The following is a 57,067-nucleotide window of genomic DNA, read 5'->3' on the forward strand; positions in this document are numbered from 1 at the left end:
ACGTGGTCGCGTGGGGCCGCGCACTCAGGCAGGATCCACGCTTCGGCCCGCTGATCCTGGTCGGCCACAGTGAAGGCGCACTGATCGCCAGCCTCGCCGCGGAACAGGCCGGCGCCAGCGCGGTGATCACCCTGGCCGGCAGCGGTCGGCCGGTGGCAGACGTGCTGCGCGAGCAGCTGGCCCAGCGCCTGCCGCCAGCGCAATTGCCCGCTGGCGTGGCGCTGATCGACCGCTTGCAGGCCGGGCAGACCAGCCTCGACGTGCCCGCGCCGCTGCGCCAGGTGTTCCGCCCCAGCGTGCAGCCGTACTTGATCACCTTGCTGCATCAGGACCCGGCGGCGGCCTTCGCCCGCCTCAAGGTGCCCGCGCTGATCGTCCAGGGGCGTAACGACATCCAGGTAGAGGTAGCCGATGCCGAGCGCCTCAAGGCAGCCAAACCCGACGCGCAACTGGCGCTGATCGACGGCATGAACCATGTGCTGCGCATCAGCCCCCGGGGCATGACCCAGCAGCGTGACAGCTACCGCAACCCCGAGCTGCCGCTGGCGCGTGAGCTGGGGGAGCGCATCGTTCTGTTCATCCGTGGGTTGCCACAGGCCTGATACCTGTCCTCAGGTATTGACCAGGCCTGCCGATAACGCGGCTGAGAAGGCAGTGATTCGGGGCCCACGCGCCCTGATCGCGGGCAAGCCCATACCTACAAGGGCCTTGTAGGTACCGGCACCCGGCCGCCGTGCACCTGAGGATTCCCTGATGACCGATGCCCCCGCCGCCGAGGCGACCGAAGAACAAGCGCCGGAAAGCGCCCCGCTGCCCTGGGCGGACCTTGCTGCCGAGCACTTCCAACTGCTACGCCTGGCCCCGCTGCCGACTGACCGCAACATCGGCGCGCGTCCGCTGCGCTTCGTCCAGTTCGGCTACGCCGAGCGCCACGACAAGGCCCATAGCCTGTTGCGCATGGAAATCCGCCTGCCTGGGCAGAAGGTGCGCAAGGAACAGAACCATCTGGACATCCGCGTCGACCACGAAACGCGCACGGTGCGCATCGGCGACCCGGCCGGCCTGCAGCTCGAACCGCTCAACCGCGGCCTGGGCCGCTACTTGCTGGCGCAGGCGGTGCAATGGCTGCAGCAGCGCTGCTCGCACTATCGGGTCGAGGGCATGAGCTTGCCAAACAAGGACGCGCTGAACGAAGACACTCGCCTGCGCCGCGACCACGTGCTGCGCGGCGTCGGCCTGGAGGTGGAATACACCGACGGACAACTGCTCAAGGGGCGCCTGGTGGAAACGCCGGTGGGCCAGCTCAAGGGTGGCTGGAACACCGAGAAGGTGCAGCGCGTGGACAACCTCGAGGCCGCCGGGATGTTGCAGCAGGCCGAGCAGAACCTGATGGAGAAGGAAGCGCAGCTGCGCGAGCGTGACGAACGGGTGGCCAAGTACCGCCGCGAAGACAGCGGCCTGCGCTTTACCATCACCTGCCTGGTGGCCTTCGCGGTGTTCCAGGCCGGGTTGCTGATCTGGATCGCCACCCGCTGATATCGCCATCGCGGGGCAAGCCCGCTCCCACGGAGATTGCATTCATCCTGTGGGAACGGGCGCGCAGTCAGACCCGCGCCTTGAACAACTCCTGATGCTGCCGGCACTGTTCGGCCGTCAGCATGAACACGCCGTGCCCACCGCGCTCGAACTCCAGCCAGACGAAGTCCACCTCGGGGTAGAGCGACTCGACGTGCACCTGGCTGTTGCCCACTTCCACGATCATCAGGCCTTTGTCGGTCAGATGGTCGGCCGCCTCGGCCAGCATGCGCCGCACCAGGTCCAGGCCATCGTTGCCACAGGCCAGGCCCAATTCGGGCTCATGGTGGTATTCGGCCGGCATGTCGCCGAAGTCTTCGGCATCAACGTACGGTGGGTTGGACAGGATCAGGTCGAAGCGCTGCCCCGGCAGCCCGGCGAAGCCATCGCCCTGCACGGTGTACACACGCTCCTCAAGGCCATGGCGCTCAATGTTCTGGTTAGCCACCGCCAATGCGTCGAAGGACAGGTCGGCCAGCACCACTTCGGCGTCCTGGAACACATCGGCGGCAACGATGCCGATGCAGCCGGAACCGGTGCACAGGTCGAGAATGCGCGCAGGCTCGGCGGCCAGCCAGGGCTCGAAGCGCTTTTCGATCAACTCGCCGATGGGCGAGCGCGGCACCAGCACGCGCTCGTCGACAATGAACGACATGCCGCAGAACCAGGCCTCGCCCAGCAGGTAGGCGGTCGGTACCCGCTCGTCGATACGGCGTTTGAGCAAGTGCTGTAGACGTACCCGCTCGTCATCCTCGAGTGCGCAGTCCAGATAGCTGTCGGCCACCTCCCAGGGCAGGTGCACCGCACCGAGCACCAGCAGGCGGGCTTCGTCCCAGGCATTGTCGGCGCCATGGCCGAAGAACAGGTCATGCTCATGGAAGCGGCTGACCGCCCAGCGGATGTGGTCGCGCAGGGTGCGCAGGCGGGATGTGATCACGGGGTACTCCTTTTCTGACAGGACGAAAGTCTAACAGCCCACACCACACAAATGTTCGCTCCTATGGCCGAATGGATAGCCACAAGCCAGTAACCACGCCGCCTGCGCTGTCAACCATTCACATTGGCGCCAAGGCAAGGGAGAATAGGTACACAAAAGCCCTACCCAAGGAGCCCTTGATGTCCGTTCCAACCACGATGTTCCGCCTCACTGGCCGCGACTACCCGCCGGCCAAGCTGAGCCAAGCCAGCCTGATCGTCATCGATGCGCAGAAGGAGTACCTGAGCGGTCCGCTGGCGCTGTCGGGCATGGACGAGGCCGTGGCGAACATTGCCAGGTTGCTCGACGCCGCCCGCAAGGCCGGTCGCCCGATCATCCATGTCCGCCACCTCGGTACCGTTGGCGGCCGTTTCGATCCGCAGGGCCCGGCGGGCGAGTTCATTCCCGGGCTGGAGCCGCGCGAAGGTGAGGTGGTGATCGAGAAACGCATGCCCAACGCCTTCAAGAACACCAAGCTGCACGAGACCCTGCAGGCCTTCGGCCCGCTGGACCTGATCGTCTGCGGTTTCATGAGCCACTCCAGCGTCAGCACCACGGTGCGTCGCGCCAAGGACTATGGTTATCGCTGCACCCTGGTCGAAGATGCCTCTGCGACCCGTGACCTGGCCCTGAAGGACACCGTGATCCCCGCCGCGCAGATCCACCAGTGCGAGATGGCCGTGATGGCCGACAATTTCGCCTGCGTCGCGCCCACTGCCAGCCTGGTCTGAACCACGACCGCCCGGCGGACGGGCGGAACCTCAAGATGACCCGCAGGTCGAAATCCGGATCAGCACCACCCGATCCTGAGGAATTCGAATGAAGCTCAAAGGCAGTTTCGATGCCAAGCGCCTGCGCCAGCGTGAGCCGAGCAACTGGGGCGCGCGCATCGCCGCAGCACTCTCGGTACTGCTGGCCACCTTGGGCATCCTGCTGGCCATGGCCGGCTTCGCCGGTTTGCTGGGCAACTACGCCGCCCTGGCCGAACTCAATGCCAACCGTCCATTGTCGGCAACACTGACCGTCGTCGGGCTGGCGCTGCTGTACTTCGGCGTGCGCCTGTGGCGGCGCAGCCGTATCCGCCTGCGCCGCGGGCGCGAGCTGAACCTGTCGCCGCACCTGATGAAGAAACACGACTGATGCGCCGAGAGCGGGGCCAGGCTTGCCCCGCGATGACAGTCGCGTAAACTACGCCGCCCACGTGGAGGCACCATGCAAGACGACGACTTTTCCCTCTTCCGCAGCCAAGTGCAGGGCGTCAAGCCGATCAAGCACGATCGCGCCGAAGTCGGCAAACCCAAGGCCGACCGCAAGCAACTGGCAGGCCTGCGCCAGGCGGCGACCATCCGCAGCGACCAGACGCTGGTGATCGACGGCCTCTCCGACCAGTTCGTCATCGACGTCGGCGCCGAGGATGAGCTGATGTGGCGGCGTGACGGCGTGCAGGAAAGCCAGCTACGCAAGCTCAAGCTCGGCCAGATCGCCTTCGAGGGCAGCCTCGACCTGCACGGCATGAGCGTCGAGAAGGCCCGCGAGACGCTGTGGGCCTTCATCGCCGAAGCGACCAAGCTGGAAGTGCGCTGCGTGCGGGTCACCCACGGCAAGGCCGCGCGCCTGGACGGCAAGCGTCCGATGATCAAGAGCCACGTCAACACCTGGCTGCGCCAGCACCCGCAGGTGCTCGGTTTCACCTCTTGTCAGGCTCGCCACGGCGGCACCGGCGCGGTCTACGTGATGCTCAAGCGAACCATGCTCGAAGGGCGCGACGAGTGACATCGCGCTTGCAGCGCCGCCGTCGCCGCCGTACCCTTCGCCTTTGCGAAATTTTCCACAGGTAGATCCATGTCCCTGGAACAGAACTACACCGCGATCCTCAGCCAGATCGGCGAGGATGTCTCCCGCGAAGGCCTGCTCGACACGCCCAAGCGGGCTGCGAAGGCCATGAAATACCTTTGCCGCGGTTATGAGCAAACCCTGGAAGAAGTGACCAACGGCGCGTTGTTCACCTCCGACAACAGCGAAATGGTGCTGGTCCGGGATATCGAGCTGTATTCGATGTGCGAACACCACATGCTGCCGTTCATCGGCAAGGCCCATGTGGCCTACCTGCCCAAGGGCAAGGTGCTGGGCCTTTCGAAGGTGGCGCGGATCGTCGACATGTACGCCCGCCGCCTGCAGATCCAGGAAAACCTTAGCCGCCAGATCGCCGAGGCCGTGCAGCAGGTGACCGGCGCCGCAGGTGTGGCGGTGGTGATCGAGGCCAAGCACATGTGCATGATGATGCGCGGTGTCGAAAAGCAGAACTCGACCATGCTCACCTCGGTGATGCTCGGCGAGTTCCGCGAGAACGCCGCCACCCGCAGCGAGTTCCTCAGCCTGATCAAGTGATCGGCCTGTGTTCCGAGCCGACCCCCTGGGGTCGGCTTTTTCATTTCAGGAGTTGCCCATGATCGTCAAAGCCCTGCGGGTCGGCCTCGGCCAGCTTATCGTGTTCGGCGACTGGATCAGCCGCCCGGCAAAAAAGAAGCGCGATGCCGCGGCCCAGGCCCAGGTCGAACAGCAGGCCAAGGGCCTGGTGCTGTACCAGTTCCACGCCTGCCCCTTCTGCGTGAAGACTCGTCGCACCCTGCACCGCCTCAATGTCCCGGTGGCACTGCGCGATGCGAAGAACGACGCGCAGCATCGTCAGGCGCTGCTGGAAGGCGGTGGCCGGGTGAAAGTGCCGTGCCTGCGGATCGAGGAACAAGGCGAGGTGACCTGGATGTACGAGTCCAAGGACATCATTGCTTACCTGGACAAGCGTTTCGCCGCGGTCTGACAAATCACCATCGCGGGGCCAGCCTGCTCCCAGGGGTGCTGGCTGGCGTGGGAGCGGGCTTGCCCCGCGATGACGCCGGTCAATCCACCATCGGCACATGCCGAGGATGACTGGCCACCCGCGCCAACCAGGCCTGCACCGCCGGGTAAGGCGCCAGGTCGAAACCGCCCTGATGCGCCACATGGGTATAGGCGTACAACGCCACGTCGGCGATCGAGTACTGCTCGCCGACAAGGTAAGGCGTCATTTCCAGCTGCCTGTTCATTACCTTGAGCGCCTTGTAGCCGCCCTTGTGCAGCCCCCTGTACTCCTCCAGTCGCTCTTGCGGCAGCCCCAGGTAGAACTGGATGAACCGCGCCACGGCGATGTAGGGCTCATGGCTGTACTGTTCGAAGAACTGCCATTGCAGCACCTGGGTGCGCAGCCGCGGCGCGCTGGGCAGGAACTCGCTGCCATCGGCCAGGTAGTTGAGAATCGCGTTGGACTCCCACAGGCAGGTGCCGTCCTCGAGCTTGAGCACCGGCACCTTGCCGTTGGGGTTCATGGCCAGGAACTCGGGCGTTTCCGTCTCACCCTTGAGAATATCCACCGGGTGCCACTCATACGGGCGGTCGAGCAGGCTGAGCATCAGCTTGACCTTGTAGCAGTTGCCCGACTGGTAATCCCCATACACCTTGTACATCGCCCCTCCCCTCTCACGCAGTTGCGTAGTAATGGCCCATAGTTGGCGACTGTACGGCTAAATGCAATGCCTGCTGTATGGCAAGGATCACGCCATGGCACGGTAGCCTGAAAAAACTGCTTACACCTGCACAAGGAATGCCCTATGACCGATGCCACCTCAGCGCGCCTGCGGCCGCTGGCGGACAGCTCGCCGTCGGCGATCGTCGCCGGCTTCATCGCCATGCTCACCGGCTACACCAGTTCGCTGGTGCTGATGTTCCAGGCTGGCCAGGCGGCCGGTCTTACCAGCGCGCAGATTTCCTCATGGATCTGGGCCCTGTCGATCGGCATGGCAGTGTGCAGCATCGGCCTGTCGCTGCGCTACCGCACGCCGATCACCGTGGCCTGGTCGACACCCGGCGCGGCACTACTGATCACCAGCCTTGGCGGGGTGAGCTACGGCGAAGCGATCGGCGCCTACATCACCTGCGCCGTGCTGGTATTGATCTGCGGCCTGACCGGCAGTTTCGAGCGCCTGGTGCGGCGCATTCCCGCCTCCCTGGCCTCGGCCCTGCTGGCCGGCATCCTGTTCAAGATCGGCAGCGAGATCTTCGTTGCCGCTCAACATCGCACGCTGCTGGTGCTGGGCATGTTCTTCAGCTACCTGCTGGTCAAGCGCCTGTCGCCGCGTTACTGCGTGCTGGCCGCGCTGCTGGTTGGCACCGCGCTGTCCGGCGCCCTGGGTCTGCTGGACTTCAGCGGCTTCCAGCTGGAAGTCGCAACCCCGGTGTGGACCACGCCGAGCTTCTCGCTGGCGGCGACCATCAGCATCGGCATCCCGCTGTTCGTGGTGGCCATGACCTCGCAGAACATGCCCGGCGTCGCCGTGCTACGCGCTGACGGCTACCAGGTGCCGGCTTCGCCGCTGATCTCGGCCACCGGCTTCGCCTCGCTGCTGCTGGCGCCGTTTGGCTCCCACGGGGTCAACCTGGCGGCGATCAGCGCGGCGATCTGCACTGGGCCGCATGCCCATGAAGACCCGGCCAAGCGCTACACGGCGGCGGTCTGGTGCGGGATTTTCTACGGCATCGCCGGCATCTTTGGCGCCACCCTGGCGGCGCTGTTCGGTGCCCTGCCCAAGGAGCTGGTGCTGTCGATCGCGGCGCTGGCGCTGTTCGGTTCGATCATGAACGGCTTGAGCGTGGCCATGGGCGAGGTGCGCGAGCGCGAGGCGGCCCTGATCACCTTCATGGTCACAGCGTCGGGCTTCACCCTGTTCTCGATCGGCTCGGCGTTCTGGGGGATCGTGGCGGGGGTGCTGACCTTGCTCATACTCAGCCCGCGCAAGAGCTGAGACAGGCACAGGCAATCACAAGCGGAAATGCCCCACCATCCCCTTCAAGTCATTGCCCAACTGCGCCAGCTCGACGCTTGAACGGGCATTGTCCTCCATCGCCAGTGCCGCTTGGTCGGCACTACCGCGAATCTGCGTAACGCTGCGGCTGATCTCCTCGGCCACCGAGCTCTGCTGCTCGGCCGCCGCGGCGATCTGCTGGTTCATCTGCTGGATCAACGACACCGCCGCCGCAATGCTGCCCAGGGCGCTCTCGGTCTGCAGCGTGTCGGCCACCGCCAGGCGCACCAGTTCGGTACTGCCGCGGATCTGCATCACCGACTGCTGGGCATTGCCGCGCAGGCTGGCGACCAGGCGCTCGATCTCCTCGGTGGACTGCCGGGTGCGCCGCGCCAAGGCGCGCACTTCGTCGGCCACCACCGCGAATCCGCGCCCCTGCTCCCCGGCCCGCGCCGCCTCGATCGCGGCATTGAGCGCCAGCAGGTTGGTCTGCTCGGCCACGCTCTTGATCACCTCGAGCACGTCACCGATCGTATGGATCTCGGCACTGAGGCTGTCGATGCCGCTGCTGGCGGTTTCGGCGGCCTGCGCCAGTTGCTCGATGCGCTGCATGCTCTGACGCACCACCTGTTGCCCCGAGCCGACCTTGTCGTCGGCTGCCTGGGCCGCCTGGGCGGCCTGCTCGGCGTTGCGCGCCACATCGTGCACGGTCGCAGTCATCTGCTGCATGGCAGTGGCCACCTGCTCGGTCTCGTCCTTCTGGCTGCCCACTTCGCGGTTGGTCTGCTCGGTCACCGCCGACAAGGCCTGGGCGCTGCCGGCCAGCTGATCGATACCCTGCTGCAGGCCACTGACGATGCCCGACAGCCCCTCGGCCATCTGCTGCATGGCCTGCAGCAGTTGACCGACCTCGTCGGCACGCGGCGGCTCGGCCTCGATACCCAACTCGCCTGCGGCAATGCGCCGGGCACGGCTGATCACCCGCTTGAGCGGCGCGACCACGGCACGGGTGATCAACCAGGCCGCCAGCACGCCTACCAGCAGAGCCAGGGCCGTGGCCGCGGCGATGGCCACGGTGTTGCGCGCAAGCTCCGCCTGCATGGCCTGCTCCTGGGCGACGTAGGCCTGGTCGACCCGCGTGGTGACCTGCTCGGCCCGGGCCTGCAACTGATCCTTGATCCCCCGCTCCTTGCCCAGCAGGTCGGTGTACTCGTTGAGTTTTTCGGAAAAACTCGCGATATGCCCAGCCACTTCGCCCAGCACGCTCTGGTAGCCGGCGTCGGTGACGGAAGCCTTGAGCTGGTCCACCAGGGTCGCAGCTTCCACAGTCTGAGCGATGCGGCCTTCGGCGCTGGCCTCTCCGCCCTTGCGGCTCTGGTCCAGGCGCACCCGGGCCTCGTCCATGGCCTGCAGCATCAGGCGCGACACCTGGGCCACCTGCCCGGCCTGTTCCAGGAACTCACCACCCTGCTGCCCCTGGGACTGCTTGAGGGTATAGGTGCCATCGTCGGCCAGGCCCGCCTGCAGCACATCGAGATTGTTGGCCACGCTCGATACCGACCAGCTGGCCATGTCCAGCGCCAGCTCCTTGGCCTGCACCGCCTGGACGAATTGGTCGAAAGCTTGCCCATAGGCATTGAGATCGGCCTCGGTCGAGGCCAGTGCTGGCACGGCCCGGGCCCGCTCCACAAGCCCCAGCAGCCCCGTGCGCAGGGCCTCGGCCTCCTTGATGTCCGAGCGCAGGGCGAAGGCCTGTTCGTGCTGGCGCAGCTTCAACAGGTCGGTATTGAACTGAGCCATCTGCCGCAGCCCATCGAAGCGCTGGCCGACATTGGCCAGGGCGTACACGCCGATGGCGGCCACCACCAGGGTGAGCAGCAACACCAGGGCGAAGCCCAGGCCGAGCTTGCGCGCCATGCCCAGGTTGGCCAGTACACCGTGCTTGGTCGCCGCCATCATCATTCCCCTCGCCTTGTCGGACTTTACCGACAGCAAGAGTGACAATGGCGCCGACCCCGTCACAAGAGCCAGACGCACCAATGGTGTCATTTAGCTATGAGCGTGTCGCTTTCAGACTGCCAGAGGTCGCCCCGCATGCCGGAAGAACGCCTCGGCCCGCGAATCCTGCCCATAGGCGACATTGATGCGCAGCCATTCACTGGCCCGCCCCTGCGGATCGAAGGCACTGCCCGGGGTAAGCAGCACCGCGTGCTCCAGCGCCAGCCGCTCCAGTTCGGCGAAGTCGCGCCCCGGCACCCGGCCCCAGACGAACATGCCGCCGACGGGTTCGCAAAATACCTCCCAGCCGCAGGCCTCCAGTAGCCCCAGCGTCCTCGCCCGGTGCTGGCCCAGGCGCAGCCGCAGGCGCTGCACGCTCTTGCGGTAACTACCGTTGGCGAGCATCTGCCCGACTACCTGCTCGGCAAAGCGCGAGGTGCCAATGCCCGCGACCATCTTCAATTCGGCCAGACGCGCCACCAGGGGCGGATCGGCCACCACATAGCCGACCCGCAGCGAACTGCTGAGGGTCTTCGAGAAGCTGCCCAGGTAGATCACCCGTTGCTCGCTGTCGAGGGTAGCCAGCCGTGCCGCCGGCCCGTCCTGGAAGTCGGCATAGAGGTCATCCTCGACAATCCGCAGGTCATGCCCGCGGGCCAGCTCCAGCAGGCGATAGGCGACCTTGGGCGTCAGGCTGGTGCCGGTCGGGTTCTGGTACAGGCTGTTGATGAACAGGCAGCGCGGCCGGTGTTCGGCGAGCAACTGCTCGAGTACTTCCAAATCTGGGCCACTGGCAGTGCGCGGTACCTCGAGCATGCGCACGCCGTGCAGGCGCAGCAGGTTGTAAAGGTTGTAGTAACCGGGCCGTTCCACCAACACCGTGTCGCCCGGCGCCAGCAAGGTCCGCACCAGCAGGTCGAGGGCATGACTGGCCCCCTGGGTGGTGACGATACGCTCAGGTTCCGCGACGATATCCAGCCGCGCCAGCCCTTTGTGCAGTTGCAGGCGCAGGCTCGCCAGGCCTTGGGGCGGGCAGTAGTCGAACAGTGCTTCGGGCGCGCCACGGCTGACCTGGCGGATGGCCTGGGCCAGTTCAGCCTCGGCTCGCCAGGCCACGGGCAGCCAGCCGCAGCCGAGCTTGAGCAGTTGCTCGTGCCCTTCGCGAAACTGCCGCCAGCTGCCGTCGATCGCCTCGCCCCACGGCTCGCCGGGATCGGGTCGCAGGCCCGGCTTGCGCTCGGCGACGAAGAACCCGGCACCGTGCCGTGCCTCCAGCCAGCCGCTGGCCACCAGCCGGTCGTAGGCTTCGATCACGCACGAAGCACTGACCGCCTGGGCCTTGGCCAATGTGCGGATCGATGGCAGGCGTGCACCCGGGCGCAAGCGCTGCCGAGTGATCCAGGCCTGCAACTGCTCGGTCAGTTGCTGGACCAAGGGCGTGGGGAGAGCGCGATCAAGATTGAAGTGCATGGCAAGTGTTCGCTTATTTCAGGCAAACAGTTAAACACAAATCCGTCCTGGGTGTACCTTGGCGAACAGCCACCCAGGGCCGATGCTGACGCAATCGATCCTGCGGAAACCATCCATGCCCACTCGCCACGCCCCGGCCCTGCTGGCCTTCGCCCTGTGCCTGATCACCCTCGCCGTCAATCTCCAGGCCCCGCTGTACATCACCTACGCCGACCTCTCCGGGCAAGGCGCCGCGGCGACCGCCGTGGCTTTCTCCGGCTACGTGCTCGGTGTATTGCCAGTGCTGCTGGCCCTCGGCGCCCTGGCCGACCGGGTCGGGCGACGCCCGTTGATCCTGGTCGCACTCGCCCTGTCGATGATCGCCACCTTGATCATGCTGCTGTCCCCCAGCCTGGCCTCCCTGGGCGTGGCGCGCTTGTTCCTGGGCCTGGGCACCGGCCTGGCCTCGGCCACGGCCACCGCCTACATGAGCGAGCTGATGGCACCCGGTGAAAGTGACCGCGCCGCGACCTGGGTCACCGCCAGCACCTCCCTGGGTTTTGGCCTGGGCGCGGCGCTGACCAGCCTGTGCCTGCTGCGCGGGCCGACACTCACTCCGGGCAGTTTCCATTTGCAGCTGATACTGGCCGCCGCGGCCCTGGTGCTGGTCTGGCGCTTGCCAGACCCACACCCGACGCAAAGCAGCGCCATGCTGCGCCTGCCCTACTATCCCAGCGGCAGCCTGGCCTATGGCCTGGCGATCCTGCTGGCCTGGGCCTGTGTCGGGCTGGTCATCGCCTTGCTGCCGGGAATCCTGCGCCAGCACGGTCTGAGCGCCTGGTCGGGGTTCTCGATCTTCTGCGTGATCAGCTGCGGCTTGCTGTTCCAGCCGCTGGCCCGGCGCATGGCCAGTGCCCGGGCGACCTTGCTCGGGCTGCTGATCCTGCCGTGCAGCTACGCGCTGCTGGCCTGGGGCGCCGACAGCGGCAACCTGGCGGGCGTTTTGCTGGGCGCCGTGGCCGCCAGCAGCGCCTGTTATGGCTTTATCTACCTGGGCGGGCTGGCGGCGGTGAACAAGTTGGCCGGCCAAGAAAAAACCCGGGCCAGTGCCGGGTTCTTTCTGCTGGCCTACCTGGGGTTCAGCCTGCCGGTGATCTTTACCGGGCTGCTCAGTGATCGGCTGGGGCCGCGGCTGGCCTTGATCGTATTTGGTGGTGTGTTGCTGCTGGGCTGCGCGGCGGTGGCGCTGGCCCTGTGGCTGGCCTCGGTCAGATCGCCAGCGCGCCCCCGTCGACCGTCAGGCTGTGCCCCGTCGTGAAGGCCGCGCCATCGCTGCACAGGTACAGCACCGCGCTGGCGATCTCCTCGACCTTGCCGATGCGCCCGACCGGGTGCATCGCCGCAGCGAACTCGGCCTTGCGCGGGTCGGCCTCGTAGGCGCGGCGAAACATGTCGGTATCGATCACCGCCGGGCACACCGCGTTAACCCGGACGCCCTTCTTCGCGTACTCGATGGCCGCCGACTTGGTCAGGCCAATCACCGCATGCTTGGACGCCGCATAGATGCTCATCTTTGGCGCCGCCGACAGGCCGGCCACCGAGGCCGTGTTGACGATAGCGCCACCGCCTTGGGCCAGCAGCAGGGGCAGTTGATACTTCATGCACAGCCAGACGCCCTTGACGTTGACGCCCATGATCGCGTCGAACTCCGCCTCGCTGCCCTCCGCCAACCGCCCCTTCTCGATTTCGATGCCGGCATTGTTGAAGGCGTAGTCGAGCCGGCCATAGGCCTTGATGACCTGCTCGTGCAATTGCCGCACATCTTTATCACGGGTAACGTCGCAGGCGATGAACAACGCTTCACCACCACTCTGGCGGATCAGCGCAACGGTGGCTTCGCCACCATTCGCATCAAGGTCGGCCACCACCACCTTGAGCCCCTCGGCGGCAAACGCCTGGGCCGTCGCCCGGCCGATACCCGCTGCGCCACCGGTGACCAGGGCAACCTGGCCGGAGAAAGTCATGCTCATCACTGGCTCCTGCAAAAGGATGGGAAGTCGTGGCCGAGTCTAGTCACGGCAATGCAGGGCTGGGCAGCATCATCAAGGGCACGGTTGGACTACTATCGTTCGCGGTGATCTTGCGTGACGCGGCCCATTCAACCCGCCGATCATCCCCCCTCACACTCGTTCAGGAGAACTCGCCATGCCCCACACCAACCGCCGTTTCCTGCTGACCAAGCGCCCGGTCGGCGCCGTGCGCCGTGACGACTTCACCTATGAGCAGGCCCCTGCCGACGAGCCAGGCGAAGGCCAGGTGCTGGTGAAAAACCTCTACCTGTCCCTGGACCCCGCCATGCGCGGCTGGATGAACGAAGGCAAGTCGTATATCCCCCCGGTGGGCCTGGGCCAGGTGATGCGCGCACTCGGCGTGGGCGAAGTGGTCAGCTCCAAGCACCCGGACTACAAGCCCGGCGACCATGTCAGCGGCGCCCTCGGCGTGCAGGACTACTTCACCGGAGAACCCCAGGGCCTGCACAAGATCGACCCGCGCCTGGCCCCCTTGCCGCGCTACCTGTCGGCACTGGGCATGACCGGCATGACCGCCTACTTCGCCCTGCTCGATGTCGGCCAGCCCAAAGCCGGCGAAACCGTGGTGATCTCCGGCGCCGCCGGCGCGGTCGGCAGCATTGCCGGGCAGATCGCCAAGCTCAAGGGTTGCCGCGTGGTCGGCATTGCCGGTGGCGCGCAGAAGTGTCAGTACCTGCTGGATGAACTGGGCTTCGACGGGGTCATCGACTACAAGGCCGAAGACGTGCTCGCCGGGCTCAAGCGCGAATGTCCCAAGGGCGTGGATGTGTACTTCGACAACGTCGGCGGCGACATCCTCGACGCGGTGCTGTCGCGCCTGAACTTCAAGGCCCGGGTGGTGATCTGCGGCGCCATCAGCCAATACAACAACAAGGAAGCGGTCAAGGGCCCGGCCAACTACCTGGCGCTGCTGGTCAACCGCGCGCGCATGGAAGGCTTCGTGGTGATGGACTACGTCAAGGAGTACGGCAAGGCCGCGCAGGAAATGGCCGGCTGGTTGGCCAGTGGCAAGGTGAAGAGCAAGGAAGATGTGGTGGAAGGGCTGGAAACCTTCCCCGAGACGCTGCTCAAGCTGTTCAGCGGGGAGAACTTCGGCAAGCTGGTGCTGAAAGTCTGATCATTGCGGGCTGCGCTCACGCGCAGCCCACACTCGCGGCCTCTCGAATCAACCGCGAATCTCAGCCACCACAGCAGCCAACGCCTGGGCTGGGTCCGCCGCCTGGCTGATCGGACGCCCGATCACCAGGTAGTCGGAACCGGCGTCCAGTGCCTGGCGGGGGGTCAGGATCCGGCGCTGGTCGTCCTGGGCACTGCCTGCCGGGCGGATACCCGGGGTCACCAGTTGCAGCGACGGATGCGCCGCCTTCAGTGCCGGAGCCTCCAGCGCCGAGCACACCAGGCCGTCCATGCCGGCCTTCTGCGCCAGCGCCGCCAGGCGCAGCACCTGCTCCTGCGGGTCGACATCCAGGCCGATACCGGCCAGATCCTCACGCTCCATGCTGGTCAGCACGGTCACGCCGATCAGCAGCGGCTGTGGACCGCTGCGCTTGGCTAGCTCTTCGCGGCAGGCCGACATCATGCGCAGGCCACCGGAGCAGTGCACATTGACCATCCACACGCCCATCTCGGCCGCGGCCTTGACCGCCATGGCGGTGGTGTTGGGGATATCGTGGAACTTGAGGTCGAGGAACACTTCGAAGCCCTTGCTGCACAGGGTTTCGACGATGCCCGCGGCGCTGCTGGTGAACAGTTCCTTGCCCACCTTGACCCGGCACAGGGCGGGGTCGAGCTGGTCGGCCAGCTTCAGGGCGGCGTCACGGGTGGGGAAATCCAGGGCGACGATCAGGGGCGTCTGGCAGGCGGACATGGGCAGGGTCTCTTGGCAAGTCGTAAACGGCGCGCATTGTAAACGATGCGGGAGCGCAGCGGGGGAAGGTGTGATCGCGAATTAACCGGCGATCATTACAGCCCTATAATTGAACCAAAGTCGCCAAGTTTTACTCGATAATACAGGTACGGCCTACACGCCGTATGAAGGAGAGCGCCATGCCCTGGTATGCCTGGTTGATTCTGTTGGTAGCGATTGGCTCCATCGTTGGAGGACTGATGCTGCTGCGGGATACCGCGAAGAAATTGCCACTGACGGAAGAACAGTTGAGAAGGGTTCACGAACGCAATGCAGAGATGGATGCCAAGGAAGCGCAAGACCGCTGAAGATGGACAGAAAAAGGCCGGTCACTGGAACCGGCCTTGTACTTGTGCTGTCAGTTCACTGTCAGCTTGTCGCGATTGCGCTCCAGAAGGAGAGAGCCGATACCCTTCACTTCCAGCAGTTCGTCAACGGATGCGAAGTTACCATGCTCTTCCCGGTAGGCCACGATAGCTTCGGCCTTGGTCTTGCCGATGCCCTGCAAGGCTTGATGCAACAGGCTCGCACTGGCCGTGTTGATGTCCACCTTGGCGGAATCGCCAGTAACCTGATTCGCGACGACCAGTGGCGTCGGGGTGCTGGCTGCAGACGGCGTGGCCGGTGCGGCGTGGAGAGACAGGGACAGCGAGGCGAAAATCGGCAGCAGCAGACAGGACAGCAGTTTTTTTCTCATCAGGGACACTCCTTTAGTTTCAGACTCGGCAAGCAACGTTTCCCTCGTTGCGGGAATAAAGCTAGCCAATTGCCGAGCCTGGCGAAAGTGCAGGCGTGCCCTTCAAGCATTTCCAGATTTGACCGGATCCATGCAAGGCCAAGGATCCGGGGAGAACACCAACAAAAAACCCGACTTTCGCCGGGCTTCATGATGTTACAGCAAGTGTGGAATCAGGCGCTAGATCGCGAATTCCTGCATCGAACTGGCTACCGCACTGATGATATGCAGCAGTGCGTAGAGGCCGAACAACGCCGCGACAGCCATGGGCCATTCCATGCCGAGGCCGAAATAGGCGCCAGCAACGGCGACGAAGCAGTTGAAAATGTGCTTGCGCACGATGAAGAAATACAGGGCTCCCACCGGAACCGCCAACAACCAGGAAACGTCCCAGTAACTGGCAGCACCACCAACGATGCAGAAGAATTGGGTCAGCACCAATGTAGCGAGCACAGGGAGACGAGCGAATCTCACCTTGCTCATGAATTCGAAACCGTTCAAAACAACTGCCCCCATCCCCAGATGCACAAAATGTGCGCATGAAGTTACCCGACCGAGTGGCCGACCCCGGCAGGCAAGTACTTGAAGCACAGCATGATGGCACGGAGACTAGCAGATAGCCATAACAGTGGCATGAAAAAGCTTACAAATAGCCATCACGCTACACAAGACGTGTCTACCATCATGTGGCAGGTGCGATGTACCCATGATTTGTGTTAAAAGCTAAATCTTTATCCCTCTGACGCTCCCTGCGCCGCATCCATGTCCAATACCCCTTCCACGGCCTTCACGCCCGCCCCTGAACAGCCCGTTCCCGCTCCAACAGTGCTGCGCCTGCCTGCCAACCTGAACGGCAGGGACTTTGTCGTGGGCGACGTGCACGGGCATTTCGAGATACTTGGGGCCTTGCTTGAAAAGGTCGGATTCAATCCGGAAGTGGACCGAGTGCTGTGTACCGGCGACTTGGTGGATCGCGGTCCCTACTCCGATGCCGTGATCGATTGGCTGGCACAGAGCTGGTTATTTTCAGTGCGCGGTAACCATGAGCAGATGGTGCTGGATCACTTTGCCGGCACCGGGGATGCGCCACGTCATAGCCGCAACGGTGGCGACTGGTTCTATCGGCTGCCGGACGCTCGACAACGCCTGATTCATCAAGCCATCCAGCGCATGCCGGTTGCCCTGGAAATCGCCCTGCCGGGCGGGCAGCGTATCGGCGTGATCCACGCCGAATCACCGTACTGGGAAGAGAACATGAGCTGGGACGACGCCATGGCGCTATTGGAAACCCCCCAGCAACAAGGCCATGACCATGCGCTTAAACAGGCCGTCTACGCCAGGGGTCGCATAAATGGCATGCAGGATAAGCCCGTTGCTGGTGTTAAAACGCTGTACGTTGGCCACTCTACCGTAGCCGCGGTGTCTCGTCTGGGGAATGTCGTCTATGTCGATACGGGCTGCTCGTTCGCAGACGGGCACCTCACTGCAGTGGAACTGCCAGGTCAGACCATCCACGATACCCGGTCATGAGCTGGCGACGCGCTGTCACGACTCGGAATGATGATGTAGATAGATCCAGTCGACGATTCCGCCTTCCGGCATGTACCCGCTGACAGAACCTCGCAGCATGTCCCGTACCTGATCGTAATCATCTTCACCCAGGGCTCGCAGCAAGCTCGCCAGGAAAGTCTTGAGCGAGTCCCAGGCCAAGTGGTCCTCATTGGCCGCCAGGATCATCGGATGCAGGGTGTCTGCCACGTTGTCGCCGATCAGCAGTTCTTCGTACAATTTCTCGCCGTGGCGCAATCCGGTGAATTCAATGGCGATGTCACCGCCGGGATTATCGGCCGAGCGCACGCTTAGCCCGGACAGGTGGATCATCTTTTCCGCCAGTTCGGCAATCTTGACCGGCTCCCCCATATCCAGCACGAATACATCGCCGCCCTGCCCCATCGATCCCGCCTGAATCACCAACTGGGCAGCCTCGGGGATAGTCATGAAGTAGCGGGTGATATTGGGGTGGGTAACGGTGAGCGGCCCGCCAGCCTTGATCTGCTTGTGGAACAAGGGGATCACCGAGCCCGAGGACCCCAGCACGTTACCGAAGCGCACCATCGTGAAACGGGTCTTGTTGACCCTCGCGACGTTGTCCGGATCGTCGAAGAGGACCGGAGCAATCTCCTTGCTCAAGGCTTGCAGGATCATTTCCGCCAGGCGCTTGCTGCTACCCATGACATTGGTCGGTCGGACCGCCTTGTCCGTCGATACCAGCACGAAATTCGCAACCTGTGCGCTCAACGCCGCCTGGGCGGTGGCCAGCGTACCGATCACGTTGTTGTAGAGACCTTCGGCAATGTTGTGCTCGACCATGGGTACGTGCTTGTACGCGGCGGCATGGTAGACGGTGTCGATCTTCCAGCGGCTCATCAGGTGATGCATCTGTGCCTGGTTGCGTACCGAGCCGAGAACAGGCAGAAGCTGCGTACGCGGGGAGCTCAATGGCAGTTGCCGCTCCAGCTCCGACAGGATGCTGTAGAGATTGAACTCGCTGTGTTCGAACAGCAGCAGCAGCTCCGGCTTGAGCGCGAGAATCTGGCGGGACAGTTCCGATCCGATGGAGCCACCCGCACCGGTGATCATGACCCGCTGCCCGGTCACGCAGCGCTCGAGCAGCTCACTCTGGGCCGGTACCGAGTCACGTCCGAGCAGGTCGGCGATATCCACTTCCTGCAGGTCGTCCACTTTGACCCGACCACTGGCCAAGTCCATGAACCCCGGAATACTGCGCACATGCACCGCCAGGCTCTCGAGGTAGCCGAGGATTTCCCGGCGCCTTGAGCGGCTGGCGGAAGGAATGGCCAAGAGTACTTCCTCAGCACCCGTGAGGCCGATCATCCGGCGAATATGGCTTGGCTTGTACACTGGCAGGCCAGAGATCACCCGATTGGCGATACCCGGGTCATCGTCGATGAACGCCACGGGTACCATCACCCGACTCATTCGCAAGGCGGCGACCAGCTGGTTGCCCGCTGCGCCAGCGCCGTAGATGGCAACCTTGGGCAGGTCACTGGTGCGGGTCACGAATGGCATGGACAAACCCGCACCCGCCCAGTCGCCGAGGAAGTACTGGCGCACCGCGAGCCGCAACCCACCAACCATGACCAGCATCAACCACCAGTAATTGAAGATAATGGAACGGGGCACCAGTGTTTGATGATTGCTATACCAGTAGATCACGACGCCAAGCATCAAGGATGCCAGGCTGACCGCCTTGAAGATCGAAACCAGCGCATCGTTTCCGAGGAAACGCGTCACGGCGCGGTACATGCCGAACCAGGCAAAGATCGGCAGTGCCAGCGCGGGAGCGCAGACGAAAAGCCAGGCGTGATCGAATACCGGGCTCACGCCCACTTCGATTCCCAAGCGGACCACGAACGCCATCAATAGCGCGAACCAGACCAGGATCAAATCGGCGAAGACCTGCAAACCGCGCTTCTGCCTATGGGACAGGCTCAACAGCCATGACCTGAAGTTATCCATGATTTTCCTATACAGCAGATAGTTACCTGACAGAGGCATTGCCTCGATCACCGGCTATGCTCCGTTGCGCTCCAAGGCTCCTGCGCGGTAACGCACCGCCAGCACCAGCAGGGGCGCATACCCTATCAACAAGCCGACAACGCCATCCACGAGCCCGGCCACCACGCTCAAGGCCACGGGCAGCAGCCAGAACACGTTCAACGCCGCCACCGCCAGGGTCACGGGCAGATGCCGGCCATTCCGTCGCGAAGCGAACTGATAGGCATGACTGCGATGAGCCTCGTAGACCTTGTCCCCCCGCGCCAGCCGACGCAGGAGAGTGAAGGTGGCGTCGACGATGAATGTCCCCAGCAGGATCAGCCAGCCCCAGAACAGTACGGGCGACGCCCAGGCCGCCTGGATCGAGAAGATACCGAGGATGATGCCAAGGAAGCCACTCCCGGCATCTCCCATGAAGATCCGTGCCGGCGGGAAATTCCACACAAGGAACCCGGCGGTGGCTGCAGCCAGCATCAACGGCAGCACCATCAGCCCGGCGTGGCCCGCCACCGCATATAGCAGGCTGGCACCAAGGCAGGCCGTGATCGCCTCGACGCTGGCGATGCCGTCGATGCCATCCATGAAGTTGTACAGATTGAGAAGCCATACCAGATAGACTGCGGCCAGTAGCGCTCCCAACCAGCCAAGATCGACCTGCATGCCCCAGAACTGCAGCGGTGCCATGCCCCCCAGGCAGATCAGGGACCATGCGGCGGCGGCAAAATGGGACAGCAGGCGCCAGCGGGCAGCGATGTGCCCATGATCGTCCATGAAGCCGACGATGGCGATCAGCCCGCCTGCCCCCGCACAGGCAAGCAGGGTCGCGGTATCGGCGAAACCAGCGATCGCCAGCGAGAGCAAGGACACCAGGAAGGCCAGCACGATGGCTACGCCACCGCCTCTAGGCGTGGGGACCGAATGCGAACTTCGCGCATTGGGAATATCCATGATGCTCTTTTCCAGGGCATAGCGACGCAATACGCCGGTCATGCCAAAGGAGAGAATCAATACAATAGGACCAAACCAGAAAACGCTCATCAACGAGAACCATCCTGAAGCTGTCGCGCGGTGACCTTTAATGCGTCATCGACCGCAAGAGGGGGCGTCCAGTCGAGCAGATCGAGGGTCTTGTCGATATCGACCTGCAACGAACCACACAGGCGCTCGGCCACGCCGCGCTTACCCAGCAGTGAAGCACCCAGGCGCAGGCACGCGACGGGGACCGGCAATAACCGCGAGGGCTTGCCCAAGGCAGCAGCCATGCGCCGCAACAGCGCAGAAGTGGAAAGATCCTCTCCATCGCTCACCAGGAATACCTCGCCAGCAGCAGCAGGGTGCAACCGGCAGGTGGCGATGAGATCGACCAAGTTGTCCAGCGCCACCAGACTGCGACGGTTGTCGATCAGGCCCAGGGGCAGGGGCAGCCCTCTATTCACCCAGCGCATCATGGCACGGAAGTTGGCCTTGACCCCCGGGCCATAGACCAGCACCGGCCGGATGATCACGATCTCTAGACCACTCTCGCGCCCCAATGCAAGCAGGGCCTGCTCTGCCTCCAGCTTGGAGATGCCATAGGGATCCCGGGGGGCCGGCACATCATCCGCACAATAGGGCCCGCGGTTGCTGGTACTTTCGCCATTGACCTTGATCGAACTGATGAAAATGAAGCGCTTGACCCCCGCCGCGACGGCTGCATGCGCCAGCGCCAGCGTGCCGTCGACGTTGACACGGCGGAACGCGGCCAGCGGATCCGCCTCGCGATCATTCATCACGTGCACCCGGGCCGCGGCATGTATAAGCACCTCACGCCCGGCGAGCCCGGCCTGCCAGTCACTGTCGTCCGTCAGGCTGGCGAAGACGAAGCGGTCAGCCCGCGGGTCCGTTACGGTGCCCCCGTCGCGCACGGCAGCCGTCACCGCAACGCCATCATCAAGCAGGCGGCGCAGCAATGCCTGGCCGACGAAGCCGCTGGCTCCGGTCAAAAAAACCGTTCCGGCCGTCATTGCGTGCGCCTGCGCAGCGTGGCAACCCGGAACAACTCCTCCAGACGGGAAAGCAGCGCCGGCTTGGAGTAATTGGCCTGGTAGTAGTCCTTACCTGCCATGCCCATCGCTTGCCGTTGCTCAGTCGAGCTTTGCGCCAGGGTCCGGGTGATCTCGGCCAGTCCCCGCCAGTCGCCGGACGCACAGGCCAGGCCCGCGCCGGACTCGTTGATCACTCGAGCCGCTTCGCCATTGATCATTGCCAGCACCGGTCGCCCGGATGCGAGATAGGCCTGGACCTTGCCTGGAATGGTCTTTTCGAAAACGCTGTTAGTCTTCAGCGAAACCAGTAGTGCATCAGCACGCGCGAACAGCCCGGGCATGGCTTCCAGCGGGTGACGGCCAAGCAGATGGACGTTATTCAACGAACGCAGTTTCACCTGTTCGGCGAGCCAGCCACTGACCCTACCGTCACCCACGATCACCCAGCGCACGGAAACCTGTCCACGGAGCATCTCCACGGCATCGAGGATCGCCGGAAAATCTTGCGCTTCGCCCAGATTGCCGGCGAACACCACGGTGAAGGTGGAAGGATCGCTGTCGATCAGTGCCTTGGTGTCAGGCAGCGCGTTGGAAAACTCGTCTTCCGCCCAACTGGGGAAATACACCAGGCGCTCGCTGGCGATGCTGCGGGTGCAATTCTCCCTGACACTTTCGAAAAAGCCGTGGGACTGCAGCAGCAGGTAGTCGGCTCGGTTGTAGATCCAGGACACCAACTTGCCCACGACACCCAGCACCTTCGGGTTGCGCACCACATTCACGGCACGCAGGGTTTCCGGCCACAGGTCCAGGATCCAGATGAACACCGGCGTCTTCTTCAAGCGGCCGATGACGATGGCCGGTATCGCGGCCATGATCGGGGAAACCGCGAAGACGAAGATCGCATCGAACTCACGCCCGCGCACCTTCCAGGAACCGATGACGGAGGCGCTGGTAAAGAACGACAGGTAATTCAGGAATAGGCGGAAACCCCGCTTGCCACGGGAAATCATTGGCACGCGAATGATTTTCGCGCCGGCATAGCGCCGGAATTTTTCTGGCTCCCGGGCGTAAGCTCCGAAGACCTTACCTTCCGGGTAGTTCGGCAGGCCGGTGAGAACGGTGACGTCGTGCCCCTTCGCGGAAAAATCGCTGACCAGATCATTGATCCGCATGTTTTCGGGCCAGAAGTACTGGGTTACCACCAGAATACGCAACTTGTTGTCATCCATGGCGCGACTCAATACCGCTTCCATACGACCCGGTTCACATAGTCGGTATAGCTATGTAGGATCCGGACTACTTTTTCGGAAACATTCGGCATGCTGTAATCCGCGACCAGACGTAGGTCACGTTGCTCGCCGCGGGCCTGGCCAGCTAGGATCTCCAGCCCCTGGAGCACCCGCTCCAGCTCGACGCCCACCATCATGACCACCGCTTCCTCCATGCCCTCCGGACGCTCGTGCGCCTCGCGAAGGTTCAGTGCGGGGAAGTTCAGGATGGAGGCTTCCTCGCTGATGGTGCCACTGTCGGACAAAACCGCGTAAGCCTCGAGTTGCAGCTTGTTGTAGTCCTTGAAGCCCAGCGGCTTGAGCAGCCTCACATTGGGATGGAACTCGACCGCCAGGGCATCGATGCGTTTCTGTGTGCGCGGGTGAGTGGACACCACGATCGGCATGTCATAGCGCTCGGCGACGCCATTGAGCATGGCGACCAGCTTGAGGAAGTTCTGCTCGGAGTCGATGTTCTCTTCGCGATGGACGCTGACCACCATGAAACCGCCAGCGCTCAAGCCCAGGCGCTCGAGAACGTCCGAGGCGGCGATGCCTTCGCGATAGTGCCCGAGCACCTCGAACATCGGACTGCCGGTCTTGATTATACGGTCCGCAGGCAGCCCCTCGGCCAGCAGGTAATCCCTGGCGATGGCGCTGTAAGTGAGGTTGATGTCTGCGGTGTGGTCGACAATGCGCCGGTTGATTTCCTCGGGAACACGCATGTCGAAGCAACGATTCCCCGCCTCCATGTGGAAACTCGGGATCTTGCGGCGCTTGGCCGGGATGACGGCCATGCAACTGTTGGTGTCACCGAGGATCAGCAAGGCTTCCGGACGCACGACCTCGAGGACCTTGTCCACGGCGATGATCACGTTGCCGATGGTTTCGACGCCATTGTTGCCGGCTGCATTCAGGAAGTGGTCCGGCTTGCGGATGCCCAGGTCCTGAAAGAAGATTTCATTCAGCTCGTAATCGTAGTTCTGCCCAGTATGCACCAGGACATGGTCGCAGTGACGGTCCAGGGCGTGGATGACGCGCGACAGGCGGATGATCTCCGGGCGAGTGCCGACGACCGTAACCACTTTCAACTTTTTCATGACTATCTCTTAGCCCCTCTCATTCGCCGGAGGAGCGTACGGGCATGGCGTAGGTATCGGGATTCTGGCGGTCGAACACTTCGTTGGCCCACAGCATCACGATCAATTCGTCGTCACCGATGTTGGTCACATCATGGGTCCAGCCGGGAACCGTCTCGACGATCACGGGCTTTTCCCCATCGGTATGTAATTCATAGGTTTCGCCACTCTGTATGTGGCGGAAGCCGAAGCGGGCGCTGCCGCGGATCACCAGGAACTTTTCGGTCTTGGTGTGATGGTAGTGCCCGCCCCGGGTGACCCCGGGCTTCGCGGTGAAATAGGCGAACTGGCCTGAGTCCCGGGTTTTGAGCATCTCCACGAAGGTTCCACGCGGGTCGGAATAACCTGGCAGCTCGTAGCTGAAGGCTTGCGCGGGCAAGTAGCTGAGATAAGTGGAGTGAAGCGCGCGCGCCAGGCCCGTGCCCACCGCCTCCGTGGTCAGGGTCGAGCGGCTGTCGCGGAAGGCCTCCAGCAGTTCCGCCACCTGACCTACGGTGGTGGAGTACACAGGCTTGACCTCATCTGCCAGGTCGTCAGGCAACACGCCATCCATCAGGCCGATGAAGTGCCTGACCACATCGTCGATGTAGACCAGGTTCACCACGGCGTTCACATCATGGATCTGAATGGGCAGGCCATTGGCAATGTTGTGGCAAAAAGTGGCGACCATCGAGTTGTAGTTCGGGCGCGCCCACTTGCCGAAGACGTTGGGCAGACGGAATACATGTACTGCCCCGCCCTGACGGGCTGCCAGGTCGGCGAGGGCCTGCTCGGCCGAACGCTTGCTGCGGCCATAGGGATTGTCGGCAAGCGCCTGGATCGACGAGCTGTAGACAACCGGAATACGCCTGCCCGAGGCCAGGATCGCGTCACACAGTCGCGAGGTGAAGTCGGCATTGCCCGTGGCGAACTCGGCGGTGTCGTCCGGCCGGTTGACGCCGGCCAGATGGAAAATGAAGTCAGCCGCTGCAACCTGGGCCAACAACGCCTGCGGCACGCACCGGTCGTGACAGATCATATGGACGTCGTTGCGTGCGTGCAGGTGGCTTTGTAGGTTGCGGCCGATGAACCCATTGCCGCCGGTGATCAACACGTTCAAGCGATCACTCCTCGGGCGAAGCGTGTTCACCACGCTGGATCGCACGAATGAACTCCAGTTTCATCAACAGCGCCTCCATGCCGGCGACGTCGAGGCGCTGGGTATTGTGTGAGTTGTAATCTTCCGCCTGGCTGATACGCTCCTCGCCATGTTCGACGAACTTGCTGTAGTTCAGGTCGCGCAGGTCCGGAGGAATACGGTAATAACCGCCACGGTCCTCGGCACACGCCATCTCCTCGCGACTGAGCAATGCCTCGAACAGCTTCTCGCCGTGGCGGGTACCGATGACATTGATCGGGTGGTCGGGTTTGCCGAGTAGTCCGGTCAGGGCCTTGGCCAGGGTATGGACCGTCGCCGCAGGCGCCTTCTGCACGAACAGGTCGCCATTGCTGCCGTGCTCGAACGCATAGAGCACCAGGTCGACGGCGTCGGACAAGGTCATCATGAAACGGGTCATGCCCGGATCGGTAATGGAAAGCGGCAGGCCCTGGCGAAGTTGTTCGACGAACAATGGGATGACCGAGCCACGGGACGCCATGACGTTGCCATAGCGGGTTCCGCAAATGACCGTGCCCGCTTCTTCGAGGCCACGGGACTTGGCAACCATGACCTTTTCCATCATGGCCTTGGAGATACCCATGGCATTGATCGGATAGACCGCCTTGTCGGTACTCAGGCAGACCACGCGACGAACACCGTTCTGGATCGCGGCCTCGAGCACGTTCTCGGTACCGATAATGTTGGTCTTGACCGCCTCCATGGGATGGAACTCGCAGGAGGGGACCTGTTTCAACGCCGCCGCGTGAAAGATGTAGTCAACTCCACGGGTCGCGCCAAGAACACTCTGGTAGTCGCGAACATCACCGATATAAAACTTTAACTTGCTGCTGGAATAACGCTTGCGCAAATCATCCTGTTTTTTTTCATCACGGCTGAAAATACGGATTTCCGCAATATCGGTATGCAAGAAACGCTTGAGAACGGCATTGCCAAACGAGCCGGTTCCTCCCGTAATCAGAAGTTTCTTCGACTTAAACACCTTGAGTCTTCCTCACCAACATCGCTGAATGCAGGGTTTGCCCAGCTTGGTCAAAACGCCATTTTATGTGCCGAGCAGGGTTGCCAGCAACAACGGAAAAATTTTCTACATCACGAGTGACCACCGATCCGGCCGCAACGATCGCGCCATCGCCGATCGTCACACCATTGAGAATGATCGCCCCATGCCCGATCCACACGTCGCGCCCGATCACCGTTTGCTTCCAGGCTTCGCGACCGCCATCACGCATTGTCACGCCGGGGGTGGCGTAGGCGTGGTCGCCACCGACGATGGCGACATTATTGGCCAGCATGGTGAAACTGCCGATCACGATATCGCCATCGAGATAACTGCGGGCGCCGATATAACACCAGTCGCCAATACTCACCCGCCGAGGGAGGACAAAAAGTCCCCGCCCCAGGCGTACATGCTTGCCCACACGTCTGAATCGATAAAACAGCGCTAACTGGAAGCAGGTCAGCAGGCGCACCAGAAGTCGTCTCATGACTGCGACACCCCTCTTCGCTCATGGCATTTGGCGGCGTCATACCACCTGGCAGGGTCGAACAAGGGCTGGACTCGGGATTCGAGGTCTTCGAGCCTGAAACGCTCCAGATCACTACCAAAGTAGATTTCCGGGAAGAAAGACCGCTCATCGCAGACCAGTACCGGGCCGTAGCCCTGGACGTCATACCAGGCCGTCGAATTGACCGTGACGAAAATCGGCCGATATCCCGCGAGCATCTCCCAGGTCCTGGCCAGTGTCGCCCGCCCCGGACGCTCGACCTGCTCGTCCTTGCTGTTGGGGTGCACCTTGACGAACAACGGCACCGCACAATCCACGCTCAGTCGTTCCAGGCTTTCGCGGATGCTGTTCAGCGCCTGCGCTTCGGCCAGGCAATGAAAATCGGCGAAGTTCTGGTCGATCAGGACGATGGAGGGGGGAAGCTCACGCACTTCATCAACAGTTCCCAGGCCCAGCCGTGTGTTCTTGCCCGCACGGACCTGAGGATGCAGCGAGGGGTAGCGCAGGCGATAGAAGTCCGCCTGGGCAAAGTTCACACCGCGAAACTCGCTGTAGGCAACATAAGGAGCATACAACCCGACGCCATGGGCAGTATTGACCACGCTCACGCCTTGGGCGAGCAGTGTCTCGTACAGCGCCACAGCGGCGATCTCGAACTCGTCGCTGGTATATACCCGTTCGACGCCCTGGGCCAGCAACTCGTTGGCATATCGCTGGTAGGCTTGAACCTCGGCGGCGACCACCAGGCGCGCCGAGGGCTGCCGCGAAAGCAGCATGCGCAGAACCTTCGGCGCGCCATAGGGCAACCCGGACAAGGTTACATCCAGCCCCCGTCGCCGACAGTCGCGCAAGAAACGCCACTGACGCAGGACGCCATAAGGGAACGGGTAGAGTCGCACCCGGGAGTCGGTCATCTCCTGCCCGTACATCGACGCGGTAACGTCGACCCAGCCGCGAACCATCGACGCCGAGACGCCGGAAGCCCTGTCGAAGAGCCGGAACAGTCTGTGCAGGACAGCCTTGAACACGATGAACAGCACAGTTGCACGAGTGATGTAGCTCGCTCGCCAAGGCCCCTGGGACACACGCTCTTGAGACTGCTGGGGAACGAAAGCCTGCAATACTTCGATGCCATCCTCATGGACGGCAACACGCTTGCAAGTGTCCGCTTCCGTCTGCAGGAAGTACGCGAGCGCCGCGAGGTTCCTGACGCGCGAGGACTTCAATGCGTAAAGGTTGACCAGCGCCTTGTGCTCGATCGGCGACAGCGCTTCGCGCGCCGCCATGAATTCGCAAACGGCGTAGAAATGCTCGACCTGGAAGATACTCAGCGAATAACGTGAGCGCAGCTCATCAAGCGAAAAGCGCCGGCCGTCCTTTAGGAGGACGTACTCCATGCTCATGGTTTTACCTCTCGACTGCCCTACGCTGCTGCCCGGGCTCATGGCAGGTGGCAATCCCGGGAATGAATGGAAGCGCCCCTTGTCAGACTCGTGTCCTTGCCATTTCGGTCAGGAGCGTCAATCCGAACAACAGGCCAAAGGACAGGGAAACGATCCAGGCCGAAGCGATCGCACCATGGACCGGAAGCAGCGTGACGTTCAGGAGCACGCTGGTAACCGCCACTCCCAGCGTAATCAGCGCCAGTCGACCGGTGCTGCCATGGAACAACGTGAAACAACTCACGATGCGATACATGCCATTGAAAAACATGGCCAGGAACAGCCAGGGCGCATACAGGATGGCCTGCTGGTATGAATGACGGGCGATGATATCGGCAAAGACCCTGAATGACAAATAACCCACCCCGCAAAGCACTGCCAATCCCATGGCGTAGAGCGCCACCAACCGGCCGATCTGCGGCCTTAGCCGGTCATCTTGACGCCCCAGCGCGGCATACAGCCAAGGCGTGAAGGCCTGGACGAAACCACTGGATGCAATGTTGATCACCTGGGCCACCTGGAATGCCAGGGCGTAGTAGCCTGCGACGGCAACGCCACTGAACGCGGTGATAAGGAACCGATCCAGCATTGCCATGCCCCAGCCGGCCAACTGGTACGGGACCAACGGCAAGCCGTAGGCAAGCGAACGACGCAGATAATCCTTGTCGATGCGGCAGGTCAGGTACCCCTTGCGACGCAGAATCAACAACGACAGCAAGCCGCTGCCGCAGAACACCAGCGCCTGGCCGGTCACGGCGCTCTGCCAGCCCATGTCAACCCAATGGATCAGACCGATCGGTACCCCTAGTTGCGCCACGCAGAACACTAGGAAGAACCTGGCATAGTCGAGCGCGGCATCCTCCGACTGCCAGGTGATCAGGAGAAACTGCTGCAGTGCCTGGCCGAGCGCCCCCAGCAAAGCAACCACCAGCAACCCGGGTGACTCCAGCCAGGCGTAAAGCGCCAGCCCCGCACCGGCGGCCAACAGAATCAGCGCACAACCGACGAGCACCACCACCCAGACGATCGTCGACAGGAATACGGGACGCAAATGCGACGGTGCGGTGAAGAAGTCTCGCTGGAAAGATGCAGTGAGCCCAAGCCCGAGCACCTGAGTGGCGAGGGCGACCATCGCGATGAAGAGCGTCAGAACACCAAGTGACTCACCGGCGAGGATGTAGGCGCAATACAACACCAGAAGCAACTGCGCTCCCGAGCCCACGCCATTGGCCGCCGCATAGATGATCGCCTTGCCCCCTACCCCTCTCAAACTCATATATCGTGCTCACCTGGCATATCGCCCAACTGCTGGATGTAGGCATGCCCCGTCACTCCTGAGCGCCTTTTTTCCGCATAAAAATGCCAGCGGCCACCTCTCACAACGCTAGAGGCAGCCCACTGGCTTGCTGTCATCGCAAATCAGATCACTCAGTCAATTTCACCGCCTTCAGGTAGGGACCGCCGCTCCAGCGCATTGAGCGCCATGTCCCAGTCGTCGGGCGTATCGATATCCAGGGATTCGAACGCATCCGTGATCACCATTGGCACGACTCCGGGCATCACGAAACGCCTGGTCTCACGCAGTAGCGCCGGCGAGATCAGGTAGATCGAACCATCCAGCGTGTAGGCCGGCGGCAGATCCTGCGAACGCCGAGTGAGGAAATCCCAACCTAGGAACGGCTCCAGCGAGTCGCCGCTCAGGCGGAAACACCATGCAGGATGGGCGGCGGCGGCGCATACACTGACCACCGGCCGCGAGGGCTGGGCCTGGAACAGTTCCAGCGCCTTGCGGATCGACTGTCGTGTGCGAAACGGCGATGTTGGCTGTAACAGCATCACACCATCCACTTCACCATGCACCGTCTCGTAGCTGTCCAAGGCATGCAATACCACGTCCACACTGCTGGCCGTGTCGGTGGCCAGTTGCTCGGGGCGCAAGCCCGGAACGCTGGCACCATGGATGCGAGCGACCTCGGCGATCGCCTCATCGTCGGTCGAGACCACGATATCCAGCAAGACATCGCTGGCACGCGCCTCCTCGATCGTCCAGGCAATCAGCGGCCTGCCGCCCAGCACCTTGATGTTCTTGCCCGGCAGGCGCTTGGATCCCCCCCTGGCCGGAACCACAGCAAGAATCTTCATCACAATGCAACGAACCTACGCAGGATCGACAGGCCGGCCTCGCCACTTTTCTCTGGGTGGAATTGCGCCCCCCAGATATTGTCCCGCTGGATGACGGCGGAAATGGCGATATCGCCGTAGCGGCAATCGGCAACACGGTGCTGGGCCGCGTCCGGCACCACCATGTAAGAGTGCACGAAGTACATGGCACTGCGTCCGGGCACGAGGCCTTCGAGCAAGCTACCGGCCCACGACTCGCGCTCGGCGCCAAGGCACAGTTCAGACCAACCGATGTGCGGCACCTTGAGGCTTGCACCCGTGCCATCCTGATTTGGAATGGCCTGCACCCGCCCCGGAATCAACCCAAGCCCCTTGCTTTGGCCAAACTCGTCGCTGCTGTCAAGCAGCAACTGCATGCCCAGACAGATGCCGAACAGCGGCTTGCCACTGGCGGCGTAGTCCCTGATCGCACAATCCATGCCCCGCGCGGCCAGCGCCTGCATGGCGTCACGGAAGGCACCAACGCCCGGAAGCAGTAACTTGTCGACGCCGCTCAGTTCTTCAGGGTCCGAGACCAGCCTGACTTCTGCGCCACAGTGCTCCAGCGCGCGCTGCACGCTGAACAGATTACCCCTGCCGTAATCAACTACCGTTACCACTTCACTCATAGACTCGCACCCGAATTCCCGCCGCCGAAACGTCCTCGCGCACCTGCGCGATGCTAGACCGTTTGTAGTGCAGCAAGTCAGCCATGGCGATGGCATCCGCGCCGCTGTGAATCGCATCGACCGCGTGCTGGGAACTGCCCATGCCACCGCTAGCGATGACCGGGATACCGACCGACGCGCTCACCGCCTTTACCAGGTCGAGGTCATAGCCCTTGCGGGTGCCTTCCTGGTCGACCGAGGTCAGCAGAATCTCGCCAGCCCCCAACGAAGCGGCTTCCTGAGCCCATTCGATCACATCGCGCCCGGTGAACTCCCGGCCGTTATCGGTGAAGACTTCCCATCCGCCAGGCTTGCGCTTGGCTTCGATGGAAAGAACCATGCACTGGCTGCCAAAGGCGTTGGCGATTTCACTGATCAGTTCCGGACGGCGCGCGGCAGCGGTATTGACCGCCACCTTGTCGGCGCCACGGCGCAGCAGTTCGCGCACGTCATCCACGGAACGCACGCCACCCCCGACTGTCATCGGCACAAAGACGTTGCGGGCGGTCTGCTCGACTAAGTCGCCCAGGCTGTTGCGACCATACAGGCTCGCAACACAATCCATGTAGATCAGCTCGTCGATACCCTGCTCGTAGTAACGCTGGGCGTGCTCGCCAGGAGAGCCGATGATACGCAGGCCCTCCAGGTGAATGCCCTTGATCAGGTTTTTGCCCTTGACATCCAGGCGGGCAATGAGTCGAACGTTGCTCATCAACGGGTTCCCTGTGGGTTCCAAGGGGTGTAGCGCAGCTTCCACTCACCATCGACGACGTGCCACAGGTGCGGCGAACGGAAGCGGTCGCAGGTTTCCAGGAACTCTTCGCGAGTCATGCTGATGTAGTCCAGGAACTCTTTCTCATAACGCGACGGATACTCGCCCTCGTAACGCTGCATCAGCGCGACGGCTTCTTCCTTGTCGATATGGTGGTTACGGATTTCCTGAGCCGAATCCATCATTGTGCGGCCGACGCCGAACTTGATCCAGCGAGTGAAGTAGAAGAACCCGTCGACCTTGTCATCAAGGCTGTTGTATTTGGAATAGGTACCTTCGGTACGTACCGGGTTGGCCTCGAAACCGGTGTTTTCCACCGCGTAGTAGTAAGCCTCCTGCGGAACCCACTTCTTGTAGTAACCGAGGTACTTGAAGTCGATGCCCTTGCGCTCGAGAACATCAGGCGGCATCGGAAGGTAGCCAGCCAGGTCGACCAGCGGCACGCCTTCATCCATGTAAGCGCCGATTTCCTTGCCCCCCAGCAGCACGTCGCGAACGTCGCGACCGCCCAGGTAGTCGAGGGTGAAACCTTCGCTCTCGGCAGCCTGACTGGCAGATGCATAGCTGGAAGTCTTGTGGGAGATCTTCTCGCCATACTCGCCCGGCATTTCCCCGTAGAAGATCAGCGGGATGTTGAATTGCGCGGCCATCTTCGCGACGAAGGTTTTCTGACCAAGGATGAACGGCTGGAATGGGTGGAGCAGGTTGATCGTCGCGTTGCGGGTGAGCAGGCGGTGGATCTTGCCGTTCGGGGTATACAGGAAGTTGTCGAAACCACCGACGTGCAACCAATTCTGGAAGTTCTTCCAGCCGATGTCGGTATACAGGTGCGGCGACCAGGTTACGGTCAGCGGGTTCATGCCGTACTTGTACTTGAGCAAGTGTGACTGCATGGCGCTGTCCTTGCCACCACTGCCACCGACGATGCAGTCATAGGTGCCATCGTTCTTGCGATAACGGTTGCACAGCTCGACCAGTTCGCGCTCCCGCTCGTCCCAGTCGATCTCGGCTTCGTTGCGCTTGAGTTCGTTAAAATTACATGCGTGACAAACACCATGCTCGTCGAAGCTCATCGTGGTCTTCTTCGAATCCTTGCCATGCGCATACTCGTTGCTCGACATGGGCTGCTGATTCGACATGTTGCACTTGACGCAGAATTTTACGTCACGTGGCAGGCCGTAGAAGACTTCCAGTTCTTCTGTGGGCTTGGCGAATCTCGACAGATCTACCGATGCGCTAGGGGTAATTTTCAAAACAAGTCTCCATCCAGAGTTCGAAGTCAAACAAGATACTTACTACGGGCCAGGTGCAGGTCGTCGGGGCGACCGACATCCAGCCAGGGCTCATGCATAGGAAAAGCGATTGTGCTTTCACCCCTTTGTTGCAAACGCTCGAACAGTGTCGGCATGTCGCACTGCCCCCCCACCTCGAACACATCCAGCGATCGAGGATCGAGTACATAGATGCCGGCGTTTACGTGGGTCTTGTGAACGGGCTTCTCTTCGAAGCCCACGATATTGATGCCATCCGTACGAATGACGCCAAACGGATTCTGCCACTCGTACAGGCGCACAGCCATAGTCGCCATGGCCTCATGTCGCAAGTGGAAATCAAGCAATTCGCCATATCGGATGTCGCTGAGCACATCGCCATTGGTGACGACGAAGGGAACATCCGGCCGAGGATCGATCAGGCTGATGGCACCTGCGGTGCCAAGCGGGGAGTCCTCGCGCAGGTAGGTGATATTGACGCCCAGCTTGCTGCCATCACCGAAATACTCTTCGATCATGTGACCGAGGTAGTGGATTGACAAGATGAATTTGGAAAAGCCATCCAGCTTCGCCCGCTCGATGATCAACTCCAGGATGGGTTTGCCCCCTACCGGCAACAGCGGCTTGGGACACTCCTCGGTGTAGGGACGCAAGCGCTTGCCCAGGCCCCCGGCCATGACCACCATGGCATTGGGGCGTTCGCTGGGCGCCAGGATTTCGTCCCATAGGTGCAGGCCGATCACCTTGCGCTCGGTATCCACGACCGGTAACTGGTGAATCTTGTTGGCCCGCATCAAATGGAGCACCACCTCACGGGACATTTCCGGTGGCACGACCAACGGATTCAGGGACATCACCTGCTCCACCGGACTGTTCATGTCGAGCCCGCGCAACAAGCCTCGACGAACGTCGCCATCAGTGACACTACCCTGCAACGAACCATCCGGCCCAACTACCATGACGATCTGCAAACCCAGTGCATCCAGGTTTCCAATGACTTGCTGGAGGGTTGCACCCAGCGGGAGCAGTGCCTTGCGCCAAACTTTCTGATCCAGTGGTTTCATAGTTCGCTCGTCCATCAAAGGAATCGGGATGGCTGAATTCGTGCTGGCGAGCCGATGATCAGATGCCCGCCAGGCAAGTCCCTGACGACGGTCGCACCCGCTCCGACCACCGCCTTTTCACCAAGCATCAGGCCCTGCACAACCGTTGCACCGGCACCGACGAATGCGCCGGAAGCCACGTTGACCCCCCCACATAGCACGGCCCCCGGAGCCACATGTACACACATGCCGATAATGCAGTCATGATCGACACTGGCTCGGCTGTTGATCACCGAATTGGCACCAATCTCGACACCAGGCTGCACAACCGCACCGGCCATTATCTGGACACCTTCATCCAGTTTCACGTCGGGCGCCACCCATGCAGACGGATGGACAAGCGCGGGAAAACGAAAACCTCGCGCCCTCAACGCATGGAAGATATCGGCACGACGCGACGAACCTACCACCTGGCCCACGCCATTGACCAGACCGACCGTCGCGGGATCCAGGTGATCGAGCGCTTCGTCTCCACCCAATACCGGGATGCCCTGCCAGTCCGCGACCTTGCCCGCCAACTGCGGGTCGGACACGCCGAGGACCTCGAGACCCAGCGAGCGAAGTAGCGCCAGCAGCACCTTGCCATGACCGCCCGCGCCCAGGAGGACAATAGGCAGCGGCTGGCTCACTGACGTCATTGGCTGGTCACTCATTCCAGGACTTCACCTGCCTGATAGGCACGGTTCGCACAGGTGCCGACCCGCTCCCAGAGCGTTGTCGCAGCCAGGCCACGACCGGTCCGGGCGGTCCCGAGGTCCTGCCTTTCGAGGCGTTCGCCAGCGGCGACATCACGCAGCACGATGACTTGCTGGCGTGCCGCGGTACGGGTATCCCACTCACTGAGCTGCGGCGCCTTGGCAGCCAGCCCGAGCGCCTGTTGCAGGGCACGGATCTGCTCGACCATCTGGCGCAATTCGTCCGGCTCCAGCGAAGCCTTGTGGTCCGGCCCCGGCATATTACGGTCCAGGGTGAAGTGCTTCTCGATGACCCGGGCCCCGCGAGCCACTGCTGCCAGCGGAATCAGCAGGCCTTCGGTATGGTCCGAATAACCCACCTCGAGACCAAAGGCATTGCGCAGGGTATCCATTGCCCGAAGGTTGACCTCCTCCATGGGCGTCGGATATTGCGAGGTGCAATGCAGCAGGGTGACATGCCCCTGCAACCGCGCCCTTGCAGCAGCATCGCCCCAGCAACGCCAGACCTCGGCCATGCTGGCCGGCTCCTGCACGTCGGCGAGCGCATGCGCGACGATCGCCAGGCCCTGCTCAACTTCGCTGAGCGTTGCCATGCCAGTCGACAGCACCAGTGGCTTGCCGGTCCTGGCGAAACGCCAGAGCAGCGGGCCATTGGTCAACTCACCTGACGGCACCTTGAAAAAGGGCATGCCAAGGTCGCAAAGGAAATCGAGGCTATCGACATCGAACGCGGTGCTGATGAACTGGATGCCGCGCGCCTTGGCGTGGTCCTGCAAGTCCTTGTGCCAGGCACGTGGAAGCTCGAGCTTCTGCAGCATCGCCAGCTGGCTCTCGGACGCATCGGTGGTATTTTTCTGGTAGCCCGCCTTCGGCGCTGTCGCCGAAGCCAGCTTGCGCGCATCGAAAGTCTGAAACTTGACGGCGTCGGCGCCGGCCTGGGCGGCCTTGTCTACCAGCTCGAAGGCCAGCTCGCGCTCACCGTTATGGTTGACGCCCGCTTCCGCAATGATGAAAACCGAATCCTGATGTTCTCGATTCATGTATCAGTCCAGATCGTAAAATGATTTGTGCCCGGACAGGTCGCAGGTCTCGAGGACACGAGCAATCGATGCAGCAGCATCGCCCTGTCCGTAGGGGTTCACGACATCCCGACAAACGTCGGCGAACGCCGGACTCAAGACCTTCTCGATTGCCTGGGTGATGCCCTGCCTGGTCGGCTCGCAATCGAGCACCGACTCCGCACTCAGCCGCCCCGCCTGGCGAGCACCGATGTTGACTGTCGGCACACCGAATGCAGGCACCTCGATGATGCCACTTGAGGAGTTGCCGATCACCGCTGCCGCCCGGGGCACCACGCTCAGGTAGCGTCGAAAGCCCAGCGACGGAATGGCCAGCACCCGCTGCGGGTGCGCCGCGGCATAAGCCTCCAGCCGGGGGATAATCGCCCTACCGCCGTTGTCGGCATTCGGGTAGGTGATGACCACGGCATGCTCGGGAAACGCATCGAGCGCCTGCAGCAAGGCCTCGAAGCTCGCTTCGGGATCTTCCTCCAACAGAGTCACCGGGTGATAGGTAACCATGAAGAAGGGCCTGGACAGATCGAACGAAAGGCTTTGCTGCAACTCTACCAGGCTCATCCGCTCGGTTCGCTTGAGATGATCGAGGCCGACCGCCCCCACGTTGAACACGCGGGATGGGTGCTCGCCCATCTGGATGACCCGTCGGCGATACGGCTCGGCCGCCACGAAGTGCAGGTAGGCCATCTTGCTGATCGCATGGCGGATGGCATCGTCGTAGGCACCTTCGCTCAGCTCCCCGCCATGCAGGTGAACCAGGGGAATGCGCATGACCAACGCCACCTGTGCGATGCTCAAGGCTTCGAAGCGGTCGCCCAGCACCACCAGCAGGTCCGGGCGCAGGCGATCCAGTGCATCGGCGAAACCCAGGGTGCCAAGCCCCATGGATTTCGCCGTACCTACATCGGTGTTGGAGGATAACAGCATCTCCACCTTGGCATCGATAGAGATACCATCGGCTTCGATCTGTCGCCATGTTTCACCGAACTCAGGAGAAAAATGCATGCAACCCGCAATGAGCTGGAGCTCCAGATCATCGCTGGCCTGGATCTCCCGAATCAGCCAGTAAAGCAATCCGTACTCGGCGCGAGTACCGGTAAATATCGCGACCCGACGCTTCATGCCGTCTCCTGGACGGGTACGCTGCTGGGCAGATTGACGACACGCGCCTCGAGCCACTCGGCGTTTGCCAGGTCGCCTCGCGGGCACCCGGTATAGGCTGGCAGGCGATTCATCAGAGCCCAGATCGGCCGGGTCATGACACCCGCCTCATTGGTCCCCTTCAACAGCGCATCACGCTGTGCGAGATCTTGGCAGACCACGGCATTCAGCCAGTAGTTGGAACGGCAACCCTCAGGCTCCACGACGAACTGCAGACCGGCCTCGTTGCCCTCCAGCTCGGCACGGTAAGCCTCCGCCAGAACCCGCTTGGCGGCGAGGAAACCATCCAACTGCTCGAGCTGGGCACACCCCAGGGCCGCATTGATGTTGGGCAAGCGATAGTTGTAGCCAACCTCGTCATGCACGTACTCATAAGGATGCGCACGCTTGGCCGTGGTGGTCAGGTGCTTGGCCCGACTCCCCATCGTCTCGTCGCGGGCGAGGATCATTCCGCCGCCGCCCGTGGTGATGACCTTGTTGCCGTTGAAGCTCAAGGTACCCAGCTCGCCGAAGGTGCCGGTATGCTGACCCCGGTAGTAGCTGCCCAGCGATTCCGCGGCATCCTCGACCAGCACCAGCCCCCACCTCTCGCACACTCGAACAAGGTCAACCAGCGCTACCGGGTGACCAAAGGTATGCATCGGCAGACAAGCCCGGATGATGCGACCGTCCTCGCGCAGGCGGCACAGACCGTCGTCACCGCGCTCCGCCACCTGCTCCAGCCATGCATCGAGCGCACGGGGGGACAGGCCCAGGGTCTCACGATCAACGTCGACGAACGCCGGTGTGGCACCACAGTAGGCGATGGCGTTGCAGGTGGCGACGAAGGTCAACGACTGAGTCACGACCAACTCGCCTGGCTTCACACCCGCCAGCAGTAGCGCAACGTGCAGCGCCGCAGTGCCGTTCACTGTGGCGACCGCACGGGAACACCCGGTATAGGCCTGCATGTCACGCTCAAAGCGATCGACGAAGGCGCCGACACTGGACACGAACGTCGACTCGATGGTGTCGACCACATACTGACGCTCATTGCCCGTGAACAGCGGCGCATGCAGAGGAATGAATTCGTCCGTGCGGTATTGCGCGCGAATGAATTTTACAAGTGAGTCGATCATTCGCGACCTCAAACGTTGTAGATAGCAGCTTTGTACTTGGCCAGGTTTTGCGGCTGAGTGAACCATTCGATGGTCTTTTGCAGACCGTCGCGAATGGAATACTCCGGCTTGAAGCCGGTCAGCGAGTTAATCTTGCTGTTGTCGCACCACAGGCGGAATACTTCGGATTTTTCCGGACGCACGCGCTGCTCATCGAAGAGGAACTCGACATCGCTGTTCATGAGTTCGCGGATCATCTTCAAGGTGTCGCCAACCGAGATCTCGAAGTTGGAACCGATATTCACCACTTCGCCAACCGCCTTGTCGCAACCTGCCAGTTCGAGGAAGCCGCGACAGGTATCCGCCACATAATTGAAGTCACGGGTCGGCGAGACATCGCCCAGTTTGATCTGGCGCTGACCGGAGGCGATCTGACTGATAATGGTCGGGATTACCGCGCGCGCAGACTGGCGTGGCCCGTAGGTGTTGAACGGACGGGCAGTGGTCAGCGGGAGGTCGAAGGCATTGAAGAAGCTCATTGCCATCGCATCGGCACCGATCTTCGAGGCGCTGTACGGAGACTGAGGCTGCAACGGGTGCTTTTCGTCGATCGGAACATATTGCGCGGTGCCATAGACTTCGCTAGTGGAAGTATGAATGACACGCTGGACGTTATTATCCAAGGCTGCCTGACAGATATTCAGGGTACCTTTTACATTGGTATCCACATAGCTATCAGGAGCAACGTAGGAATAGGGAATGGCAATCAGCGCAGCAAGGTGGAAGACCGTATCAACGCCCTTGGTAATGTGCTTGCAGTAATGCGGATCGCGCACATCTCCGTTAAGCACCTCGATATCGCTGAGGCAGTCCACATCCTCCAGCCAACCCCAATAGTTGAACGAGTTATATTGGGAAAGCGCCTTGACCTTATAACCTTGACGTACCAGCAACTCCGTCAGATGAGAACCAATGAAGCCATCGGCTCCTGTCACCAAAACCGTATTCATCTTCAACCCTTTAATTCGTTGCCAACGGGACCCGAGACACGGGCCACAGACCTTTGCGTTGGGAAGCCACGATGCCATGCCCCACCATTGCCACAATACTCGGCGAGCTCACAGAATCGCGACTGCAAGGCGCTAGCGAGCCGCTAGCCGCCTCGTCTCCGGACGGTACGGTGCTCCATGGTTGTCGGCCTTCGCCGAATCCACTCCTGCTACAGCGCCGGCATATGGGCAGGCAGCAATCGCCGACGGATCATAGCATGCCTCGTGCGCGAATGAGACTACACATTTCCTCGCCCCCATAATCGGCAACCTTGTCACGAAGTAGGTAGCGCACGGGTAGCCGACAATTCAATGCAGCATTCCTTTCCGACCAAAGGCAAAGGATATTTCCTACACCCCTAAAGCACAAAGCCTACAGAAATTCTCGACTAGAAACGATAATGCTCACCCCTGCAGGGACGATGACGCAAAACACATTGCACACGCAGGACAATCAAGATCACCCGATCAGCGCAACATCGACAAGATGGCAATTAGTCATCATCAGTCACGGCAAACGACCGACCCCGGACCTCTGGCGGACGCCTTGGGTATAGATCCTCCCGAGAAAATGATGGACAATCGCCGACCGCTTTCAGGCGCTTCAACCCGACACCCGCCGGCAAGTACTTTTTTCGGCCGTTACCCAGCAACGGACAGAATAACGCCCAGGCTCCGCTCAGATAGGAAATCACTTAATGACAAAGTGGACCAATACCATTGTTGCCTCCAACCATTCCCTTCGCGATGCAATTAGCCGGATCGACGCGGGCGGGTTGCAGATGGCGCTAGTGCTCGATGAGGAGCGGCGGCTGCTCGGCACCCTGAGCGATGGTGATGTGCGTCGGGCCATCTTGCAGAATGTCGATCTGGATACGCCTGTGCGCAACGTGGTCAACCAGTCCCCTGTCACCGCACACGTCTCCGCCTCACGCGCCGAGCAACTCGGCCTGATGCGACGCAAGACATTGAACCATCTGCCGCTACTGGATGACGAAAAGCGCGTGGTGGGGATGTCCACTCTCAATGACCTGGCCGGCATCACCGAGCGCCCCAACTGGGTCGTACTCATGGCAGGAGGGCTGGGTCAACGCCTGCGACCATTGACGGAAAACTGCCCGAAGCCGATGTTGACCATCGCCGGAAAACCGATTCTCGAATGCATTCTTGAAAATTTCATAGAACAAGGATTTAGACGGTTTTATATTTCGGTCAATTATTTGGCCGACATGGTCCGCGATCATTTCGGCGATGGCAGCAAATGGGGTGTACAAATTCGTTATCTTGCCGAAACCAAGCGCCTGGGCACTGCCGGAGCCCTGTCCCTGCTCCCGGAAAAGCCCGTGGATCCAGTGCTGGTGATGAACGGCGACCTGCTGACCCGCGCACGATTCGACTCGCTCCTCGAATACCACATCGAACATGATGCGCAAGCAACTATGACCGTTCGTGAGTATGACTTCCAGGTACCCTACGGCGTGGTGAAGATGAACGGCTCGAGCATCGCCGCACTGGATGAGAAGCCGGTGCACAGTTTCTATGTGAACGCGGGTATTTACGTCATCGCGCCAGGCGCGGTGGAACAGATTCCAAGCGACACCTATTACGACATGCCCAGCCTTTTCGAACACCTGATCGAGAAAGAGCATTCCACCGCAGCGTTCCCGCTGCGTGAATACTGGCTCGATATAGGACGACTGGAAGAGTTCGAACGTGCACAGCATGAGTGGCCTTCCCAGGGGCATCTCAACAAGCCGCACTTCACTCCCGCCGGCGCCCTGGAGTCGATCTGAGGCAGTTCTGCAGACAACCACGTGGTCCGAGCGAGGCAAAGCCAGCACGCCTCACACATGCACTTTCGCTGGAAACGCTTCAACCTCGTTGGTCAACAGTACTTTGACACCAAGCAAATCGAGATAGAAGGAAGCAATCCGATGGTAAACATTCTTCGTATAGCTGCAGTCTCCACCCTCACCTGCGCGCTGCTCAGCGGCTGTGACCAGTCCGCACCACCAGCACAGAACAACGCGATAGGCCGCCCTGCGGCCACGCAGAACACCACCGCTGAAGTCAAGTCCCAGGAAGCTCTCGGCCTGGCCCTGTCGTCGCCAGAAGCTGCCGCCCAGATTGCCGCCAAGTATCCTGAGGCCGTCGCCCAGGCGACCCTCAGGGCTTCCGAACAGGCACTGGCTGACTTCAAGGCCTCCCCCGAGTCCGCCAAGGTGAATCTGGCGGCTTATGCGCAACTGGCTACCGCTGCAGCCAGCGCAGCCCCTGATTCGAAGACGGTGCAAGACGCCGCAAGCAAGACCCGGGAATTCAAGGACAAAGCCGAGCGCATGTAACGCCACGCCCGTGATAGCCGGACGCCAGCGCTGACCTCATCGCTCGATGTCTTCAGCGCCGGCGCAATCGGGTTGGCGACCCGCAAACTCTCGATGGAGCAATGAATATGCAATATAGAGGTCAGGCATGACAGCTGGCAGCCCGTCGGGCAAAAGCATTCTCTTCGTTATAAACGAAGCAGGTGAGTTCGTTGAGCTCCGCCGTGTCGCACTCGCAGCAAAACAGGCGGGATATTCGATCAACTTTCTGTTTGCCAGCGCATCCTATGTGAACCTCAGACAGGATCGCGCCTTCTGTCGCCTCAACGGCTTCAATGATTTTTTCCCTGGACGCTCGCTGCGCCGCTCGCACCTCTCCAGGCAATACGCCAGCATCTCCCAGGACCTCGACAACGGTTACGCGCCTCACTCACTGAAAAATGCCACACGACCACGCATCAGCAAGCTGGCGATGTGGAGCGCACTCATCCTGTCTTCAATCAGCAGCCCGATCATCAGACTGAGCTCCAAGCTCAATGCGGCAGCGAATGCTCGCAAGGAGCGCCGCTCCAATCTGTTTCAGCCGTTCAACTACGCGCGCAATGTCTACAACAAGATCCGCCCCTCGCTGGTCGTGTTCGGCCAGGAATTCCCCGGATCGATCAATTCGTTGCTCACTCGCATGTGCAACAACGACAAAGTACCGACATTGATCATCCCCTTTGCCGTCGGCACCACCAAGGAAATGGTCGAAAGCCTCTCCGACAAGCCGGCCTACGACAGCGACCAGAACCTACTCAACCGAACGGCGGCAAAGCTGTTCCCGCACTGGGTGAACTACTACGCCGACAAGAAGCTGCTGCGCCTCCCTGGCGACAAGATCATTTTGCTCGAGGCATGCGGCCTGGCCCCGGAACACCCGTGGATCCCGAACAACAGCAAGGTCACCCGAATCGCGGTTGAAAGCCCGGAAATGCTGCGCTACTACCAACGCATGCAGTTCCCCGCATCGCAACTTAGCCTGACCGGCGCCGCGTACGACGACATTCTCTACAATGCACGCCACTCCGAAACAGCTCGCGACAAAGTGCTCCGTCGACTGCGCCTGGACAACAACAAGCCCTTGCTGGTGTGCGCTTGGCCGACGGACCAGTACGGTTCGCGCAATCTGCCCATGGAGTTCCCCAACTACAAGGCACTTTGCAACGCTTGGGCCAAGGCACTTGCCGTCGTGCACCGCTTCACGGACTTCAACGTCATCATTCGCCCTCACCCGGTCACCGACCCGGAGCTACTGATGGAAGTTCTGCGTCCTCACCGCCTCCATCATCGCGTGACCGATATCGACACCCTAGAACTTGTCCCGGCCTGCGACCTCTTCGTCGCCTGCGTGTCCTCGACACTGAGGTGGGCCACCGCCTGCGGCATCCCGGCCATCAACTACGACTGTTACGATTACGGTTACACCGACTTCGACAGCGCTGGCGGCCTGATCACGACCAACCGCTACAGCGCGTTCGTGCAGGCGATCGAGTCCATGACAGACAACAAGGAAGCCTACCAGGCTGCCCGCGCCCAGCAGCAGGCTTGCGCCAAGGAATGGGGACTTCAGGATGGTGACTCGATGAAGCGTATCATTACCCTGATCGGCGAACTGGCCCCCTCCTCCACGCCCCTCACCCCATCGACCCAAGACAACCGCCCATGAGTAAATCAGGAAAAAACCGGATCCCGCTCAAGGAGACGGTGGTCAGTAATAACAGCCAGTTCAATCTGCTCGGCCTGCTCAAGAATCTCTGGGAATTTCGCCTACTGCTCTGGGTGTTCTGCAAGCGCGATCTCAAGGGACGCTACACTCAGACAATCTTCGGCCTGGGCTGGGTCATACTGACACCGCTGATCACCGTAGGCGTATTCGTCATCGTCTTCGGTGTCATGGTGAAGGTCCCCACCGATGGCTTGCCCACCATCATGTTCTACCTGGTGGCGGTGATCCCCTGGTACGCCTTCATGAACGTGCTGAACCCCTCGGTCCAGATGATCGAAGGCAACGCAGGCCTGATCAGCAAGGTTTACTTCCCGCGGCTGCTGATCGGTGGCTCCTACGCTGTCGGCGCGGCGGTGGACTTCCTGATCGCCTATACCCTGCTCATCACCCCGTTCGCCATCGCCTACAATGTCTGGACGCCACAGCTGCTGTTGATCATGCCATTGCTGTTGCTCTGCACACTGATGACAGGCTTGGGGGTAGGCTTGATTCTAGCCCCCCTTAACGCGAAGTACCGTGACGTCAAGCATCTGGTACCCCTGGCCTTGCAATTGTTCTATTACTCGACGCCAGCCATCTACCCAGTTTCGGCAGTCCCGCCGTGGGCCAAGCCGTGGTACTCCGTCAATCCCCTGTCGCTGGTCATTTCCAGCTATCGAGACGCCATGCACGGACACTGGCCGTCGAGCAGCACCCTCTTCACGCTGATCACCATTGCCGTGGTGTGCTTCACCGCCGGCGTCCTGATTTTCCAGCATTTTGACAAGAACGTGGTGGACACCCTATGAGCTGGGCGATTCGTTGCGAAGAACTTTCCAAGCTCTACAAGATTGGAAAATCCAATGTCACCGCCGCTGAAATGGTCAATGAGCAAATCCGCTGGATGCTCGGCCGGCTGGCGCGCCCCCTGCGCAAGACTCAGTCAGCACTGCCGACACCGACGACCAACCACCACACGATTCTCGACGAACTGCAGACACAGGATGCGCCGGACAACCATTTCTGGTCCTTGAGGGATATCAACCTCGAGGTCGAACAAGGTGACCGCGTTGGAATCATAGGCCCGAACGGTTGCGGCAAGAGCACGCTTCTGAAAATCCTTTCACGGATTACCTCCCCCTCGTCGGGACTGTTCCGATTCAAGGGTCGGCTAGTCAGCCTTCTCGAGATTGGCACGGGCTTCCACGGGGACCTTTCCGGGCGGGAGAACATTTTCCTGAATGGCTCGATCATGGGCATGAAGCCCAAGGAAATCAGCCGTCGCCTCGAAGAAATCATCGAGTTCTCAGAGCTGGGCGAACTGATCGACACCCCGGTTAAACGCTATTCATCAGGCATGTACGTGCGTCTGGCGTTTTCTGTGGCAGCGCATCTCGAGTCCGAAATCCTGATCGTTGACGAAGTCCTGGCAGTAGGGGATGCCGCCTTTCAACGACGTTGCGCCGACAAGATGCTGCAGGTGGCCGACGAGGGGCGAACGCTGCTGTTCGTCAGTCATGACATGGACGCCGTGAACCGCATCTGCAACCGCGCAGTGCACATGTCGCACGGCAGGATTATCGAAGACAGCCGGATCACCCAGCCACAGCAAACCGCAGTGCACTCCGCAAGCGTATCTGACATCACACGCTCCTACATTCGCTCCGGCATCCGCCTGCAGCAAGAGATCGTATGGCCTGCCAACGATGCACCTGTATTCGACGATTGCGTGACATTGAATGCCGTGCGTCTAGTCGATGAACAGGGAACAGTCCGCAATGAGTTCGACGTCAAGGAAGACATCATTGTCGAAGTGGTATTCTCGGTCAAAGAAGAGAAATGGCCGATCAATGTTCATATCCATCTCAAGGACCTGGCAGGACACTACCTGCTAGTGTCGATGGACAATTCCAGGATCGACTGTGGCAAGCGCCGGCCAGGTCGATATGTCGAACGTTGCCGGATCGCCGCTCCCTTGTTGAACGCGGGAGACTTCAAGATCGACGTCGAAGTGTGGCCGGGTGCAGAAGTCGATCATCGGATACTGCAGCCTTCCATTCTGAGCTTCACAGTCTCCGACGATAGCCACCCTTCTGGCGTTCGAGGCAACTGGCCAAACGCCTGGCCTGGCTGCCTGCTGCGCCCCGAACTGCAATGGGACGTTCAAACGCCAGCGCCGCAGCGCTCGTCTCTGCCATGAATCCCGACGGGGCATCTCCAGCGATCGTGACGGACCAGGAAGCCCTGGTCCTTGTATCATTCGCGCACCAGCTCGTGCATGCTATGTGTGCAGTGGAACTTGACCGAAAGCTAAACGGTTTTTCCACGACCGGCCGTGTAATAGTGGCCGTCTGGTCCTACCAGACGGCCCACCACCAGCAGAACTCTACGACCCGGGCACTGTTCGAATCAATCATTCGCGCGTACCCATTCGCCGAACTGTTGTTCTTCTCGCTGAAAGAGCGCAAGGGGCCGCTGTCTCCCTACCGCAGGATCATGCAGCGCAGCCTGTGGCTCAGGCAGCGGCTTGGCTCGATCAGGATTGCCCATCCAGACTTTTTCTATGCACACGATGCCAGCGCGGACCATACCGCGCAGGCATTCATGCAGGCGCTGCAAGAGACACGGAACATCTGCTACGGCGATGCGCCCGGATTCCTTTATCCAGGCCTGCGCCCGCCCCGACAATCCTTGACGCTCAGCCTGTCCAGCCTGAAAAACATGTTGTGGCAGAGCCGCATGAGCCAGGTTCATGATTGGTACAGTGCGACTCACGCCTATGCAGCCGTTGATTTCAACGAGCGCGAGAAAGATCAAGCGTTACCAGAGCTGACACCGATTCCCCCTGATCTCCTCATACAGCACATTACCCAGCTGAGAGAGGTCCTTCCAGCGATAGCCGACTTCGAACACGTCGTGCTGGCAAAACAGCGCAGGCCCTCCACGGTGCTGTTATTGAGCAACTTTTCCAAAAGCCGCCTTATGAGCCAGCGCAACGAAGTCTTGCTCTATCAGCGAATCTGCAATGAAAACATCACACCCGGAGCGCGCATACTCATAAAGAAACACCCCGGGACCACCCAGTGTTTCATGACGAGCCTTCTCCGCAGCCTAGATAACTTCCAAGTCGAGGTATTTCCCCAACACCTAGAAGACCTTCCCATCGAGTTATTCACGGAAATCAGCACGCACACGCTGGTTCTGTCTGTATCTTCGGCATCGGCGCTGTTCAGTCTGATGCCGGAAAGCAAGGTAATCCATGCTTTGAAACAGAAACATATCTGTAAGCTGTTTTACCCAACACAACAGAACTATATGCTCGCAGCCAACAATAAAATCCTGATCCATGCCTGTCAATGGCCATTAATTTTGACCCACTTTTGGCCAATAGAATTGACCCACTTGCTCACCGCTAACCGCCGGTTTTCTGCTTCAAACGATAGCTCTCACCTCCCAGCATAAAGATGTGTGAATGGTGGATCACGCGGTCGATGATGGGCACGGCCACGTTGTCGTCATGGAAGAACTCGCCCCAGCTGGTGAAGTCCTTGTTGGTGGTCAGGATGACCGAGCGGTACTCGTACAGGTTGTTGATTAACTGGAACAGGTTGTACCGGGCTTGGCGCGTCATCGGCAGGTAGCCCAGCTCATCGATGATCAGCACGTCGTATTTGCTCAGCTGATTAAGGCGCTTCTTCAGCTCGCCCTTCATTTCCGCCAGCTCCAGATCCTCGACCAACGCCAGAGCCGTGCGGAACAGCACCTTGTAGCCCGCCTGAACCGCCTTGTGGCCAATCCCAATGGCCAAGTGGGTCTTGCCCACACCCGGTGGTCCGATGAACACCAGGTTGTCGCGGTTGTCGATAAAGCTGAAGTCCAGCAAGGTGCTGACCTGGCGCTTGGTGATGGTGGTCTGGTGCCGGTAATCGAAGGCCTCCAGATGCTTCTCCGAGGGGAACTGCGCCTGCTTGAGGTTGCGGCTTACGCGGCTACTGGAGCGGGCGTTAAGCTCATGCTCGACCAGTGACTGGGCGAAGCTCAGGTAGGACAGTTCATTGGCTTCGGCTCTGGCCAGCAGGGTGGCCAGCTCACCCGCGGTCGCGCTGAGGCGCAGGCTTCGGTACTGCGCGATAGTGCTGTCGAGCAGGCTCATTGGGTCACCCCGTGGCCAGTCGACTGGCCAATGCGGGCATAAGCGTTCAGGTCGGCGTGACTAACCTGGCTACCGGCCTCTGGCGCATAGTCATGGTCGCCGATGATCCGGCCCCGCGCCTTGGCTTGCTGCCATGCTTCGAGGTAGCGCTTGAGCCCGGTGGCGGTCAGTTCACTGCGCTCGCACAACTCGCCGAGCAACGCCGTATCAACCGGCGCATGGGCCATGAGCAGGTCGCGTGCAGCAACCAGCTGATCCTTGTAGATACGCGGCGAAGTACGCTTGAGCAGTTGGCACAGGGTTGCCCCAAGGGCATCGGGCAGGATCGAGTCGATGCCGCGCTCCAGGTCGGTAATGCGCTGGGCATGGTCTCGGTAATGGTTGTTGTTCTTGATCATCCGGCCCTTGGCCTTGCACAGGTCATGGGTGGCTATGAGTTCACCGCTCTCCAGGTCATGGATCAGCAACTGGTTGTCCTGTGCGCTGACACCGACACGGGCTTGCTGCCAGGCCATGGGTACCGAGTACTTGTTGGCCTGCCATGAGATCAAGCCGGTCTTGTCGACCTTGCGGGTCTCCCTTGTCGGCGCCACGTGCAGCAGGTTCTGCGGGACGAGATAGGGCTTGAGCTGACTACGCTCCAGTGCCTCGAAATGCGCTCTTGGATGCTGCCCCGTCGTGCCGTGCACGCGTGCGTTGGCGACAGTCTCGAGCCAATCATTCAGGTGCTGTCGGACGGCGGCCTCGTCCTGGAAGTGCTCGCCGTAGAAGCAGTCACGCTTGACGTACTTGACCCCGGCCTCCACCTTGCCCTTGCTCTCCGGGTCATAGCCCTCGCAGGCATGGATGCGGTACCCGACGGTAGTCGCATACTGGTGGAAGCGCTGGTTCAGCGTCAGCTCACGGTACTGCTCGTTGATCACCACCATCTTGGTCTGATCGTAGATGCACTCCTCGGTGACGCCGCCGAAGTAGCGGAAGGCCTCGTCGTGCATCTGGATAAACCGTTCGGTATCCAGCGGCCGGAAGTTCAGACCGACATACATCAGCCGTGAACAGGACAGCACAAACACCACAAAATGAACGACACGCTCCAGGCCGCCAATCATGACGCCTCGCAGCTCACCGGGGTCGACCTGACACTGCACGCCAGGCACTGACTCAACGACCGGCTCGTAATAGCGCAACTGGCCACTGGCAACCTGCTGCTTGAGCGCTTGCACATAGCGGCGAATGCTCCGGTCTGACACCGCCAGCTCGGTGGTGCGCTCCCTCAGGCGACGGGCCAGCTTGACTGCGCTCAGGGCTGGAAACTGACCCAACTGATTAATCAGATAATCGCGGTGCTCGTCGAGCACCTTGGTGCGTGAAGGGTCAGCAATGGTAGCGCTGATCTGCATCTCATCCAGGTGGAGATACTTGCGTACGGTGTTCCGGGAAATCCCCAGCTCACGACTGATGGCACGGACCGACAGGCCTCGGCCCTGGTCATACAACCCCTTGATCTTGTGAATCACAACCCACTCCTTCAATGATCTGTCCCCGGCCTGTGCATAAGGCGGGTGACGCTACATGGTCGGTGGCCAATGCCACTATGGGTGGGTCAAAATTGTTGGCCAGAGGTGGGTCAGTTTAATTGGCCATTAACACATGCCAAAACTGTCCGTCCTCAAACCTTAAGTACATGATCACTAAAGACCGAACCAGATATCCGCTCGTTGCTTTTTTTGCCACGACCCTGACAGCCTTGTTGTCGACCGCTACGCAAGCGGCGCCGGCTTATCAGATCGACACCCTTCCGATCGATATCACCAAACCAGGCACTTACAAACTCAGCAAATCCCTCAGCGCAACTGGGAATGCGATTCAAATCCTGAGTGACGACGTCGAGATCGATCTCGCGGGATACAGCATCACTGGCCCGGCCGATGACAAAGTGGAGACACTGGGCATCTACTCGTTTGGAAATAACCACGGCGGTTGCAGGAGCTGAGTGCAACACGGTCATTGAATTGAAACTGGAGCATCATGCCGCATAGCCATGGCCTTCTGCATCACCTCGCCCATAACTTCGATTGGGCATTTGAAGTCGAAGCGCTTACGCGGACGCATGTTCAGTTGCAGTGCGATGGCATTCAGTTCTTCCTGGCTGTGTACCGACAGGTCTGTGCCTTTGGGCAGGTACTGGCGGATCAGGCCATTGATGTTTTCGTTGCTACCGCGCTGCCAAGGGCTGTGCGGGTCGCAGAAGTAGATCGCCACGCCGGTTCTTTGGGTGATCTCGGCGTGTCGCGCCATCTCCCGGCCCTGGTCGTAAGTCATGCTCTTTCGCATCTCCAGCGGCATGCCATTGAGCGCGGCGCTGAAGCCTTCCAGCGCCGAAGTCGCCGTCGCGTCGTTCATCTTTACCAGCATCAGGTAGCCACTGGTGCGTTCCACCAGCGTACCGACGGACGAGGCGTTGGCCTTACCCTTGATGAGGTCGCCTTCCCAATGCCCCGGCATCTGCCTGTCTTCAATCTCCGGCGGGCGCACATGAATACTGACCATCTCGGGGATCTGGCCGCGCCGATCCACACCACCAGAGCGCGGTCGGCGTGTCGTCTTGCTTTGCCGCAGGCAGATGATCAGCTCCTTGCGCAGTTCACCGACCGGCAGGGCATAGATCGCGTTATAGATCGTCTCGCGACAGACGTAGGCATCTCTGAGGCTGGGAATGTTCATGCTGCGCAGCTTGCCGGCAATCTGCTCGGGAGACAAACGCTCACGGAGCATATGCGCCACCAACTCGAAGCGCTCACCACCCGGCAACAGCTTTCGCTTCGGTCGACACACCTGGCGGCGAGCCTGCATCTGCTGCTGGGCCGCGTGGGCCGAGTAGCCGCCACAGACATCTCGATTGCGGCGCAGCTCCCGGCTGATGGTCGAAGGGGATCGGTTGATCAAGCAGGCAATCCTACGCAGGCTGAAGCCTTGAGTACGACCGATTTGAATGGTGGCGCGCTCTTCAACGCTGAGTTCGGTATAAGACATAGTGGCAGCACCGTACCGGAAAGGTCAGGTGTTGCACTCAGTTTTTGCCGCCGCCCACATCACCGTCAGAAATGGCTCGATCAACGGCTTCACTTACGGTATCTATGTTTCCGCTCTGGTCGACAGCCTGCAGTCGTCGGGCGATCTGAACAGTGGCAGACACCGAATCGAACAGATGAGGGTCCGCGGAAGCACCTTCAGAGGCATTCGCGTAGAAGGGAACAACTCGGTTGTTGCAGACAACCAGGTTGCCGACATTGGCGGCACCACGCTCATCCCCAATGCCTACAGCATCGGTATCGAAGCCTACGGACCGAATATAAAGATCCGGAATAACATAGTCGAGGAAGTCAGGGGCAGCGGTACCAGGGATATTGGCGAAGGGGTCGGCATCTCCCTCACCCACTTCAACGAGGACAGCATTATCGAAGGCAATGCCATCTACAATCGTGAAGCGGAACTGGAGCCCGGCCTCCAGGCCTGGGAGACGCGCTCACGCTCAACCTACGGAATCTGGGTTGGCGGAGACGGGGTGGACGGAATCGTTGTAAAAAACAATTTCGTGATGAACTACAGGATCGGCATCACCTTCAAGCGCAGTGAAGCAGGTGCTTTCGCCAATAATCACGTGACTCATGCGTTCATCCCGTACTACCTCCCTGCCAACGAAAAATTCGAGCGCGTCCAGGACCTTGGGGGAAACACATCCGACCAATCGCGCAGTACCTTGCTCTTCGGTCGTGCCACCCCGGGCCAGATCGAATTAGTCGAGCCACCGAAATCTACCTACCTGGCACCTCTGCATCGCTTGTCGAAACCGTACTTCCTCGCTGTGGCCAACCCCAGCAAAAATGATGATCGAATCGAAGCCAGGGGTCTGGCCAACATGGTCGACTACTGGCATCCAGACTTCGAGACCGGCACAGCTGAAGGCGTCCGGGTGGACCTTTCCCAAGGGAAAGCCAGCGGCTGCTGCGGTAACGATGAGCTGATCGGGATTCAAGGGGCACAAGGAACTCCCTACGATGACATTCTGATCGGCAATGACCAGGACAACTTGCTCGCGGGCGGGGAAGGAAATGACGTCCTGAAAGGAAAAGACGGCAATGACTATCTGTTCGGCGACGCCGGCAACGACCAGCTATTTGGTGATGCAGGCAATGATGTGTTGGATGGAGGAGCAGGTGATGATGATCTCTGGGGCGGCCCTGGCAGCGATATATTCGTATTCTGGGCGCAAACCGAGGTCGGAAATGACACGATTCACGACTTCGCGGGCATCAATAGCGACAAGGACAAGCTCGATATTGCCGGACGCTTCTTCAACTTCGAAGAAGTGATGAGCGTAACCCGGCAAGCAGGTAGGGATACCGTCATTCAGCTGAATGACAATGAGTCCATCACCTTGAAGAACTACAAGATGAAGGACCTCGCGACCGAAGACTTCATGTTCTGACAATACGAGAGGGATTAGGCAGGATGCCTTACCCCTTCGTTCCCGCCGTCATTCAGACCCGCCCCAACAGAGCTGCCAAGAACAAACCGGCATTACCAATGAAAGTCTGCCTGTAGACACCCGACTGCTTGAGTTTCAATAAACGAAAAAAAACCGAAGCACGTCGCGCCTCGGCAAATTGCCTAAGAATACTCTGATTTTCTGGAGTAAAGTTGTGACTGACAAGTTTCATAGCTTCGATATTCAAATCCATCCAGGACTTAAAGCGTCCCTTCAGCAACTGTCGTACCCGTTTCAGGTTGGGTAAAACCCCTGAATTGGAACCAACACAATTCTGCCCATGCTGCCGATACAGCACAGAAGGTTCTGAATCATATAATACCACGCCACCGCAGCCGGTAACTATCATATAGGCCCACCAGTCATGGGAAACGATCGTTGCGTTATTACCAGCTTCGCGCAGCAACTTCATCAATGCGTCGTTAAACACCATGGTATTTCCACCGGCAATATTTTGAACGAGTGCATTTCTGAAGCAGGCAGACCGTGAGTAAACGGGAGAGAAGCCTAGATGTTTTCCATCCTGGTCCACCAACTCGGTCCTTGCACAGTACAGTGCGGGCACACCTTCTGGGACTGAAGACAACCTGGTAACGGCCCGGGCGAGCTTCTCCGGGTGCCAGATATCATCCTGATCGCACCAGGCATAGTAGTCAGCCTTTATATCATCTCGACAACTAATCGACAGAAAATTCTGTGCAAAGCCTTGGCCCGGACCAGCGAAGCGATCAACGCGGCGGGAGCGAAATTCGTCGCCATATTTATCGAGCAACTCTTGCGTAGAATCTTTAGAACCGTCATCGGAAACATATACTCGGAAATTTCCATGACTCTGCGAGAAAATTGAGTCCAGCTGCTCCTTCAGGTAGCGTTCACCGTTATAACTGCATAAAAGCACTGCAACGCTACCTGCTTGCTGCTGATTGCTATTAACAAATTTCACGGTTGTAATTTTCGAATAGCTGTTCAAGATAGGTTGTCCTCCTCATTCGCCACCTCACACGTCAAAAATGCGAGACAAACCAGCTATTGTATATACTAAAATTCCATTTTAGCATTTCTTTTAAATTTCGCAGAGACTCAATGGCAATTAAAATCAAGGCAATATAGTGGCACTTATCCATGTCGAATTTGAGAAAGCCTCTTATTCAACTGTATTCGAAAATAATCCCATAAATCCTTTTCGCCATTAGAGAGCGCGCCTCATCTACCGGATCATCGGGTGGACGCACCCGCCTACTAACTTCTGACCCTAGCACACTCAATAAGTGCCTGCGTCGGCGAGACGATGCACCTTTAGCAGGATGGAAGGGCACGGGATACGGCAACGAGGGCCGCCTACGTGCCTCAATGATGCCTTCACAGTCCTGCCGGGATTCGAACTAAGATGATGCACCAAAAATGATCGTGACGACGGTAAGGAGATCAACCACCCGGTGCAGGGAGCTTCGATCAACCGGGTTCGGCAAGGGCAGTCGATGGGGCCAGCAAGTCGCTCAGCGGAGAGAGTCTCGACCGGGTGCCCTATTGCGCAGCCTGACGATTGCGCTCAACACCGGCCCAACCAGCAGACCCACGAACAACGCTATTAAAATCAGCAGAGCAACGGGAACCGAGGGCGAGGTCCAACCGAACAGAATCAAGGATACCGCTTGCTGGTTCTCCAGGAAGAAGAACAATACCAGCACTATGAGGGCTAGGATGAAGAAGGCCAATAAGGCGCGCCGTAGACTTCGCATTGCGTTTTCTCTATCGATTAGTGCTGGACATGGTCTTATTCGTTGACCCTGTCCCGCAACTCCTTACCGGGCTTGAAATGAGGAACGAACTTGCCGTCCAGGCTGACCGACTGACCGGTCTTGGGATTGCGGCCTACACGGGGCGCGCGATAGTGCAGGGAAAAGCTGCCAAAGCCACGGATCTCGATACGATCCCCGGTCGCCAGGCACTGCGACATCTGCTCAAGCATGGTCTTGATGGCCAGCTCGACGTCCTTGGACGAGAGCAGCCCCTGATGGGTGACAATACGTTCGATCAGCTCCGACTTCGTCATATTTTTCCCTTCGTTATCAAGCAGCTAGATCATTGCTTAATCAGTTTGTAGCACGCTCCGGCGGATTTGAACAGGGTGGTTCTTGACTAAACAAAAAAATTCAAGATAAGGCGCAGCACGGGCTATCCCCCCACACGAACGCGAGCGCACTGCGACGCAACTTTACAGGCGAGTGGTAAAGCCTACGGCCCACACATCGCCCACGAGCACAGAAATATCTACAAACCCTGTAGGAACAAGCTATTTTGGCTCCTCCAGGCAAATCACTGTCTAGTCCTGAAATAGGTTTACACCCGTTCAGGTAGGCCGACAGGCCTCAAAACGCCCGATGCACCGCATCGGGCGTTTTGTTTTTCAGGGCCATATGGGGCCGTTCTGTGTTGTAGATCTGCACTGCCTCATCAACCATCTTCCTCGCCTGCTCACGATCTTCAGGGCTCCTCGACAGCAGCTCCGTCTTGAGGATTCCGTTGATTCGCTCGGCCAGCGCGTTCTGGTAGCAGTCATACCCATCGGTCATGGAGCACTGAACGCCGTGCCGTTGATGCAGTGACTGGTATAGCGCCGAGCAGTATTGGATGTCTCGATCCGAATGGTGGACTAATGGCTGGCGATGACGTCGCTTCCGTAATGCCTGCTTGAAAGCTTGCGCCACCGACTCGGCATGCAGGCTTTCATGGACGTGGTGGCCAACGATTTTCCTAGCGTACGCATCCGTTACCAGGCTCAGATACAGCGGGCCGTTACGTGCGGGCAGATAAGTAATGTCGGCCACCCAGACGTGCTCTGGCCTTGTCGGTACGACTTGGCTTGGACCGGGCTTAAGTAAGCTGGGATGACGGTAAAAGCGATGAAAGCTCTGTGTTGTCTTGTGATACGCCCGCTTAGACAGTACTAGCAAGCGGCGCTCACCCAAGACCTGGAAAAGCCTGTCTCGGCCCACCTGGACTCGTCTGTCAGGTTGGCAATGCAGCAAATAGTGCAGCTGCGTGTCCCCAGACGAGACTGACGCATCCGGATTTGCTGTACGAACTCAATCACTCGATCCGTCTGGCGCTTTTTGTCATCAGCGGCCTGGTTGCGCTTGTAGTAAGCCTGTCGACTGATGCCTAGAAACTGACAAGCCCTGGCAATGCTCAGTCCTGCAACTTGACCTTGCGTGAGGACTTGCCGGATCGCTTCTTTACGACCGATACACCGTATTCATTTTTTAGAACATCAACGACCGTCTCAAAGAACTGAGCCTTCTGGCTCATCAGCTCAAGCTGCTGCTCAAGTTCTTTGATTCGCTGCTCTGGAGTGAGCGTTTTGGGGTCAGACATCGCGCAGCTCCTCTCGTCGCGGATCGAGGCCCCTGGCTCCAATCCTGCCGACCGTGCTTAAGCAACCATACCAGAACCGTAGATTTTCCTTGGATGCCGTACCGCTCCCGGGCCTGGGTGCAGGTCAGCTCGCCTTTTTCGATCTGATCGACTACTGCCAATTTAGAAGACAGCGAGTAATCACGCTGTGTGCGCTTTACACCTTGATCCATCTGACTCTCCGGAAATTCGGGATGGGAGGTGTAAACCTTATTCAGGACGGGACACACAGGCACAAAAAAGGGCGACCCGAGGGTCGCCCTTTTTACCGATCAAACAGAACTCAGTTCTGCTTGGCCATAGCTTCGCGCAGCAGCGCGGCCATGGTGGTGTCGGCAGCCGCTTCCGGAGCGTTTTTCAGGCTCTGGATGGCTTCGCGCTCTTCAGCATCGTCCTTCGACTTGATGGACAGGCTGATGACGCGGGACTTGCGGTCGACGCTGATGATCTTGGCTTCGATCTCTTCGCCTTCCTTCAGCACGTTACGAGCGTCTTCAACGCGGTCACGGCTGATTTCGGAAGCTTTCAGAGTAGCTTCGATGTCGTCGGCCAGGGTCACGATAGCGCCCTTGGCATCAACTTCCTTGACGATACCTTTGACGATAGCGCCCTTGTCGTTGATCGAAACGAAGTTGGAGAACGGATCGTCTTCCAGCTGCTTGATGCCCAGGGAGATGCGCTCGCGCTCTGGGTCAACCGACAGGATGACGGTTTCCAGCTCGTCGCCCTTCTTGAAGCGACGCACGGCTTCTTCGCCGGCTTCGTTCCAGGAGATGTCGGACAGGTGAACCAGACCGTCGATGCCGCCGTCCAGGCCGATGAAGATACCGAAGTCGGTGATCGACTTGATGGTACCGGTGATCTTGTCACCCTTGTTGAACTGGCCGGAGAAGTCTTCCCATGGGTTGGACTTGCACTGCTTGATGCCCAGGGAGATACGACGACGCTCTTCGTCGATGTCCAGAACCATGACTTCCACTTCGTCGCCAACCTGAACGACTTTCGACGGGTGGATGTTCTTGTTGGTCCAGTCCATTTCGGAAACGTGTACCAGACCTTCAACGCCTTCTTCCAGCTCAGCGAAGCAGCCGTAGTCGGTCAGGTTGGTAACGCGAGCAGTCACGCGGGTGCTCTCTGGGTAACGGGCTTTGATAGCAACCCATGGGTCTTCGCCCAGTTGCTTCAGGCCCAGCGAAACGCGGTTGCGCTCACGATCGTACTTCAGGACCTTGACGTCGATCTCGTCACCAACGTTGACGATCTCGGACGGGTGCTTGATACGCTTCCAGGCCATGTCGGTGATGTGCAGCAGACCATCGACGCCGCCCAGGTCAACGAACGCACCGTAGTCGGTGAGGTTCTTGACGATACCTTTGACCTGCTGGCCTTCCTGCAGCGATTCCAGCAGAGCTTCGCGCTCGGCGCTGTTTTCGGCCTCCAGGACGCTGCGACGGGAAACGACAACGTTGTTGCGCTTCTGGTCCAGCTTGATGACCTTGAATTCCAGCTCTTTGCCTTCGAGGTGGGTGGTGTCGCGCACTGGGCGGACATCAACCAGGGAGCCCGGCAGGAACGCACGGATGCCGTTAACGTCGACAGTGAAGCCGCCTTTAACCTTACCGTTGATAACGCCCTTGACCACTTCTTCGGCAGCGAAAGCAGCTTCCAGAACAATCCAGCACTCGGCGCGCTTGGCTTTTTCACGGGACAGCTTGGTTTCGCCGAAGCCGTCTTCGACCGCGTCCAGCGCAACGTGAACTTCGTCACCGACCTTGATGGTCAGTTCGCCGGTTTCGTTGTAGAACTGCTCGAGCGGGATGACACCCTCGGACTTCAGGCCAGCGTGTACGGTAACCCAGTCGCCGTCGATGTCGACAACGATACCGGTGATGATTGCACCCGGCTGAAGATTGAGGGTTTTCAGGCTTTCTTCAAAGAGTTCTGCAAAGCTTTCGCTCATTTTAATTCCTGTAGATTCGGGCGAAAAAGACGCCCATAGCCACATTCCAGACAATGTGGGTTTCGTTAAGTTAAGGAGCGCTGGCAGGACGTTGACTGGTGCCCCTGCCGGCCCTCCTCTCCATCAGGCCAGGTCGCGCAGGGCGAGCTCGCTTCTGATGCGTTGCAGCACCTGCTCGATGGACAAC

General features: G+C 60.3%; 55 protein-coding genes and 4 pseudogenes (2 of these 59 cut by a window edge). 20 read left to right on the plus strand and 39 right to left on the minus strand.

The genetic code is table 11. The features are described 5' to 3' along the window. Together C3F42_RS08545 and C3F42_RS08550 are read left to right on the plus strand one after the other, a co-directional pair. Positions 1-602, plus strand: the 3' portion of a protein-coding gene (locus C3F42_RS08545) for an alpha/beta hydrolase (RefSeq protein ID WP_104444272.1). The gene continues 358 nt to the left of window position 1, outside the view; the window shows 602 of its 960 coding nt (coding positions 359-960); its start codon lies beyond the left edge, outside the window; the stop codon is at positions 600-602. A 151-nt stretch (positions 603-753) separates the two neighbouring features. Further along, positions 754-1,536 (plus strand): hypothetical protein, encoded by a 783-nt coding sequence (locus C3F42_RS08550; protein WP_094010686.1) that lies wholly within the window; start codon positions 754-756, stop codon positions 1,534-1,536. Between the two features lie 67 nt (positions 1,537-1,603). Here C3F42_RS08550 and prmB read toward each other — a convergent pair whose 3' ends face one another. Further along, entirely contained in the window at positions 1,604-2,512 is a 909-nt protein-coding gene (gene prmB / locus C3F42_RS08555) for a 50S ribosomal protein L3 N(5)-glutamine methyltransferase (RefSeq protein WP_023631550.1), read from the minus strand. 179 nt (positions 2,513-2,691) lie between these two features. Here prmB and C3F42_RS08560 point away from each other — a divergent pair, with 179 nt between their 5' ends. From C3F42_RS08560 to C3F42_RS08580, 5 genes are all read left to right on the plus strand, one after another. Continuing rightward, a complete protein-coding gene (locus C3F42_RS08560; RefSeq protein ID WP_046856594.1) occupies positions 2,692-3,282 on the plus strand; it encodes a cysteine hydrolase family protein in 591 nt (196 codons plus the stop codon). A gap of 88 nt (positions 3,283-3,370) precedes the next feature. Next, complete coding sequence (locus tag C3F42_RS08565; RefSeq protein ID WP_023631548.1) at positions 3,371-3,691, plus strand: hypothetical protein; 321 nt, start codon at positions 3,371-3,373, stop codon at positions 3,689-3,691. 72 nt (positions 3,692-3,763) lie between these two features. After that, positions 3,764-4,324, plus strand: a complete 561-nt coding sequence (locus C3F42_RS08570; protein ID WP_094010688.1) for a Smr/MutS family protein — start codon at positions 3,764-3,766, stop codon at positions 4,322-4,324. Between the two features lie 69 nt (positions 4,325-4,393). Beyond that, positions 4,394-4,939, plus strand: coding sequence for a GTP cyclohydrolase I FolE (gene folE / locus C3F42_RS08575; RefSeq protein ID WP_023631546.1), 546 nt, complete (start codon positions 4,394-4,396; stop codon positions 4,937-4,939). Positions 4,940-4,997: 58 nt separating this feature from the next. Then, on the plus strand, positions 4,998-5,369 hold the full coding sequence (locus C3F42_RS08580) for a glutaredoxin domain-containing protein (protein ID WP_023631545.1): 372 nt from the start codon (positions 4,998-5,000) through the stop codon (positions 5,367-5,369). Between the two features lie 79 nt (positions 5,370-5,448). On the opposite strand, the gene C3F42_RS08585 is transcribed toward C3F42_RS08580, so the two are convergent. Further along, complete coding sequence (locus C3F42_RS08585) at positions 5,449-6,051, minus strand: glutathione S-transferase family protein (protein WP_094010689.1); 603 nt, start codon at positions 6,049-6,051, stop codon at positions 5,449-5,451. A 144-nt stretch (positions 6,052-6,195) separates the two neighbouring features. On the opposite strand from C3F42_RS08585, the gene C3F42_RS08590 reads away from it, so the two are divergent. Next, positions 6,196-7,386: a benzoate/H(+) symporter BenE family transporter gene (locus C3F42_RS08590; protein WP_023631543.1), complete on the plus strand. Its 1,191-nt coding sequence runs from the start codon at positions 6,196-6,198 to the stop codon at positions 7,384-7,386. Between the two features lie 15 nt (positions 7,387-7,401). Here the strand turns inward: C3F42_RS08590 and C3F42_RS30200 are convergent, their stop codons facing one another. The 3 genes and pseudogenes from C3F42_RS30200 to C3F42_RS08600 form a co-directional block, all read right to left on the minus strand. Beyond that, positions 7,402-8,274, minus strand: a complete 873-nt coding sequence (locus C3F42_RS30200) for a methyl-accepting chemotaxis protein (RefSeq protein WP_371919249.1) — start codon at positions 8,272-8,274, stop codon at positions 7,402-7,404. A gap of 33 nt (positions 8,275-8,307) precedes the next feature. Next, positions 8,308-9,435: pseudogene (locus tag C3F42_RS30205) on the minus strand (methyl-accepting chemotaxis protein); the annotation flags it as partial. A 21-nt stretch (positions 9,436-9,456) separates the two neighbouring features. Further along, the gene (locus C3F42_RS08600) at positions 9,457-10,854 is read right to left on the minus strand and encodes a PLP-dependent aminotransferase family protein (RefSeq protein ID WP_094010690.1); all 1,398 of its coding nucleotides are present in this window, start codon (positions 10,852-10,854) and stop codon (positions 9,457-9,459) included. A 115-nt stretch (positions 10,855-10,969) separates the two neighbouring features. Between C3F42_RS08600 and C3F42_RS08605 the strand changes: the two genes are divergently transcribed. Further along, positions 10,970-12,151: an MFS transporter gene (locus tag C3F42_RS08605; protein WP_094010691.1), complete on the plus strand. Its 1,182-nt coding sequence runs from the start codon at positions 10,970-10,972 to the stop codon at positions 12,149-12,151. On the opposite strand, the gene C3F42_RS08610 is transcribed toward C3F42_RS08605, so the two are convergent. After that, positions 12,102-12,863 (minus strand): SDR family oxidoreductase, encoded by a 762-nt coding sequence (locus tag C3F42_RS08610; RefSeq protein WP_094010692.1) that lies wholly within the window; start codon positions 12,861-12,863, stop codon positions 12,102-12,104. The two genes, C3F42_RS08605 and C3F42_RS08610, sit on opposite strands and share 50 nt — an antisense overlap. A 175-nt stretch (positions 12,864-13,038) precedes the next feature. On the opposite strand from C3F42_RS08610, the gene C3F42_RS08615 reads away from it, so the two are divergent. After that, positions 13,039-14,040, plus strand: coding sequence for an NADP-dependent oxidoreductase (locus C3F42_RS08615; RefSeq protein WP_104444273.1), 1,002 nt, complete (start codon positions 13,039-13,041; stop codon positions 14,038-14,040). 48 nt (positions 14,041-14,088) lie between these two features. On the opposite strand, the gene pyrF is transcribed toward C3F42_RS08615, so the two are convergent. Next, positions 14,089-14,790, minus strand: coding sequence for an orotidine-5'-phosphate decarboxylase (gene pyrF / locus C3F42_RS08620; RefSeq protein WP_094010694.1), 702 nt, complete (start codon positions 14,788-14,790; stop codon positions 14,089-14,091). 179 nt (positions 14,791-14,969) lie between these two features. Here pyrF and C3F42_RS08625 point away from each other — a divergent pair, with 179 nt between their 5' ends. Next, positions 14,970-15,137, plus strand: a complete 168-nt coding sequence (locus tag C3F42_RS08625; RefSeq protein WP_094010695.1) for a DUF2897 family protein — start codon at positions 14,970-14,972, stop codon at positions 15,135-15,137. Between the two features lie 50 nt (positions 15,138-15,187). Here the strand turns inward: C3F42_RS08625 and C3F42_RS08630 are convergent, their stop codons facing one another. Together C3F42_RS08630 and C3F42_RS08635 are read right to left on the minus strand one after the other, a co-directional pair. Then, positions 15,188-15,526 carry a helix-hairpin-helix domain-containing protein gene (locus C3F42_RS08630; protein ID WP_094010696.1) on the minus strand — a complete coding sequence of 113 codons (339 nt, stop codon included), beginning with the start codon at positions 15,524-15,526 and terminating at the stop codon, positions 15,188-15,190. Positions 15,527-15,745: 219 nt separating this feature from the next. Then, positions 15,746-16,048 (minus strand): hypothetical protein, encoded by a 303-nt coding sequence (locus tag C3F42_RS08635; RefSeq protein WP_143067531.1) that lies wholly within the window; start codon positions 16,046-16,048, stop codon positions 15,746-15,748. 279 nt (positions 16,049-16,327) lie between these two features. Here C3F42_RS08635 and C3F42_RS08640 point away from each other — a divergent pair, with 279 nt between their 5' ends. Beyond that, complete coding sequence (locus tag C3F42_RS08640) at positions 16,328-17,095, plus strand: metallophosphoesterase (RefSeq protein ID WP_094010698.1); 768 nt, start codon at positions 16,328-16,330, stop codon at positions 17,093-17,095. 15 nt (positions 17,096-17,110) lie between these two features. Here the strand turns inward: C3F42_RS08640 and C3F42_RS08645 are convergent, their stop codons facing one another. The 21 genes and pseudogenes from C3F42_RS08645 to C3F42_RS08740 form a co-directional block, all read right to left on the minus strand. Continuing rightward, complete coding sequence (locus C3F42_RS08645; protein WP_094010699.1) at positions 17,111-19,105, minus strand: nucleoside-diphosphate sugar epimerase/dehydratase; 1,995 nt, start codon at positions 19,103-19,105, stop codon at positions 17,111-17,113. A 54-nt stretch (positions 19,106-19,159) separates the two neighbouring features. Beyond that, entirely contained in the window at positions 19,160-20,182 is a 1,023-nt protein-coding gene (locus C3F42_RS08650; RefSeq protein WP_094010700.1) for a glycosyltransferase family 4 protein, read from the minus strand. Then, positions 20,182-21,147 carry an SDR family oxidoreductase gene (locus tag C3F42_RS08655; protein ID WP_104444274.1) on the minus strand — a complete coding sequence of 322 codons (966 nt, stop codon included), beginning with the start codon at positions 21,145-21,147 and terminating at the stop codon, positions 20,182-20,184. The genes C3F42_RS08650 and C3F42_RS08655 overlap by 1 nt, the downstream gene beginning before the upstream one ends. After that, positions 21,144-22,397: a glycosyltransferase family 4 protein gene (locus tag C3F42_RS08660; protein ID WP_094010702.1), complete on the minus strand. Its 1,254-nt coding sequence runs from the start codon at positions 22,395-22,397 to the stop codon at positions 21,144-21,146. The genes C3F42_RS08655 and C3F42_RS08660 overlap by 4 nt, the downstream gene beginning before the upstream one ends. A gap of 8 nt (positions 22,398-22,405) precedes the next feature. After that, positions 22,406-23,536 (minus strand): non-hydrolyzing UDP-N-acetylglucosamine 2-epimerase, encoded by a 1,131-nt coding sequence (gene wecB / locus C3F42_RS08665; protein WP_104444275.1) that lies wholly within the window; start codon positions 23,534-23,536, stop codon positions 22,406-22,408. A 19-nt stretch (positions 23,537-23,555) separates the two neighbouring features. Beyond that, positions 23,556-24,674 carry an NAD-dependent epimerase/dehydratase family protein gene (locus C3F42_RS08670; RefSeq protein WP_094010704.1) on the minus strand — a complete coding sequence of 373 codons (1,119 nt, stop codon included), beginning with the start codon at positions 24,672-24,674 and terminating at the stop codon, positions 23,556-23,558. A gap of 4 nt (positions 24,675-24,678) precedes the next feature. Beyond that, a complete protein-coding gene (locus C3F42_RS08675) occupies positions 24,679-25,713 on the minus strand; it encodes a polysaccharide biosynthesis protein (RefSeq protein WP_094010705.1) in 1,035 nt (344 codons plus the stop codon). Positions 25,714-25,765: 52 nt separating this feature from the next. Continuing rightward, positions 25,766-25,930, minus strand: a pseudogene (locus tag C3F42_RS30210) (DapH/DapD/GlmU-related protein); the annotation flags it as partial. Positions 25,931-26,044: 114 nt separating this feature from the next. Next, positions 26,045-26,218 (minus strand): annotated as a pseudogene (locus C3F42_RS30215) (hypothetical protein); the annotation flags it as partial. Next, positions 26,215-27,642: a hypothetical protein gene (locus C3F42_RS08685; protein WP_094010707.1), complete on the minus strand. Its 1,428-nt coding sequence runs from the start codon at positions 27,640-27,642 to the stop codon at positions 26,215-26,217. The pseudogene C3F42_RS30215 and the gene C3F42_RS08685, both read right to left, overlap by 4 nt. A gap of 82 nt (positions 27,643-27,724) precedes the next feature. Then, positions 27,725-28,957, minus strand: a complete 1,233-nt coding sequence (locus tag C3F42_RS08690) for a lipopolysaccharide biosynthesis protein (RefSeq protein ID WP_094010708.1) — start codon at positions 28,955-28,957, stop codon at positions 27,725-27,727. Positions 28,958-29,109: 152 nt separating this feature from the next. Beyond that, entirely contained in the window at positions 29,110-29,823 is a 714-nt protein-coding gene (locus C3F42_RS08695; protein ID WP_094010709.1) for a cytidylyltransferase domain-containing protein, read from the minus strand. Beyond that, positions 29,823-30,470, minus strand: a complete 648-nt coding sequence (hisH, locus tag C3F42_RS08700; RefSeq protein WP_094010710.1) for an imidazole glycerol phosphate synthase subunit HisH — start codon at positions 30,468-30,470, stop codon at positions 29,823-29,825. Before hisH ends, C3F42_RS08695 begins: the two co-directional genes overlap by 1 nt. Beyond that, positions 30,463-31,221: an imidazole glycerol phosphate synthase subunit HisF gene (gene hisF, locus C3F42_RS08705; protein ID WP_094010711.1), complete on the minus strand. Its 759-nt coding sequence runs from the start codon at positions 31,219-31,221 to the stop codon at positions 30,463-30,465. The genes hisH and hisF overlap by 8 nt, the downstream gene beginning before the upstream one ends. Continuing rightward, positions 31,221-32,534, minus strand: coding sequence for an N-acetyl sugar amidotransferase (locus C3F42_RS08710; RefSeq protein ID WP_094010712.1), 1,314 nt, complete (start codon positions 32,532-32,534; stop codon positions 31,221-31,223). The genes hisF and C3F42_RS08710 overlap by 1 nt, the downstream gene beginning before the upstream one ends. A gap of 26 nt (positions 32,535-32,560) precedes the next feature. Then, on the minus strand, positions 32,561-33,616 hold the full coding sequence (locus C3F42_RS08715; RefSeq protein ID WP_094010713.1) for a nucleotidyltransferase family protein: 1,056 nt from the start codon (positions 33,614-33,616) through the stop codon (positions 32,561-32,563). Positions 33,617-33,630: 14 nt separating this feature from the next. Then, the gene (locus C3F42_RS08720; RefSeq protein ID WP_232888241.1) at positions 33,631-34,308 is read right to left on the minus strand and encodes an acetyltransferase; all 678 of its coding nucleotides are present in this window, start codon (positions 34,306-34,308) and stop codon (positions 33,631-33,633) included. Then, the gene (gene neuB / locus C3F42_RS08725; protein ID WP_094010715.1) at positions 34,305-35,390 is read right to left on the minus strand and encodes an N-acetylneuraminate synthase; all 1,086 of its coding nucleotides are present in this window, start codon (positions 35,388-35,390) and stop codon (positions 34,305-34,307) included. Before neuB ends, C3F42_RS08720 begins: the two co-directional genes overlap by 4 nt. A gap of 3 nt (positions 35,391-35,393) precedes the next feature. Further along, complete coding sequence (gene neuC / locus C3F42_RS08730) at positions 35,394-36,548, minus strand: UDP-N-acetylglucosamine 2-epimerase (RefSeq protein ID WP_094010716.1); 1,155 nt, start codon at positions 36,546-36,548, stop codon at positions 35,394-35,396. Beyond that, the gene (locus tag C3F42_RS08735) at positions 36,545-37,705 is read right to left on the minus strand and encodes a LegC family aminotransferase (protein ID WP_094010717.1); all 1,161 of its coding nucleotides are present in this window, start codon (positions 37,703-37,705) and stop codon (positions 36,545-36,547) included. Before C3F42_RS08735 ends, neuC begins: the two co-directional genes overlap by 4 nt. An 8-nt stretch (positions 37,706-37,713) precedes the next feature. Further along, on the minus strand, positions 37,714-38,694 hold the full coding sequence (locus C3F42_RS08740; protein ID WP_094010760.1) for an NAD-dependent 4,6-dehydratase LegB: 981 nt from the start codon (positions 38,692-38,694) through the stop codon (positions 37,714-37,716). Positions 38,695-39,431: 737 nt separating this feature from the next. Between C3F42_RS08740 and C3F42_RS08745 the strand changes: the two genes are divergently transcribed. From C3F42_RS08745 to C3F42_RS08770, 6 genes are all read left to right on the plus strand, one after another. Then, positions 39,432-40,526: a nucleotidyltransferase family protein gene (locus tag C3F42_RS08745; protein ID WP_094010718.1), complete on the plus strand. Its 1,095-nt coding sequence runs from the start codon at positions 39,432-39,434 to the stop codon at positions 40,524-40,526. A gap of 57 nt (positions 40,527-40,583) precedes the next feature. Beyond that, the gene (locus C3F42_RS08750; protein ID WP_143067532.1) at positions 40,584-41,078 is read left to right on the plus strand and encodes a hypothetical protein; all 495 of its coding nucleotides are present in this window, start codon (positions 40,584-40,586) and stop codon (positions 41,076-41,078) included. A gap of 127 nt (positions 41,079-41,205) precedes the next feature. After that, positions 41,206-42,765 (plus strand): hypothetical protein, encoded by a 1,560-nt coding sequence (locus C3F42_RS08755; RefSeq protein ID WP_094010720.1) that lies wholly within the window; start codon positions 41,206-41,208, stop codon positions 42,763-42,765. Next, positions 42,762-43,613, plus strand: coding sequence for an ABC transporter permease (locus tag C3F42_RS08760; protein WP_094010721.1), 852 nt, complete (start codon positions 42,762-42,764; stop codon positions 43,611-43,613). The genes C3F42_RS08755 and C3F42_RS08760 overlap by 4 nt, the downstream gene beginning before the upstream one ends. Next, a complete protein-coding gene (locus tag C3F42_RS08765) occupies positions 43,610-45,004 on the plus strand; it encodes an ABC transporter ATP-binding protein (protein ID WP_104444276.1) in 1,395 nt (464 codons plus the stop codon). Before C3F42_RS08760 ends, C3F42_RS08765 begins: the two co-directional genes overlap by 4 nt. Beyond that, positions 44,959-46,266: a hypothetical protein gene (locus C3F42_RS08770; RefSeq protein ID WP_104444277.1), complete on the plus strand. Its 1,308-nt coding sequence runs from the start codon at positions 44,959-44,961 to the stop codon at positions 46,264-46,266. The genes C3F42_RS08765 and C3F42_RS08770 overlap by 46 nt, the downstream gene beginning before the upstream one ends. On the opposite strand, the gene istB is transcribed toward C3F42_RS08770, so the two are convergent. Together istB and istA are read right to left on the minus strand one after the other, a co-directional pair. Further along, positions 46,217-46,957 (minus strand): IS21-like element helper ATPase IstB, encoded by a 741-nt coding sequence (gene istB, locus C3F42_RS08775; RefSeq protein ID WP_064491510.1) that lies wholly within the window; start codon positions 46,955-46,957, stop codon positions 46,217-46,219. The two genes, C3F42_RS08770 and istB, sit on opposite strands and share 50 nt — an antisense overlap. Next, positions 46,954-48,474, minus strand: a complete 1,521-nt coding sequence (istA, locus tag C3F42_RS08780; RefSeq protein ID WP_081273177.1) for an IS21 family transposase — start codon at positions 48,472-48,474, stop codon at positions 46,954-46,956. The genes istB and istA overlap by 4 nt, the downstream gene beginning before the upstream one ends. A 167-nt stretch (positions 48,475-48,641) precedes the next feature. On the opposite strand from istA, the gene C3F42_RS08785 reads away from it, so the two are divergent. Beyond that, a complete protein-coding gene (locus C3F42_RS08785; protein WP_104444278.1) occupies positions 48,642-48,950 on the plus strand; it encodes a hypothetical protein in 309 nt (102 codons plus the stop codon). 11 nt (positions 48,951-48,961) lie between these two features. Here the strand turns inward: C3F42_RS08785 and C3F42_RS08790 are convergent, their stop codons facing one another. Further along, positions 48,962-49,990: an IS30 family transposase gene (locus tag C3F42_RS08790; protein ID WP_100774681.1), complete on the minus strand. Its 1,029-nt coding sequence runs from the start codon at positions 49,988-49,990 to the stop codon at positions 48,962-48,964. Between the two features lie 28 nt (positions 49,991-50,018). Here C3F42_RS08790 and C3F42_RS08795 point away from each other — a divergent pair, with 28 nt between their 5' ends. Further along, a complete protein-coding gene (locus C3F42_RS08795) occupies positions 50,019-51,446 on the plus strand; it encodes a right-handed parallel beta-helix repeat-containing protein (protein WP_158659549.1) in 1,428 nt (475 codons plus the stop codon). Positions 51,447-51,498: 52 nt separating this feature from the next. On the opposite strand, the gene C3F42_RS08800 is transcribed toward C3F42_RS08795, so the two are convergent. The 6 genes and pseudogenes from C3F42_RS08800 to cmk all read right to left on the minus strand — a co-directional run. Then, entirely contained in the window at positions 51,499-52,476 is a 978-nt protein-coding gene (locus C3F42_RS08800) for a glycosyltransferase family 2 protein (protein ID WP_201754966.1), read from the minus strand. Between the two features lie 526 nt (positions 52,477-53,002). Next, positions 53,003-53,245, minus strand: a complete 243-nt coding sequence (locus tag C3F42_RS08805) for a lipopolysaccharide assembly protein LapA domain-containing protein (RefSeq protein WP_094010726.1) — start codon at positions 53,243-53,245, stop codon at positions 53,003-53,005. A 35-nt stretch (positions 53,246-53,280) separates the two neighbouring features. Then, positions 53,281-53,559 (minus strand): integration host factor subunit beta, encoded by a 279-nt coding sequence (ihfB, locus tag C3F42_RS08810; RefSeq protein WP_094010727.1) that lies wholly within the window; start codon positions 53,557-53,559, stop codon positions 53,281-53,283. Between the two features lie 316 nt (positions 53,560-53,875). Beyond that, positions 53,876-55,093: pseudogene (locus C3F42_RS08815) on the minus strand (IS3 family transposase). Between the two features lie 110 nt (positions 55,094-55,203). Further along, complete coding sequence (gene rpsA, locus C3F42_RS08820; protein WP_023630827.1) at positions 55,204-56,880, minus strand: 30S ribosomal protein S1; 1,677 nt, start codon at positions 56,878-56,880, stop codon at positions 55,204-55,206. Positions 56,881-57,003: 123 nt separating this feature from the next. Further along, on the minus strand, positions 57,004-57,067 hold the 3' end of the coding sequence (gene cmk, locus C3F42_RS08825; RefSeq protein ID WP_023630826.1) for a (d)CMP kinase. The gene runs 623 nt beyond the window's last position; the window shows 64 of its 687 coding nt (coding positions 624-687); the start codon falls outside the window, past its right edge; its stop codon occupies positions 57,004-57,006.

The sequence above is a fragment of the Pseudomonas sp. PONIH3 genome (assembly GCF_002934345.1).
Classification (GTDB): domain Bacteria; phylum Pseudomonadota; class Gammaproteobacteria; order Pseudomonadales; family Pseudomonadaceae; genus Aquipseudomonas; species Aquipseudomonas soli.

Coding starts and splice junctions, on each gene's coding strand:
- C3F42_RS08565 (WP_023631548.1), top strand. CDS start 3,371: ATGAAGCTCAAAGGCAGTTTCGATGCCAAGCGCCTGCGCCAGCGTGAG.
- C3F42_RS08750 (WP_143067532.1), top strand. CDS start 40,584: ATGCACTTTCGCTGGAAACGCTTCAACCTCGTTGGTCAACAGTACTTT.
- C3F42_RS08765 (WP_104444276.1), top strand. CDS start 43,610: ATGAGCTGGGCGATTCGTTGCGAAGAACTTTCCAAGCTCTACAAGATT.
- C3F42_RS08715 (WP_094010713.1), bottom strand. CDS start 33,616: ATGAAACCACTGGATCAGAAAGTTTGGCGCAAGGCACTGCTCCCGCTG.
- C3F42_RS08690 (WP_094010708.1), bottom strand. CDS start 28,957: ATGAGTTTGAGAGGGGTAGGGGGCAAGGCGATCATCTATGCGGCGGCC.
- ihfB (WP_094010727.1), bottom strand. CDS start 53,559: ATGACGAAGTCGGAGCTGATCGAACGTATTGTCACCCATCAGGGGCTG.
- C3F42_RS08695 (WP_094010709.1), bottom strand. CDS start 29,823: ATGAAGATTCTTGCTGTGGTTCCGGCCAGGGGGGGATCCAAGCGCCTG.
- C3F42_RS08605 (WP_094010691.1), top strand. CDS start 10,970: ATGCCCACTCGCCACGCCCCGGCCCTGCTGGCCTTCGCCCTGTGCCTG.
- C3F42_RS08560 (WP_046856594.1), top strand. CDS start 2,692: ATGTCCGTTCCAACCACGATGTTCCGCCTCACTGGCCGCGACTACCCG.
- C3F42_RS08740 (WP_094010760.1), bottom strand. CDS start 38,694: ATGAATACGGTTTTGGTGACAGGAGCCGATGGCTTCATTGGTTCTCAT.
- C3F42_RS08755 (WP_094010720.1), top strand. CDS start 41,206: ATGACAGCTGGCAGCCCGTCGGGCAAAAGCATTCTCTTCGTTATAAAC.
- C3F42_RS08570 (WP_094010688.1), top strand. CDS start 3,764: ATGCAAGACGACGACTTTTCCCTCTTCCGCAGCCAAGTGCAGGGCGTC.
- wecB (WP_104444275.1), bottom strand. CDS start 23,536: ATGAAAAAGTTGAAAGTGGTTACGGTCGTCGGCACTCGCCCGGAGATC.
- neuC (WP_094010716.1), bottom strand. CDS start 36,548: ATGAAGCGTCGGGTCGCGATATTTACCGGTACTCGCGCCGAGTACGGA.
- pyrF (WP_094010694.1), bottom strand. CDS start 14,790: ATGTCCGCCTGCCAGACGCCCCTGATCGTCGCCCTGGATTTCCCCACC.
- C3F42_RS08760 (WP_094010721.1), top strand. CDS start 42,762: ATGAGTAAATCAGGAAAAAACCGGATCCCGCTCAAGGAGACGGTGGTC.
- C3F42_RS08585 (WP_094010689.1), bottom strand. CDS start 6,051: ATGTACAAGGTGTATGGGGATTACCAGTCGGGCAACTGCTACAAGGTC.
- C3F42_RS08720 (WP_232888241.1), bottom strand. CDS start 34,308: ATGAGTGACCAGCCAATGACGTCAGTGAGCCAGCCGCTGCCTATTGTC.
- C3F42_RS08790 (WP_100774681.1), bottom strand. CDS start 49,990: ATGTCTTATACCGAACTCAGCGTTGAAGAGCGCGCCACCATTCAAATC.
- C3F42_RS08685 (WP_094010707.1), bottom strand. CDS start 27,642: ATGAGCATGGAGTACGTCCTCCTAAAGGACGGCCGGCGCTTTTCGCTT.
- C3F42_RS08770 (WP_104444277.1), top strand. CDS start 44,959: ATGGGACGTTCAAACGCCAGCGCCGCAGCGCTCGTCTCTGCCATGAAT.
- hisF (WP_094010711.1), bottom strand. CDS start 31,221: ATGAGCAACGTTCGACTCATTGCCCGCCTGGATGTCAAGGGCAAAAAC.
- C3F42_RS08735 (WP_094010717.1), bottom strand. CDS start 37,705: ATGATCGACTCACTTGTAAAATTCATTCGCGCGCAATACCGCACGGAC.
- istB (WP_064491510.1), bottom strand. CDS start 46,957: ATGAGCCTGCTCGACAGCACTATCGCGCAGTACCGAAGCCTGCGCCTC.
- C3F42_RS08600 (WP_094010690.1), bottom strand. CDS start 10,854: ATGCACTTCAATCTTGATCGCGCTCTCCCCACGCCCTTGGTCCAGCAA.
- C3F42_RS08610 (WP_094010692.1), bottom strand. CDS start 12,863: ATGAGCATGACTTTCTCCGGCCAGGTTGCCCTGGTCACCGGTGGCGCA.
- C3F42_RS08615 (WP_104444273.1), top strand. CDS start 13,039: ATGCCCCACACCAACCGCCGTTTCCTGCTGACCAAGCGCCCGGTCGGC.
- hisH (WP_094010710.1), bottom strand. CDS start 30,470: ATGAGTGAAGTGGTAACGGTAGTTGATTACGGCAGGGGTAATCTGTTC.
- C3F42_RS08640 (WP_094010698.1), top strand. CDS start 16,328: ATGTCCAATACCCCTTCCACGGCCTTCACGCCCGCCCCTGAACAGCCC.
- C3F42_RS08650 (WP_094010700.1), bottom strand. CDS start 20,182: ATGAGCGTTTTCTGGTTTGGTCCTATTGTATTGATTCTCTCCTTTGGC.
- C3F42_RS08645 (WP_094010699.1), bottom strand. CDS start 19,105: ATGGATAACTTCAGGTCATGGCTGTTGAGCCTGTCCCATAGGCAGAAG.
- C3F42_RS08660 (WP_094010702.1), bottom strand. CDS start 22,397: ATGGATGACAACAAGTTGCGTATTCTGGTGGTAACCCAGTACTTCTGG.
- C3F42_RS08630 (WP_094010696.1), bottom strand. CDS start 15,526: ATGAGAAAAAAACTGCTGTCCTGTCTGCTGCTGCCGATTTTCGCCTCG.
- C3F42_RS08580 (WP_023631545.1), top strand. CDS start 4,998: ATGATCGTCAAAGCCCTGCGGGTCGGCCTCGGCCAGCTTATCGTGTTC.
- rpsA (WP_023630827.1), bottom strand. CDS start 56,880: ATGAGCGAAAGCTTTGCAGAACTCTTTGAAGAAAGCCTGAAAACCCTC.
- folE (WP_023631546.1), top strand. CDS start 4,394: ATGTCCCTGGAACAGAACTACACCGCGATCCTCAGCCAGATCGGCGAG.
- C3F42_RS08590 (WP_023631543.1), top strand. CDS start 6,196: ATGACCGATGCCACCTCAGCGCGCCTGCGGCCGCTGGCGGACAGCTCG.
- C3F42_RS08625 (WP_094010695.1), top strand. CDS start 14,970: ATGCCCTGGTATGCCTGGTTGATTCTGTTGGTAGCGATTGGCTCCATC.
- C3F42_RS08745 (WP_094010718.1), top strand. CDS start 39,432: ATGACAAAGTGGACCAATACCATTGTTGCCTCCAACCATTCCCTTCGC.
- C3F42_RS30200 (WP_371919249.1), bottom strand. CDS start 8,274: ATGCAGCAGATGGCCGAGGGGCTGTCGGGCATCGTCAGTGGCCTGCAG.
- C3F42_RS08805 (WP_094010726.1), bottom strand. CDS start 53,245: ATGCGAAGTCTACGGCGCGCCTTATTGGCCTTCTTCATCCTAGCCCTC.
- C3F42_RS08550 (WP_094010686.1), top strand. CDS start 754: ATGACCGATGCCCCCGCCGCCGAGGCGACCGAAGAACAAGCGCCGGAA.
- neuB (WP_094010715.1), bottom strand. CDS start 35,390: ATGAATCGAGAACATCAGGATTCGGTTTTCATCATTGCGGAAGCGGGC.
- C3F42_RS08635 (WP_143067531.1), bottom strand. CDS start 16,048: ATGAGCAAGGTGAGATTCGCTCGTCTCCCTGTGCTCGCTACATTGGTG.
- C3F42_RS08785 (WP_104444278.1), top strand. CDS start 48,642: ATGATCACTAAAGACCGAACCAGATATCCGCTCGTTGCTTTTTTTGCC.
- C3F42_RS08655 (WP_104444274.1), bottom strand. CDS start 21,147: ATGACGGCCGGAACGGTTTTTTTGACCGGAGCCAGCGGCTTCGTCGGC.